Below are 56,133 nucleotides of genomic sequence, written 5' to 3' on the forward strand. Positions count from 1 at the left end.
GACGCGCGCGCACGCACGGCGCGCGGCGGGCGCACCCGTGCCGCCGCGGCGAGGCTGTCGGCCGACACGGTGGAGACCGTCGACGGGCTGCGCGAACTCCTCGCCTTCGGCGCCCTGCCGGAGCGTCGCCGCATGCTGCGGGAACGGGGACGGCAGGTGGGGGAGGCCCAGCGCGCCGAGGCGACCTGGGAGGCCGCCGCCGCGGCCGTGCGCGACCTCCTCATCGTGGGTGCGGTCCTCGGCGCGGTGGCCGCCGCCGCGCACGCCGTGACCGCCGGACGACTGCACGGGGCATGGGCGCCCGCGGCGATGACGCTGGCCCTGTCCGTGCTCGGCCCGGTCGCGGAGTCGGCCCGCGCCCTGAGCCAGGCCGTGGCCCTGCGCGCGGCCGCCTCCCGCGTCGGCGCGGCCGTCGAGGCCCCCGCGCTCGCACCCCCGCCCACCGCGCCCCGCCCGCTGCCACCCGGACCGCTGGGTGTCCGGCTGCACCGCGTGCGGTTCGACTACGGCGGCGCACCCGTACTGGACGGGGTGGAGCTGACCGCCTCCCCGGGACAGACCCTCGCCCTGGTCGGCGCCTCGGGCGCGGGCAAGTCGACGTGCGCGCACCTGCTGGCCCGCTTCTGGGACCCGGCCGCCGGGGAGGTCCAGTTGCTGCCGTCCGGAGGCGACCCGCTGGACGTACGGCAGGTGAGCGACGCGGAACTGCGGCGGGCGGTGATGCTGGTGGGGCAGGACACGCCCCTCTTCCACGGCACCCTGGCCGACAACCTGCGGCTCGCGGCACCCGAGGCGGACGACACGGCGGTGGCCGAGGCGGCACGTCGATGCGGCGTCGACCGGATCGGACCGCTGAGCACGCCGGTGGGCGAGCGCGGCGCCACCCTGTCCGGCGGTCAGCGGGCCCGCATCGCGCTCGCCCGCGCCCTGCTGGCCCGGCCGAAGATCCTCGTACTCGACGAGTCCACCGCTCATCTGGACAACACCGGCGACGCCCAGCTCGCCACCGCACTGGCCGAGGAGACCCGCACGACCGTCCTCATCGCGCACCGCCCGGCCACCATCCGCCGCGCCGACCGCATCGCCGTCCTCGAAGGAGGACGCATTGTGGAGGAGGGCACGTGGCAAGAACTCACGGACCGGCCGGACAGCGCGCTGAACCGCGTCCTGGCCGCTTCGGAGGGCGGTTGAGGCAGGGGGCGTCCGTCACGGACGGTGCCGTCGGAGGACGGGACCCGGTTCTTCGACCGCCACCTGACGCAGGACCTACGGCGGCCCGGTCCCTCGAGTCGAGGACGTGCGGCGGTCCGGCTCCCGCGCGCGTCCCACCCGCCTGCCCCGGGCAGGCGGGCGGGACACCGCCCCGGACGGCAGCGGCGCACCGGCCACCGCGTCGTTCACCGTCACACCCCGCGTAACCTCGTCCTGTGTCGTCCGCCTCCCGTCTGCATCGCGTCGCCGTTCTCGTGCTCGAAGGTGCGAAGCCGCTCGACGTCGGCATTCCCGCGCAGGTCTTCACGACCCGCGCGAGCATGCCGTACGAGGTGCGGGTGTGCGGGGCGACACCCGGGCTGGTGACCGGCGGCGACGGTCTCGCGTACCACGTCGCCCACGGCCTGGACGCGCTGGAGTGGGCCGACATCGTCTTCGTCCCCGGCTACCGGCACCCCGACCGCGAGGACCCGCCGCGGGCCGTCGTCGACGCGCTGGTCGCCGCCCATGCCCGGGGAGCGCGACTCGCGGCGATCTCCACCGGCGCCTTCGCCCTCGCCGCCACGGGACTGCTCGACGGCCGACGCGCCACGACACACTGGCACTACACCCGCGCCCTCGTGGCCAAGCATCCGGACGTCCGCGTGGACGAGAACGTGCTGTTCGTGGACGAGGGCAGCGTGCTCACCTCGGCCGGCGCCGCCTCGGGCATCGACCTCTGCCTGCACATCCTGCGCGGCGACCTCGGAGTCGCCGCCTCCAACCACGCCGCCCGGCGGCTGGTCGCCGCCCCCTACCGCAGTGGTGGCCAGGCCCAGTACGTGCCGCGCAGCGTGCCCGAACCGCTCGGCGAGCGGTTCGCCGACACCCGCGAGTGGGCGCTGCACCGGCTGGGCGAGCCCCTCACGCTCGACGTCCTGGCGCGCCAGGCGGGCGTGTCGGCGCGCACCTTCTCCCGGCGCTTCGTCGAGGAGACCGGCTACACGCCGATGCAGTGGGTGATGCGCGCCCGCATCGACCTGGCCCGCGAGCTGCTGGAGCGATCGGAGCGCAGCGTCGAGCAGATCGCCGCCGACATCGGCCTCGGCACCGGCGCGAACCTGCGCCTGCACTTCCAGCGCATCCTCGGCACCACACCGAGCGAGTACCGGCGCACCTTCACCCGCGGCGCGTAGCCCTGCCCGCACCCCGCCCGCAGCCCTGCCCACGGCGCGTGGCGAGATCCTTTTGAACCATGGCGATACCGCCACTGTCCGCGGCGCCGCCCGCGAGCGAGCCTGGGGGCGAAGGGAAGGGACACCACTCATGACTCGCATCGCCATCAACGGATTCGGCCGCATCGGACGCAACGTGCTGCGCGCCCTGCTGGAGCGCGACAGCGCCCTGGAGGTCGTCGCCGTCAACGACCTCACGGAGCCCGCCGCCCTCGCCCGGCTGCTCGCCTACGACAGCACGGCCGGCCGGCTCGGGCGGCCGGTGACCGCCGACGGGGACCACCTCGTCGTCGACGGGCGCCGGATCAAGGTGCTGGCCGAGCGTGAGCCGGCGCAGCTGCCGTGGGCCGAACTCGGCGTGGACATCGTCCTGGAGGCCACCGGACGCTTCACCGCGGCCAAGGCCGCCCGCGCCCACCTCGACGCGGGCGCGAAGAAGGTGCTGGTCAGCGCGCCCTCGGACGGCGCCGACGTCACCCTCGCCTTCGGGGTCAACTCCGACACCTACGACCCCGACCTGCACACCATCGTCTCGAACGCCTCCTGCACGACCAACGCGCTCGCGCCGCTGGCCAAGGTGCTCGACGAACTCGCCGGTATCGAGCACGGGTTCATGACGACGGTGCACGCCTACACGCAGGAGCAGAACCTGCAGGACGGCCCGCACCGCGACCCCCGCCGTGCCCGGGCCGCCGGCGTGAACATCGTGCCGACCACGACCGGCGCCGCCAAGGCGATCGGCCTGGTGCTGCCCGGCCTCGACGGCAAGCTGTCGGGCGACTCGATCCGCGTGCCGGTGCCGGTCGGCTCGATCGTCGAGCTCAACACCACCGTCGCCCGGGACGTGTCGCGCGAGGACGTGCTGGAGGCGTACCGCAGGGCGGCGCAGGGTCCGCTCGCCGGCGTCCTCGAGTACTCGGAGGACCCGCTCGTGTCGACCGACATCGTGGGCAACCCGGCCTCGTCGATCTTCGACTCGGCGCTCACGCGCGTCGACGGCCGCCACGTCAAGGTCGTCGCCTGGTACGACAACGAGTGGGGCTTCTCCAACCGCGTGATCGACACGCTGGAGCTGCTGGCCACCCGCTGAGCCGGGACCGGGACGGGACGCTCTCCCCGGCGACCGTCCCGGCCCGCACCTTTCCCGCAGCGCTCCGGTCGGCCGGTCGCGTCGGCCGGGGCGCCCACGCGTGTGCCCGCTAGGTGGGCTCGCCCTCGGCCGGAGCGGCGGCGACGGTGGCGGGCCGTCGTACGGTCAGCCGGCTCACCTCGTACGACATCTCGGTCGTCGTCGGCTCCGGGGGCGGGTGGTAACGCCCGGCGCAGACCGACAGGTTGACGATGAGATAGGCGTGCCAGCTCTGCCCCACCCCCCGCCCGTCCGCGAAGACCTGTCCGCCGTTGAGCCACCATCGCACCGAGCGGGCGCCGAACTCGGTGCGCAGGTCCACCCACGCGCCCGGACGGACCGCCTCGTCACGGTGGTAACGGTTCGTGCCGCGCACGTGGTTGGTGAACTCGAGCAGGTCCGGGTTGTCCGGGTGGTACTCGAAGACGTCGATCTCCTGGTCGCCGTCGCGCCAGGTCCAGATGGCCGGCCAGGCCCCGATCTCCTCGGGCAGCCTGACCCGGGCTTCGAGCACGTCCCCGGCGCGGACGGTGAACCCCTCCGGACTCCCCTCGGTGGTCAGCAGCCCGGCGTTCCACCGCCCGTCGCGCCGCCGCCCGGCCCGGAAGACCCCCGAGCGGCTGTACGCGGCATCGGACACCAGGTGGTCCAGCTTGTCGTCGCGCGGATTGATCGGGCCCCCGTCCGGGTACGCCCACGAACGCCCGGCGACCCATTGCGTGGTGGAAGCGAAGTCGGCCGTGAAGACGACCGGAGCGGCGGCCGGACGAGCCGGTAAGGGTTCGGTCATGCCGAATGTCTCACCTCGTCCATGAGGTGCCATGCGCCGAACCCGCACCCGGCGGCCCCTTTGACCCTTTCGAGTGAGCGGCCCCGCGGAGCGCCGTCTCTTCTCCTCGTCCACGTACCCGGACGCCTGTGTGAATGCCGCTCTTCGTGTGGACGGTGCCGACCCTCTTGATGCCGCCGGGCGCCTCTGCTTCCCTTCGGTTAGGAAAGTTTCCTACTAGTCATGCGCCTGAACGGAGTTCACATGAGGGCCCCACACCTGTCGCTCCGCCGCGGAGTGGCGGCCGCCGCGCTCAGCGGCGTCCTGCTGCTCCTGCTCGGTCTCGTACCGACCGGTTCCGCGCACGCGACCGCCACTCCCCGTGCCGCTGCCGCCACCCCGGTCTCCGCCAACGGCCAGCTCAAGGTCTGCGGCACCAAGCTGTGCAACAGCCGCGGCAACCCCGTCCAGTTGCGGGGCATGAGCACCCACGGCACCCAGTGGTACCCGCACTGCCTGACCGGCGGCTCGCTCGACGCCCTGGCCAACGACTGGAAGGCCGACGTCCTGCGTGTCTCGACCTACGTCCAGGAGGGCGGCTACGAGACCGACCCCCGGCACTTCACCGACCTCGCGAACTCGCTCATCCGGCAGGCGACCGACCGCGGCATGTACGTGATCGTCGACTGGCACATGCTCACCCCGGGCGACCCCCACGCCAACCTCAGCCGGGCCCGGCAGTTCTTCACGGACATCGCCGACCGCAACAAGGACAAGAACAACATCCTCTACGAGATCGCCAACGAGCCCAGTGGGGTGAGCTGGTCGCGGATCAAGAGCTACGCGGAACAGATCATCCCGACGATCCGCGCCATCGACTCCGACGCGCCCGTCCTGGTCGGAACCCGCGCCTGGTCGTCGTTCGGCGTCTCCGAGTCGGGCAACGAGTCGGAGGTCGTGAACAACCCCGTCAAGGCCACCAACATCATGTACACGTTCCACTTCTACGCCTACTCGCACCGCGACGAGTACCTGGCGACCCTCTCCCGGGCCGCCGACAGACTGCCCGTGTTCGTCACCGAGTTCGGCACCCAGAACTACGCGGGCGAAGGCGCCGACGACTTCGCCATGTCCCAGCGCTACCTCGACCTCATGGCCACCAAGAAGATCAGCTGGGTCAACTGGAACTTCTCCGACGACCACCGCTCGGGAGCCGTCTTCAAGACCGGCACCTGCGACAGGTCCGGGCCGTGGACGGGTACCGCGTCGCTGAAGCCGGCCGGGGTCTGGATCCGTGAACGCCTCAGGACGCCGGACGACTTCCCCGTCGCGTGACGGCGCTCCGCGCCGACGGCCGGACCGAACCCGTGGAGGGGAGCGGCGCTTCCCGGGCCCCGGCGGGCTTCGTGCAACGGCCGAGCAACAACCCCCGGTCGCCGCGCTCCCCGTTCACACGCCCGGCGACCGGGCCGCGCCTGTCCCTCACGGCGCCCCCGGCGGTGTAGGGGCACGCCCGGGAACCGGTGCGGTCGGTGGGCCGGAAGGCGCAGCCGCGCCGTGCACCGGACGGCGTCAGCGCCCGACGCGTGCGCGGGTCACGACACGCACGGCCGCCCCTGCTTCCGGCTCGACTCGCCCATGTCGAACGCACCGCACACCAGCACCGCCTGCGGCCGCGTGCCCAGTTGACGCAGGATGACCAGCGTCTTGTCCACCGGGGGCGCGTTGACGTCCGGCGCGTAGGCGATGTAGCCGGTGGCCCCGTTGAACGGGGCCACGCCGCCCGCGAGGGTGATCAGCACCGAGCGGCGCTCGATCCGCTCGTCGCGCGACCGGGCCTGGTTCACCGCCTCCGACAGCACGTGGAAGGCGTCGTACGAGACCGCGGAGTGGCCGTCCTGCCGCCAGGGGTCGGCACCGGCCCCGTAGGTCCGCACGAAGGCGTCGTACCGCGACAGGAACTGCCGGGTCTCGGCGCTCAGGGAGGGGTGTCCGTCGGGCAGCCGGTGCGCCGAGTAGTACAGCCGCAGCCAGTCCTGCGTGGAGTAGGCGCCGGTCTGGGCCACGTTCGTCAGTTCGTTGCCGCCGAGGACCGTGACGGGCTGGTCCACGCAGGTGCCGCGCTTGTCCACCGCTCTGATGAAGGCCGTGAAGTCCTTGGCCCGGGCCGACCAGTACACGACGGACCGCGGCTCCTCGGCGAGGGCCTTGCACAACTGCTCGGCGAGCACGCTCGCACTGGTCAGAGTGGGGGCGCCGTCCGGTGGCTGCGGACCGAAGTCGCCCTCCTGGTTGAAGTCGAAGACGCGCGTGCTGCCGGGGAACGCCGACACGAAGCGGCCGGCGAGGCTGCGGCTGTAGAGGTCGGCCGAGTTCCTGATGACGACGGCGCGCCGGGCGGGGGAGCAGCTGTCGGGGTCGTCGCGCCGGGCCACGATGTCGGCGCCACCGGCGAAGTTCGCCGCGATGCGTGCCTCGCGCTCGTTGTCCGGGGTGAAGGGCCAGTAGCTCCTGGTCGCGTTCCCGTGCAGCATCTCGTTGGCGGTGGCCGTCGTGCCGACGGTCGGGATGCCCTCCCGGTCGAGTACCCGGAGGGCGGCGCGTGTCTCGTCCCGGCTCTGCGCGTACGCCAGGACGCCGACGATCTTCTCGTGGTCCTCGGTGTCCTTCTCCTCACGCACCTCCGCGACCAGCTTCCGGGCCTCCGTCACGGCGCCGCGGTACGCCTCACCGGTACTGCGCACCTCCACCCGCAACGGCACGGCGTGCTCGTCCGAGCCCGCGTCCTGGTTGAGCTGCTGCTGCCACATGGCGATGCCCCGCAGTTCCGGGATCGTCCCGTCGAAGCGCATGTCGTCCTCGGTGCGCGGCGGGCTGGAGACGAAGGCGACGACGGTGCGCACGTCCCGTCCCTTCGCGGCATAGGCCTCCGCGCGCCGGTTCTGGTCGGCGATGGCCCTGAGCGCACCGGCGTACCAGCCCCTCGCGTTCAGCGGAACGGGGCGCGAGCGCGCCCGGTCGGCGACGGAGGCCGTGCCGCCGACGCAGCTGCGGTCGCCGTCGTCCCGGACCCGGTCGACGGCGACACCCCCCGCCGTCAGGGCGAGGACGGCCGTGCCGGCCAGGAGCGCGGTGGTGGTGCGCCAGCTGGTGCGGAAGCGACGGTGCGGTTCGACCCGGGCGATGGGCAGCCCCGGACTGGTGAGGGACGCCTCGTCGAAGGTGAAGGCGACGGGGGCGCCGTCCTGCGAGCTCAGTGCGGTGGCGGCGTGGGAGAGGGTGGACTCGCGGGCACCGAGCTCGGCCATGAACGCCTCGTCCGGTCTGCCGACGGCGATGACGAGGGGCCCCGGCCGCGGGGCGGTGTCGCGCAGCTCGTGCAGGACGCGCAGGAAGCGCTCGGCGCGGCGGGCGCCGTCGGCGCCGGGCGGCGGGACCTCGATCAGGAGCACCGGTCGCGCCGTACGCCGTCGCCGTTTGGGCAGGTACCGGCCGGTCCTCGGTGTGGCCAGGTCCTCCAGCAGAGCCCTGAGCAGGAGCTTCTCCAACGTCTGCAGGGCCTGCTCCCGGCGCCGCTCGTCCGAGGCCATGCGCAGCCGCGGCGCCTGGGTGGCGGCGACGTGGGCCATCACCTGGTACAGGTCGCGGCGCCCGCCCGCCTCCCGCATTCCCCCGAGCCAGCGCCGCGTGACCTTCCGGGAGATCAGACGGGACCAGACCCAGCGGGGCAGATGGCAGGTGAACGACAGCCAGAAAACCCTCAGCAGCCAGCCCTTCACGTCCGCGCCGTCCGGCGCCACGTCGGTCGAGGCCGCCCTCGGCAAGCGCCCGAGCAGGCCTCTCCGCTCCGCCTGCTGCCGGTCGCAGGCGTGCCTGCGCAGCTCCTCGGCGTAGCCGCCGGCCGTCTGCTGGGGATGGTCACGGACGTACGTGACGAGGGACCGGACGACGGCGAAGTGCGGATACCTGTCCGGCGTCATGCGCCGCGGTGTGCCGTTCTCCAGCAAGTGCCCCGCCTGCTCGGTGAGCAGCACCGGCTCCTCCGCGGCCGGCACGAGTGCGTAGGGGACGAGCGGACCACGGTCGTCCAGGGGCCTGCGCAGCGCCCCCAGCACCCGCCTCACGCCCTCCTCGCCGGCGGGGCCGTCCGTGGCGACGCGGAAGACGAACAGCGGTGGCCGGGTGTCCAGGCGGGCCGGGTCGGCCGGTGTGATGGCGGTCGGATAGTCACTGACGAAGATCTCGGCCCGGCCGTTCACCGGGTCCGGGAAGAGCTCGTCGGATTCACCGCGAAACGACGTCATGCGGAAGGCCCCCGTTGCCAACGCTGCCTGCACTCTGCGGAGTGCAGAGGGTACGCCTCGAACACGCGCCGTCACAACGGGTGTTGACGCGCCATCAGGCACCGTCACGGGTGACGGGCGGTGCACCGGGACGGGCTCGACGAAGGCGCTGGGCGTGATCGTGACAGACGGTCCCGGTCCGGACGGAAAACCACGGCACACGCCTGCCGCGGTGGGCGGGCGCCGCGCGCGGCCGCCCATCGCACGAGCGTCGCACGCGTGTTTGACGCGGCGAATAGGGGTCATCCGCATGCCATGCCCGCCTCCCGGCGGGAGCAGCCCGCACAGGGCCACGCGCAGAGACGACGCGGACGACGAGGGGTGAGACGCGATGACCGTCGCGACACAGCAGGGTGGCGGGGGCGGTTCCAGCGGCCTCTACGACGTTCTGGAGCTCATTCTCGACCGTGGCCTGGTGATCGACGCGTTCGTGCGCGTCTCACTCGTGGGCATCGAGATTCTCAAGATCGACATACGCATCGTGGTGGCCAGCGTGGACACCTACCTCCGCTTCGCCGAGGCGTGCAACCGCCTCGACCTGGAAGCGGGGCCGCGCAAGCCGGCCGGGCTCAGTGAGCTGGCGGGCAAGGTCACCGAATCCGGTGCCCGCGGCAAGACCAAGGGCGCTCTGTCCGGCGCCGCGGAGACCATCGCCGACGCCTTCCAGCAGGCCCGGGACGAGGGCCGGGAACGTCAGGCGGGACGCGGTCGCTCGTAGAAGACGCGTTTCGCACCGCTGCCGGCAGGGAACCCGGGGCGTCCTGCGACTGGCCGAGGGCCCGGAAGCCTCGGATCCGGGACCCGCTCCCGCCGACCCTCAGGCTGGTTCGCGGGCGAGAGGGCCGCACTGCTCCCGCGACCGTGCAGGAGTGAGGTGCGGGCCGCCCTGAGGTGTTCCTTCGGACTGTGGAGTCCGTAGCCCCGGTGGCACGACAGGAAGCCGGCCGAGAAGGCCAGTGAAGGAACCGCTCATGAGCGCCGGTGACGCCTACGACGGCAACCGCATCCCCCAGCTGCTGCTGGAGGCCGACTCGCTGGAGGCCTTCCTCCAGGCACTGGCCGACACGGCCCTGAGACTGGCCCGCTGCGAGGGCACCGGCATCACCCTCGAACGTGGCGGGCGGCCCGTCACCGTGGTGAGCGCGGGGCCACCGGCGCCGAAACTGGACGAGAAGCAGTACGGCCAGGACGACGGCCCCTGCCTGCAGTCGCTGCGCAGGGGCGAGGAGATCCCCGTCCGCGACATGCGGGACGAGAGCCGCTGGGGCGACTATCCCGCGTACGCCGCCTCGCACGGCATCCTCTCGTCCCTGTCGCTGCCGATCGCGCCGCACACCCATACGGCCGGCGCCCTCAATCTCTATGCCGGGTCCCCGGCCGCCTTCGAGGGGACCGACCTCTCCGCGCTGCGCGACCTGGCGTCCCAGGCCACCGGTGGCATCGCCCTGGCCCAGCGCATCGCCGACGCGGAGGAGTTCGCCGAGCAGGCGCAGACCGCCATGCGATCCCGCGGGGTCATCGACCAGGCCATCGGTGTGGTCATCGGCCAGAACCGGTGCACCGCCGAGGAGGCGTTCACGATCCTGCGCTCGGCGTCGCAGCACCGCAACATCAAGATGCGCGACCTCTGCACCGAACTCATCACCAGCCTCGGCGGCCGGCCTCCCACGACGCCCGAACTGCGTCACCGCCCCTGACGCCACCTGACGGGCGAGCCGGCTGCTGGGAACCAGCCCCCTGCTGGGCACACCCGGCAGCGGGCACCCGATGGGGACGACGGCGACGGACGGGCGGCGCGCGAGCACGGTCCTTCCCTCACCCGCTCCCTCGACGGGGAGCTGTCCCGGCTGCGCAACGCCTCGCCGTCACCGCCCTGGGCGGCCACCTGCCTCCCGGCTACGGCGGGAACCCCCTGAGGACACCCGGCACACCGCGACCGCCTACCTCTGCCGGGTGCTGACCAGCGGTCCACGAAGGGGAACCCGGCGGCGCGGGGACGTACGGTCGACCGGCGCACGGGTGCCCGCCCGGCCACCCGCACGGCTCACGGTGCGCGGAACTGCTCCAGCAGCGCCACGTACCCACCGGAGCCGTGACCGGCGGCCACGGCTCGTTCGGCCAGCGCCCGCATCAACCGCGGCAGCTCCGCGTTGACCCCGGCCGACTCGCTCTCCTCGATCACGTGACCCATGGCCACCAGGTGGGTGCCGACCGTACCGTCGTCGGACGGGTACGCGCCCTCGTCGGCCTGGCGGGCGTAATCCGGCAGCCGGCCCGCCATCGTCCCGATCGCCGTGCGGGCGACGGGGAGGTAGGCCCCAGCGGACACACCGGCCTTCTCGAGGATGGCGACGCCGTTGAGGAAGCCGTCGAGCGTGCCCCACATGAGGAGGAGCGTGGCCATCTCGTAGGTGGCCGACAGGCCCGGGTCGTCGCCGAGGTGGAGGCCCGTGCCGAGACTGCTCAGGGCGGCCTCGTACTGGTCGTACAGCGGCCGCGGCCCGCTGTACGCGAGCACGGCCTCGGGTGTGCCGACGGCTTCGGGCACGGCCTGACCCCTCCGTCGAGGTAGCCGCCACCGCGGCGCCGCACCTCCTCGGCGAGTGCCCGGGCACGCGACGGCGTGCCCGTGGTCAGGTTCACCACGACCCGGCCGCGCAGCGGCCCGTCGAGGATCCCGGCGACGGCGTCGTAGTCCGACACGCAGACCACGACCAGCGGGGCTGCCGCGACGGCGGCGGCAGAGGACCCGGCGAGCGTCGCGCCCCGGGCCACGAGGGCGTCGGCCTTGACGGCCGTGCGGTTCCACACGGTCACCGGATGCCCGGCGCGCAGGAACGCCCCGGCGAGAGCGCCCCCCATCAGTCCGAGACCCAGGACGGCGACGGGTGTACTGGTCCGCATTCGAAGCTCCTTTGCCGGTCGGTGGCACAATCGTGAAGGCTCACACCGGTATGAAGGTCAAGGGGGGACTGCGCGTGCGCATAGGGGAGTTGAGCCGCAGGACGGGGGTGAACCCGCACCAGCTGCGGTACTACGAGGTCCAGGGTCTGCTGGTGCCGGACCGCGGCGGCAACGGCTATCGCGACTACGGCGAGGAAGCCGTGGTGACCGTCGCCCAGATCAGGAAGCTCCTCGACGCGGGGCTGTCGACCCGGGAGATCGGATACCTCCGGCCGTGCGTGTCCGGTGCGGCCCCCGACCTCACGCCCTGCCCGGAAACCCTGGATCTGCTGCAGGCGCGCATCACCGCCCTGGACGAGAAGATCGACACGCTGGCCCGGTCCCGGCAGACGCTGCGCGAGTACCTGACGGCCACGCGGGAGCGGCTGGCGCCCACGGTTCCCGCGCCACCGGCAGCCCTGACGGAGAACCGGAAGACACCGGGAGCATGAAAGTGCCCGACTCCTGTGTCGATGATCGAATAGTCGAGCCGACTTCGGGGTAGAACGGTCCACGGGTCTCTTCCCCCAGCGGAAGGACCCGTCACTCACCCGGCCGGTACTCCCGGCGAGATCGAAGGATTCTGTATGGCCAGCGGCACCGTGAAGTGGTTCAACTCCGAAAAGGGCTTCGGGTTCATCGCCCAGGACGGCGGCGGACCGGACGTCTTCGCTCACTACTCGAACATCGCGGGCAACGGGTACCGCGAGCTGGTCGAGGGCGAGCAGGTCACGTTCGACGTCACCCAGGGCCAGAAGGGCCCGCAGGCCGAGAACATCGTCCGCGGCTGACGTTCCGCCGGCCCCTGGAGCCGGGTTGCGGGGCGACACCGCGGACGCGGTGACACACCCGGCAGCCCACCGGCTCACGACTCAGAGGCCGCAGGTCTGAATCCCGCTACGCGCGCCTCAGGGGCCCGGCACCGCCGGGCCCCTGAGGTGTTTCTCCGGCCGATCCGGCCTCCTCGTGACGGGGGAAGGCCCGACACGGCTCGGGCGGCGCCCGCGCGGTGAGCGCGGACGCCGCCCGGGGCGACAGCAAGGGCGAGGAAAGCGAAGGAACTTGTGTCGGAAAGGAGTGAGAAGGAAGCCCCTTCATGGCCTCGCCGAAGGCAACGCTAGCACTCAGTCGGGGATCAGGTCGCGCAGGTTTTCCAGGGTGACGACCCGGGAACCCGCGGGCAGTCCCTCGGGGCGTTCGAGACCGATGTACGTCACGGGCTCGTCCGGGGCCGCCCCGCCGTCCCACAGCTCGGCGGCAGTGGTGCCGTGGGCCAGCAGGCCGGCCAGGTAGCGCACCGTCAGGTACTCGCGCTCGGCCAGGGCCCGCACCACCTTGGACACCGACACCTGGTTCTCCTCGACCCGGTTGGCCGACGAGATGCCCTTCAGATACAGGTGCAGCCACTTCGCGGACCACCGGCCGTCGTCCTGCCGCCGGAACACCAGCGGCAGAGCGACCCGGCCCGTCCCGCGCAGCTCCGACTTCATGCGCACCGTACGCGGCTCGAACGGCCGGCCCTTCTGCTCGCCGTCGCGCACCATGAAGCCGAAGAACGACTCCTCGGTCTCCTCGAAACCCTCGCCCGCGTAGATGTTGACCTGCGGCACGATGAAGGTGCTGCGCACCCGGTCCAGGGACAGGTCGATGAACTCCGACGCCCCGTCGGGCGCCTCGGTCACATCGCCCGAGTGCCGCCCGCCGACGGCCCGCAGCGACGTGTACGACAGCCAGGAATCGGTGCCGTAGTCGCTGCGGAGCAGCAGGGCCGACAGGTCGTAGTCGGTGCGCCGCCGGTCCTGCTTCCAGTACACGAAGAAGCGCAGGCGTTCGCCGTCGACCGCCGAGAGCGAACCGCGCGGCAGCACCCCGAGCCCGGCCGCGGACGCCCTGCCGCTGAGCGGGAGCGCCACGTCCAGGACGCCCGGGTCGAGCAGCAGCCGGCCCGTCGCGGGCAGCCTGCGGCGCATCTCGGCGTCCAGGGCGTTGAGCAGGCGATCGCGGTCGGCGGCGGGCACCGGCGGCCGCGCGTCCGGGACGACCCAGCCGCGGCCCCGGCGGTTGACGAAGATCCGGTGCTGTCCGCTCTCCCGCTCCCGGTTCTGGAAGTGCTCGCGCACCGACAGCACGACCCGGCCGGACACCTCGGGAGCGACCTCCACCGCGGCCGCCACCACCGCGTCCCGCTCCTCCTGGCGGACTGCTGCACGCAGCAGCAGGTCCAGGGCGCGGAACAGCCTGCCGGGCGCGGACTTCAGCAGGCGCACGGCGCCGAGCACGTCGGACGCGTGGAGCAGCTGCTCGACGCGGCTGTCGAACGACGGCGCCTCCTTCTCGCCCCGGGCCACGGCGAACACATCGGCCGCGTACGGCCACTGCGGGTACTCGTGCGGGTGCAGACGCTCCCCGAGCCGCTTGAACGGCTCACGGTGGGCGTGCACGTCGGCCAGCTTGGCGGGGTTCGCCTCGACCACGGCGTCCAGGCCCGCGAGCAGCTTCCGGCGCACCGGCCGTGGGAAGCCCTTGAAGCGGGTCGGCTCCTGCAGCGTGACGTCACCGCCGGAGAGGGCACACGCCAGCCGCAGCACATCGACGACCGTGTCGACCAGCGGGTCCGCACCCACGGCGAGACGGGCCGCGTTGACGACGGCGCGGCTCTCCCTGACCGGGATCGCCTCCGGCTGCGGTCCGAGCGCGCACGCCCCGGCGAGGACCCGGAGGTCGCCCAGGTGCTCCTCGCCCAGGGGTGTCGTACTGCCCGCCAGGGCCAGGTACAGCTCGGTGACTTCGTCGTCCAGGTCCCGTCCGAGGTGCAGGACGGTCACGCGGTCGCCCGCCGAGGCGATCAGCTCGTCCTGCGCCGCGAGCATCTCCTCGTAGGTGTGCCGGTAGCGGCCGTACGCGGGCAGGCTGAGCAGGTCCAGCACGCCCTGTGCCAGTTGCGTCAGGACGTTCTGGCGCGATGTGCCGTCGCCGAGCGCCTGGCCCACGCACCGCATCCAGAACTCCTCGGTGTCCGGCACGTTGGCCGGGAAGTCGATGAAGTACGAGTTGTGCCGGACGTGGTCGCCCACCATCTCCCGGACCGTGCGCAGTGTCCGCTTCGCGGTGTGCACGACCGCGGCCTCGGACAGCCCGGAGAGCCGTTCCAGCAGCTCCGCCGAGAGTTTGAAGCCGACGGACGCCAGCGTCGCGTCGAACTGCCGCGCAGCGGTGGTGCCTTGCCCGGCGGAGCCCTTGGGGGAGGGGATGCGGTGGGTGTGTCGGAGGACGAGTGATTCCAGACCGTGCGCCATCCGGGGATGATCGCAGATGTGTGCGAACGGGTGCACGGTGATTTCCCGCTGCCCGGAGCGTCCTGTGGGCCGTTCGCGCGCCGGCCGGTGTCAGGTGAGGGGCTCGTAACAGTCGTAGTTGCGCTGAGCGACGATCCTGCCGTCCCGGAACTCGAGGAAGGCCGCGATGTGCGCGCGCATGACATGGCCTGCGGGCAGATCACCGAAGCCGACGGCAAGTGTGCCGGACCACTTGATCTCCAGGGCGACCCGGTCCCCGGAGGCCACCGCGTTGATCACTTCGTAGCTCTGATCGCTGAGCAACGTGCGAGCCCGGGCGGACGCGGCGAGTGTCTCCGTGAGATCGCGTTCGGTGCCGGTGGGGAACAGGGCGTTGGGCAACTGGGAGTGGGTCATGTCCGGGTGCAGGAACTCGGCGAGTTGCTCCGGTGCGGCCAGCCGGGCCACCGCCTCGTGATAGCGGAGAGCGGTACGGACGTGGGGGTGCTGATCGGTCCGATCGGTCTGCGTCATATGCACAACCATAGTTGCACAACCAGGGTTGTCAAAGGGATGCTGGCTCCATGCGCGAACCGGTCGAACCCTCCAGCCTCGACCTCGGCAGCCTCGCCCTGTTCGTCGGCCTCGCGGCTGGCGGCGCGGTCCGGGCCGACCTGGCGTCCCGGGGATTCGGCGACCTGCGGATGTCGCACGGATACGTCTTCCAGCACCTCGTCGACGGGCGACCGACGGTGAGCGACCTGGCGGCGAAGCTCGACATGACGCAGCAGGGGGCCTCCAAGGTCGTCGCGGAACTCGAGCGCCTCGGCTACGTCGAGCGCCTGCCGAGCCCTCGCGACGCCCGGGTCCGCCATGTCGCGCTGACCGGCAGGGGCAGGGAAGCCGTCACCGCCGCACGGCACGCACGCGAGCGACTCGAGGCGCGTCTGCGGGAGCGGTCCGACGGGGCGGCCGCCGGCGGGTCGCGCGGCACGCCCTTCGACGTGACGCGGGCGGTGCTCGTCGATCTCCTCGACGAACTGGGTGGTACGGCGGCGGTCCATCACCGCGATGTCAGGCCGCCGCGCTGAGGCAGGGGCGTCCACGGCGGCCCGTTCGTCCGCGGGCGAGGCCGGCGCCCGGTTCTGCTTCCGTGTGGGGGCGCTCAGACGATCATGACCGTGATGCCGCTGTTCTCCAGTGCCGTGGTCTCGTCCGAGGGCGCACCGGCGTCCGTGACGAGGACGTGCACCGACGTCGAGGGGCCGACGTAGGCCTGAGCGGTGCGGCCCAGTTTGCTGCCGTCGGCGGCGGCGACGACGCGGCGGGCCGAGGCGATCGCGGCCTTCTTCACCACCGCCTCGTCGAGGTCGTAGGCCGTCATGCCATCCCCCGCGGTCAGGCCGCAGCACCCCAGGACGGCGGTGTCGAAGCGCAGCGCCGCCAGGGAGGCCAGGGTCAGCGGCCCGATGAGGGCCCCCTCGGCAGCGCGCGGCCGGCCGCCCGGGACGAGCAGCGAGGTCGGTTCGGGCGCGTCGCCGAGCACGTGGATCGCCTGCAGCGACAGGGGCATCACCGTGACCTGCCGGCCCCGCAGCAGCCGCGCGACCTCCAGGCAAGTCGTACCGCTGTCGAGCAGCACCGTCTCCCCGTCGGAGATGAGCGATGCCACCTCCGCCGCGATCCGGCGCTTGGCCTCGACGGCTTCGTGGGCGCGCAGCGAGAAGGGCGGTTCCTCTCCCCGCAGCAGCAGAGTGCGCGCGCCACCGCGGAACCGTTCGAGGACCCCCTGCGCCGCCAGGTGGTCCAGGTCCCGGCGAATGGTCATCTCCGAGGCGGCCGTCAGCTCGGCGAGTTCGGTGACGGTCGCCCGGCCGGCCTCCCGGACGGCCTGGGTGATCTGTCGATGACGCTCCACGGTGTTCATGAGGTGATTCAACACCACCTTCATCGAACGTGGAAAGTGTTCGATAGGCACTGTTTCGCACAAGCCTTGTGTTCGTTAGGGTGGGTGCATGGAAAGAGCGCTGCGCGTCGCCCGCGCTGTGACGGTCGTCTATTTCGTTCTCAACGGCACCTTGCTCGGTATGTGGGTGGTGCAGATCCCGGCGGTGGAGGAGCGCGTCGGCATCTCCCACGCGGCCCTGGGCGGGTTCCTCGTACTGCTCGGCGCCGGGGCCTTCGTCGGCATGCAGGTCGGAGGACGCCTGTCGGACCGGCTCGGCACCCGTGCCGTCGTCCCCGTGGCGGGAGTGCTGTGCAGCGCGACCCTCGTACTGCCCGGCCTCGCGCGGGAGCCATGGGCCCTCGGCGCGGCCCTCCTGCTCTTCGGGTTCGGCAACGGCACCCTCGACGTCAGCATGAACGCGCACGCCGTGCAGGTCGAGAAGGCCTACGGCCGGCCTGTCATGTCGGGCTTCCACGCCACGTTCTCGGTCGGCGGCGTCCTCGCCGCGCTCGCCGGTGCCGCGGCCATCGACATCGGCTGGTCACCGGCCACCATCCTGGGCGTCGCCGCGACCGCAGGTGTCGTCATCGCCCTGGTCTCGGCACGCGGCCTCCTGCCCGCCGTGCGGACCACCCCCGTGCCCGACGCCGAGGACCGGCCCGAGCAGCCCGAGCGACCCGTCCCCGGTCGTATCCGGCTCCTGGCCGTCCTGGCCCTGCTGATCATGCTGTGCGAGGGCGCCGCCAACGACTGGAGCGTCCTCCATCTCAAGACCGTGCTGGACGCGCCCGAGAGCACCGCCGCATTCGCCTACGGCACGTACGCGACGACCATGACCGTCGGCAGACTGCTGGCAGACCGGATATCCGGGCGGTTCGGTCCGGTCGCGGTCCTCCGCCACGGTGCGGCTCTGGCCGCCGTCGGCATCACGGTCGCGGCCCTGTCCCCGTGGATCTGGGCGGCGCTGACCGGCTGGGCGTTGTTCGGCCTGGGTCTGTCGGGCTGTGTCCCGCAGTTGTTCAGTGCCGCGGGGCACGCAGACCCCGCAGCCGCGGGCGCGAACGTCTCGCGGGTCGCCGGGCTCGGGTACATCGGCATGCTGGCGGGCCCCGCCGTCATCGGCTGGATGACCCACCTCATGGCGCTCAACCACACCTTCCTGCTGCTCTCCCTCTTCTGTGCGACCGCCGTCCTCGCGGCCGGCGTCCTGCGCCCCGTCCCGGACCGGGCGCGGACCGCCGAACCTGCCTCCTGACCGCCTGCGCGGCGCGGCCTGACCACGCGCCGCGCAGGCCCGCCACACTGCGAGTTCGGTGCCGGGCACGGCCCGTCCAGCGCGGACAACCGCTGGTTGGAGTGCCCACCCCGTTCGTTGTTTGCTTCCCGTGCGCCCCGCTCGCTTCGATGCCTTCCGGCGGCGGCGAGTCGATCAGCATGTCGCAGACCGCCGCACTCCGCCGGCGCGCCCGGACGGCCGATCGCAAGGAGCCCGCATGCCCGACCACGACCGTCTCCACCTCCGCACGGAAGAGTTCGCGCGGGTGGCCGAGCGGATCGAGTACGTCACCACGCTCACGTCACGACTCAACGTCCTGCCGTTCGACGACAAGACCGCCCGCGCGGCCCTGCTGGCCGAGATCGTCGGCAAGCCCGTCCACGAATCCGTCACTGTCCACCCGCCCTTCTACACCGACCACGGCCTCGGTATCGAGTTCGGCGAGCACGTCTTCGTCAACCAGGGGTGCACCTTCCTGGACCAGGGCGGCATCCGCCTGGGCGACGGAGTACTGATCGGCCCGAAGACCAACCTCATCTCCTCCGACCACCCGCTGCCGGCCGCCGAGCGGAGCAGATACATCACCCGGGCGGCCGTCACCATCGAAGCCGGTGCATGGCTCGGCGCCGCGGTGACGGTACTCCCCGGTGTGACGATCGGCCGCGGGGCGGTGGTGGGCGCGGGAGCCGTCGTCACGAAGGACGTCCCCGCCGACACGTTGGTGACCGGACCGGCGGCGGTGGCGCGCAAGCGCTGGGCGCAGTGAGCGCTGACCATGTCGCCGGCCCGAGCCGACACGGTCGATCAGCCGGAGGCCGTGATCCCCACCGTTCGGAAGGCCTTCTCCAGCTCCCGCTTCACTGTATAGCGCAGGGGGGATCTTGCCGCAAGGCCCCCATATCGGGCGAAGATGACCCCTCGCGTCACGAGGCGCGGAGGAATCCGGGAGTGCGTATGCGGGTGTTGTTGTCCACGGTCGGGTCGCGGGGAGAAGTGCAGCCGGTGGTCGCTCTGGCCGTCGAGCTGATGGGTTCGGGGCACGAGGCCGTCGTGTGCGCGCCGCCCGATTTCCGGGAGTGGGCCCGGTCGCTGGGGGTCGCCTACGTCCCGGTCGGACCGGAGTTGCGTGCGACAGCGAAGCGGCCCAGGGATCTCGTGCCCACGCCGGAGCAGCGGCGAAGGATGATCGAGGGCACGGTCGCCGGTCAGTTCCGAGCGGTGCGCGCGGCTGCCGAGGGGTGTGACGTGATCGTCGGAGGCGGTGCCCTGGCCATCGCTGCCCGCTCGGTCGCCGAGGAACGGCGCATCGGGTACGTGTACGCCGCGTTCGCGCCCGTCACCCTGCCCTCACCGCACCACGCGCCGCCCGTGTTCGGGCTGTTGGGAGAGCAGCCGTCGGACGGCCCGCCGGACAACCGGACCCTGTGGGCTCAGGACGCACAGCGCTGGAACACCCTGTGGGGTGCAGCCCTCGACGCGCAGCGCGGAGCCGCCGGTCTCGCGCCGGTCGGTGACGTGAGCCGTCACCTTTTCACCGGCACCCCGTGGCTGGCCGCCGACCCCACCCTCGCCCCGTGGCCCGAACCGTCGGAGCTGGACGTGTTCCAGACCGGGGCGTGGATGATGGCGGATCACCGGCCGCTCGGGGCAGAGGTGCAGGAGTTCCTCGACGCCGGTGAGCCACCCGTCTACTTCGGCTTCGGCAGCATGCACGCCCCTGCCGACACCGCCCGGACGGCGGTCGCCGCCGCCCGGGCACTCGGCCGCCGCGCGATCATCGCCAGCGGCTGGGCCGAGTTGTCGCTCGACGAAGCCGCGCCCGACTGCCTGCTGATCGGTGAGGTGAACCAGCAGGCGCTGTTCCGCCGGGTCGCCGCGGTGGTGCATCACGGCGGGGCGGGCACCACCACGACAGCGGCCGCGGCCGGGGTGCCCCAACTGATCGTCCCGCGCGTGTTCGACCAGTTCTCCTTCGCCCGCCGCGTCGGCGAACTCGGGATCGGCCTCGCCCACGCGCCCGGTGACCCCACGGTCGGCTCCCTGACCGCGGCGCTGGGCAGCGCCCTTGCACCCGAGGTGACCGAGACCGCCCACGCCGTCGCGGGACGGGTCCGCACCGACGGTGCGTCGATCGCCGCCCGCCGACTGACCGAGGTGTAGCGGTCACGCTCACGTCCGCCCGGCCGCGTGGGCGGCGCGCTGGGCCTGGTGGAGGTTGGCCGGGCGGACCACGTCGGTGGTGCCGTACAGCTCCAGACGGCTGTGCAGGTCACCTTCGAAGTCCGGTACGTCGATCTGGTCGAACTCCCGGACCTGGTTGATGCCGACGGTCGCGGAGTACGGCGCCAAGCCGTCGATCTTCATGAGGCCCGCCCGCCCGTTGACGACGCGGATGTTCCAGTGGGCGAAGCGCGCCCCGAAGAGGGGGCCGGCGCCGGCGTCGCCGCCGTGGCGGCCGTTGTTGTTCACGGTGATGTCGGTGCGGACGTTGGCGAACGGCATGCCGCGGTGGCTGTCGAAGGTGCCCATCCTCATGTCTCCGCGCGACCAGACGTTGTGGGAGGACAGGCCCTCGACGTTGATGCCGTGCAACTGGGTGCCGGCGGGGACCGGCGTGGTGCGCTCCTCGATGGTGAAGTCCTCGATCAGGTTGTCGTGCGAGCCCTCGCGGCAGAAGTAGGGGTGGTGACTGCCTCGTCCCGTGACACGTGTGCGGCGCAGGGTGCAGGCGGAGGCGGCGACCAGGCCGAAACCGTTGTCGGTGTGCCGGACCGTCACGTCGTCCACCCAGCAGTCGTACGCGCACTGCAGTACGACGCCGTTGTACCCCAGGTCGAGGAGGTGGGGCCGCTGCGGGGTCTCCACCGCCTCCAGGGTCAGGCCCTCGACGCCCGATCCGGTCAACTCCGCTGTGTGGGTGGTGAACCGGGGCTCCCACTCGGGACGCAGATCCAGTGGGAGAGGGCGTTCGAGCGTCACCCTGTGTCCGCGGACGCGGGTGATGCGGACGGGCCACTCGTAGGGAACGTAGGAGAGCAGTTTGCTCTTGTCGCTCCAGGTGTAGGACTCGGGGCCGGGGCCGTCGCCCGCCATGTGTTCCAGCAGGGTGTGCCCGGCGTCGTCGGCGAGGCGGAGCAGGACCAGGGCGCCGGGGCGCAGTCCGGCCGGGTCGGTGACGGTCACGGTCCAGTCGCCTCTGCGTGCCGCCGCGATGGGGGTGAGGGTGCGCCACTCCTCGCGCCGGTTGCCGGTCCAGCCCTCGAACGGCCAGGCGCGTGCTCTGATCGCGTCGGTGAGGGAGTTCCAACGCGCCTCGGGCGCCAGCCAGATGAGTCCGCCCGCCCACGACCAGGACGACTTGTCGCCACCGTACCGGGAGCCGTAGGGGCCGATGAGCTCGGTGAGATTCCTCGTGGCGTGGAGCGTCGTCCGGGCGCTGCCGGCGCCGCGCAGGACGACGTGGGAGTGCCCGAGGCGGATCAGGCCCTCGATGCGCAGGACGCCGGGCGGGATGCGGACCGTGCCACCGCCGGCCGCACCGGCTGCGGCGATGGCGCGGTTGATGGCCGGGGCGCAGTCGGTTCGGCCGTCCGCCACGGCGCCGAAGTCGCGTACGTCGGCGACCACGGGGCGCCGGGGCAGTCGGGTGGCCCCGCCCCGGAAGCCCGCCCGTCCGACGAAGGGGATCTGGGGATGCCGGTACGGCTCACGCGCGTACTCGTGCCACAGATCCGGCACGGTCCGGACGCCGGGTCCCGGTGCCGCGTACGCGGTGCCGGCCCCCGTGATCACACCGGTGGCCACGGCCGCGGCGCTGCCGAGCAGCGCACGCCTGCTGACACCGGAGGCGGTGCCGGACTGGTTTCCGTCCATGCGTGCAACTCCTGTCCTTCCGGGACCTGGCCACCCGAGAGTGGCACGCGGAAGCCAGTCCGTACACCCATGCGCACGATGTTCATCTATATGAACACGCGCGAGGTGCTTCCGGCCGACCGCCCCGAGTCCCCGGGGCGACGTGCGTCCTGCGCCCCGGGGACTCGAGCCGTCCGTCGGGTCAGGGGAACTGGACCACCTTGGAGGGGACGGTGTCCGTCCCTGACGTCGGGGCTCCGGTGTCGTTGATGACGTGGCGGTACTGCCCCTTCCCGCCGAGGGAGATCACCATCAGGTGCCGCATCCTGATGCCGGGTTTGACCGGCACCTGGAAGCCGTGGTGCTGCACGATGGTGTCGTCGGAGGTGTAGTTGCAGTAACTGCCGAGTGCCCACGCCTCGTGCTCGTTCACCGTGTCGGCGACCTTGTAGGCCGCGTATCCGACGATGCCGTCATGGGTGATGGCGGCCTCGTCGGGAGCGTCGTACGCCTTCTCGTTCTGGAAGAAGATCGTGCGGCCGCGCTCGCCGTTCCAGACCACGTCGTACTTGTTGAAGTGCTCCACGAACAGACCGGTGGTCAGGACGTCGTCGCCGTTGACGCGGAGACCGTAGTCGGCGCGGTTGGTCTCCCAGCCGACACCCTCGCCGTGGTCGGCACGCCAGATCCAGGTGTGGTCGATGAGGACGTCGTCGCTGTTGACGACCACCGAGTCGGTGGCGAGACCGGGGCCCGCACCGCCGATGCGCACGAACACGTCCTGCAGGGTGGTGGGGTTGGCCGCGTGGTCGGCCGACGCGCCGGGCTCGCCGATGCGCAGCAGCGTGTCCGACCTGGTCGCACCGGCGTCGATCAGGAATCCCGCCAGGCGGACGCCGTCCACGTCGGCGACGTGCATGGCGTCGATGCCGCCGTCGGGGATGATCGTGGCCAGTCCGAGGCCGAGGACGACGGTGTTGGCGCGGTCCACCTCGATGGTCCGGTCCAGGTGGTACACACCCGGCGTGAACAGCAGGTGGAGACCCTGGTCGAGGGCCGCGTTGATGGTGGCGGCCGTCGCGCCGGGCTTGACCACGTAGAACTGGTCCAGCGGCAGGGAGGTTCCGCCGGTGTTCGCCGGCCAGGAGACACCGCGCGCGTTGGTGCGCTTGGCGGGCACGAACACCTTGTAGGTGTCGCCGTCCAGGTAGAGGAACGGCTTCTCCCGGGAGAGGGGAGTGGTGTCGAACGTGGTGTAGGGCCCGGTGGCGAAGTTGGTGGCGGGCGCGCCCTGGACGCCTGTGAAGGTCATGTTCCACACGCCGTTGGTCCAGCCGCCGACGCTGCTGTCGCGGGTGTACCACTGCTGCTGCGAGTAGGGGCCGACCGTGCCGTCGATCTTCGAGTCGGCGATGTAGCCGCCGGAGGCCCAGCCGTAGCCGTTGGGGGCCAGGTTGAGGCCGCCCTTGACGTGGATCCGGCGGAACGGCGCGGCCTGGGCGACCGCCCACCGGTTGGTGCCGTTGGCCGGGGTGAGGGCCAGGTTCTCGGCCGACCGCCAGAAGTTCTGGGTGGCGTTGCCGTCGAACCAGCCCGCGTCCACGGTGATGTCACCGTTGATCTGGACGTCGTCGGGGTTGAGGCCGAGCCCGGAGATCGAGGTGTAGAAACCCAGTTGGGCGTTGATGTTGTTGTAGGTGCCGGGCTTGAGCAGGAACTGGTAGCGGCCGCTGCCGAACTGGCTCTCCTCCTGCTGGGCGAAGACCTGGTCGAACTTCTGCTGCAGGTTCGGCGTCGACGGGTCCACGACGATGACGTTCGGGCCCAGGTCGCCGCCGCCCTGGATCGGGCCGGTGGTGCCGCCGGATTCGGTGTGCACCGCCATCTCCCACAGGGAGTAGCCGTACGGGGTGGCGCGGGCCGTGCCGAGGACACGGACGTAGCGGCCGGCCCCGTCGACCTCGTAGGAGGCACGTCCGCCGGTGGCGCCGGTGACCTCCTTCAGCACGGTCCAGTCCCGGCCGTTGCCGGACGCCTGGAGCTGGAAGTCCTTGGCGTAGGCGGCCTCCCAGTGCAGGTCGATCCTGCACAGTTCCTTGTCCGACCCCAGGTCGACCTGGAGCCACTGGGGGTCGGAGGGCCGGCTCGACCAGCGGGTGCCGGCGTCACCGTCGAACGCCGCGGAGGCCGGGGTGCCCGTGTTCTCCACGGAGGAGGCCGAGGAGGGCTTGCCGCGGGCGGCGTCGGCGGTGTCGCACGCCCCGGAGGGCGCGTCGCCCCTGGTGCCGAAGACCTGGAACTCGAACAGGGAGTAGCCCCAGGACGTGGCACGCTCGAGACCCTGCATGCGTACGTAACGGGCCTGGCCCGAGACGTCCACGGTGTCGATCCCGCCGTCGCCTCCCGTGACGGTCTCGGCGTCGCTCCACCCGGCGCCGTCCCGGGACAGCTGGATCTTGTACTCCTTGCCGTAGGCGGCCTCCCAGTCCAGGACGACCCGGGTGACGGACGCCGTGGCGCCCAGGTCCACCTGCAGCCACTGGTCGTCGCCCGCGGCCGACGACCACCGGGTGCCCCGGTCGCCGTCCACGGCGTTGGCTGCGGGCGTCCCGGCGTTCTCGGTCGAGGACGACGTGACGGGCCTGCCCTGGGACAGCGGCACCTCCGCCGCCGCCGCGGGCAGTTGGGCGGGGAGAGTGACGAGTGCCGCGGTGGAGATCAGTGCGACACCCAGTGCTCGGCGTCTGAGGCGTCGCACGCCGGTGATGTGTCTCATGCGTCAACTTTCTGCGGGGCCGGTGCGGGGCTCACACGAGGGCGTGCCGCTCGGCGCACAGGCGTGCCGATGGGGAGTACGGCGGTGGGGCCGCTTAGTTCACGATTTGATTTAAGGGGTGACCCATCGGCGGGGCAAGCCCTCGGACACGGATTGCCGTCCGGGGAGCGGGAATTGGCGACGCGGGCGGGCGGCCAAGCGTGCAGTCGTGCGGGCCCGGAGGGTCAATCGGTGGTCGTCGACCGGCGGACCACCACGGAGGTCGGCAGGACGACCTGCTGTCCGGGGTACGTCTCGCCCGACAGGTGGCCGAGGAGCATCCGGGCCGCGGTCTCTCCCATCCGGCGCATCGGTTGCCGGACCGTCGTCAGGGCGGGCTGGGTCAGCCGTGCCATCGGGATGTCGTCGAAGCCGATCACGGCGACGTCCTCGGGCACCCGCAGTCCCGCCGCGCGCAGGGCGGACATGGCGCCCATGGCGGCGAGGTCGTTGTGCGCGAAGACGGCGTCGAAGTCCCGCCCCTCGCGCAGCACTCGGCGGACCGACTCCTCACCGCCGGCCTCGGTGAAGTCGCTCTCGACGAAGAGGGCGGGATCCCTCGCACGGCCGCTCCCGGCGTACACCGCGTCGAAGCCTTCGCGGCGGTCGCGCACGCAGCCGAAGCGCAACGGCCCGGCGAGGACCAGCGGCCGGAACCGTCCCTCGTCCAGCAGGTGCCGCGCGGCCGCCGCTGCCCCTTCACGGTTGGCGGCCGACACGTACGGGAACTCGGGGTGCCGGCCGCGGTCGTCGATCAGCACGACCGGGAGTCCCTTGCGGTGCAGTGCGGTCAGCATCGCCAAGGTGTCCTCCGGTTCCACCGCGATCAGCCCGTCGAAGGCGCCGGCCGAGACCTGGCTGGTGAACCACTCGACCGAGTCGGTGCCCCGGTTGCAGGTGAACAGCAGCAGTCCGAACTCGGCCGCCTCCACCGTGTCGACGACCCCTTGGAGGACCTCACCCATCCACGGCCAGGTCAAGGACGGCACGAGCATGCCGACCGTGCGGCTCCTGCCGCGGGCCAGGCCCACCGCGCCGGAGCTGGGCACGTACCCCAGCCGGTCGATGACCTCCCGGACGCGGGCGGCCGTTGAACTGTCCACCTCGGCGCGGGTGTTCAGTACCCGGGAGACGGTCGTCTTGCTCACGCCGGCCATCCGGGCCACGTCCGCGATGGTGACACGCACCGCATCCCTCTTCCTGCACACGATCACTCGGCCATCGGACGGGGCGCCCCGCCCGGGTCCGGCTCCGCTTCCGGGCGCGACGCCCGAGTCAAACAGCGGCTTCCCACCTGCGTCAACACCGCGGACGGGCACCGGGGCCGTGCCGCCGCAGCGCACTGGGCGAGAGCGCCGCACCCACCTGTCGCAGCGTCAAGTCCCGAAACGGGAAGGGAGTCGGGGCGTACCAATCTCCACGAGAGGTATTGACGACGGCGTGGCATGTCCCTTTCATTCACGCACAAGGCCGGAACCGGTTCCGGAACCGCTTCCGGTGGCAGCCCCCACCACTTCCCCCCAGGAGGAGTGCTGTGCTGAGAACCTCCCCCCGCCCGTTCACCGGCAGCCGGTCCGGGCGCCGCGCGTGGACGACCGCCCTGGCCTGTCTCGGCCTCCTGCTCGCCACCCTCTACACCGGAGCGGCCGTGCCCCGCAGCGGCCCGGACAGCACCGACCTGAACGCCGCCCCCCAGGGCGCCCAGGTGATCCGGGTCGCGGAGTTCCTCGCCGAATGCCCCTACAGCCATCGGCTCCCGGACGACCCGATCGTCTTCCCCGGCCTGCCGGGCGCCTCCCACATGCACAGCTTCTTCGGCAGCAGGGTGACCAACGCGCACACCGACGTCACCGACCTGCTCGGCTCGGCCACGACCTGCGCCCCCGCCGTGGACACCTCGTCGTACTGGGTGCCCACGCTCTACCGCAACGACCAGCCGGTGGAGCCGACCGGCACCACCTTCTACTACCTCGGCGAAGGGGTCCGCGACGACGTCATCCAGCGCATCCGCCCGTTCCCGCAGGGGCTGCGGATCGTGGCCGGCAACGCCAGGGCGACCGGCGTCGGCGACCCGACGTCGGTGGCCCGCTGGTCCTGCCTCCACCACGGCGAGGTCAACCCCTCGAAGGACTTCGTCACCTGCCCCGCCGGTTCGATGCTGGAGTCCTACCTGGACTTCCCGCAGTGCTGGAACGGGAAGGACCTGGACTCCGCAGACCACAAGAGCCACATGTCCTATCCGGTGAACGGCGCGTGCCCGGCCACTCACCCGGTGCCCGTACCCAAGCTCCGGCAGGTCCTGCGCTATCCGGTGTCGGGGAGCACCCAGGGTCTGCGCCTGGCCTCCGGGCCCGGCTACACCATGCACGGTGACTTCTTCAACGCCTGGCCCGAGAACGAACTCGCCCGCAGGGTCACGAACTGCATCAACGCCATCGTGAAGTGCGGAGCGGACGGCAACCCCTCCTGATCGCCCGGTGCACGGCACGTCCTCCACCTCGGCACGGCAACCATGCCCAAGGAGCAGCGATGGCGCACCCGACCCCTCGCCTCTTCGGCAAGGCCCTCGTCGCCACACTGCTGTGCGCCGTGGCCGTGTCGGGCTGCGACGGCTCACCGCGGGAGCAGCGGCCGGGACCCGGTGCGGCTGCCCCCGAGGGACCGCACGCGACCGGGGACGTGAACGAACGTGCCCGGGTCCCCTCCGGGGGCCCGGGCACGCGGCCGGACGCCACCGAGGTGGGGTGGATCCAGCTGGCGATCGCGATGGACCGGCAAGCCCGGCACATCCTGCTGCTGGCACGGGAGCGCGGGGGTGACAGGGACCTCGCGGTCTGGGCGTCCGAGGTCGCCGCGAGCCGCGGAACGGAACTCACCCGGCTCCGCGCCCTCCTGGCGCAGCGAGGAGTGCCCGACGACAACCCCCACGAAGGCCACGACATGCCGGGCATGGTCGACGGGCAGGAACTGCGGGCTCTGGAGAGTGCCCGCGGCCGGCCCTTCGACCGGCTCCTGCGCTCGGCGATCCGTGACCACCTGGAGCAGGCGCAGACGTTGTCCGCCACCCTGCGGAAGGCGCGCGTCGGCCCGGACGTGCGGAAGACGGCACTCGGCGTGGGCGCGACGGCGACCGACGCCTTGCGCCGCATGCCGCCGCCTTGAGACTTGCGAAGGCCGTGCGGTCGCACCCGCACGGTTCGGTCGCGGCCGGGCTGTGCCCTCCGGTCGGTTCGGCGACGGTTTCCCGGAGCGTCGGACGACCGACTCGGGGGCCGCGGCGCCGTACGGTGCCGCGCCCCCCTGACCGCGTGGTCGTCGGCGCGCATCCGTCCGGGTGGCGCCGGGCTCGTCGGTGGTGATCAGAGAAGACCGAGAAGATCGAGCAGGAACTGGATGAGGCCGTATCCACCTTCCATCGAGGTCACCCCCTCTCTGTCCATGCACTGGGTGTGGATCATGCATACCGGGGGCGGCGGCCCTTGATGTTCGGCCGGATGAGGTATTTGTGCGCGGAGACGGCGGCGATCGCGCCGGCGCCGTCGGTGTCGGGTACGCCGTCGTGGCCGTGGAAGGTGCGCCGCCAGTCGTCGAGACGGGCGTCCTGGGTGAAGGCGGTGGCGAACACCTCGCTGTCGCCGCGGTTGGTGGCCTCGGTGACGGTACGGATGGCGGCCGGGACGTCGACTGCGCTCATGACGTGCTCCCTCATGTGCCGGTCGTGGGAGGGCCGGGCGAAGACGACGACGACCCTGCGCCGCGAGCGGTCCCGGGGGCCATGGCGTCCAGGGCTGCGGGGGCTTCGTCCACGAGCGGCGGATTATAAGGGCCGTCAACGTGTCCCTCACGACGGGACGTCGAGCGCAGTGGGGTGCTGTCTACTCCACGTGTGCCGGTCGAACGAGCCGAGCATGGCCTCTGCGCCACTCGGCGCGTACCTCTGTGCCAGACACGTGGAGAACTGGATGAGAACTCGGGTTACGGCGACCCTCGCCATCACGGCCGCGCTCCTCACGACCGGAACGGCGGGCGCCGGTCATGCCTCCGCCGCGGGCGGACCGAGCCACCAGGCGGTGTCGACCGCCATCCGGCACGCGATCGCGGGCGAGGCCACCCAGGCGGACCTGCAGATCATCAAGAACGACCCGCAGTTGGCCCGGACGGTCCCGGTGTCCCTGCGGGCGGGCAAGCCCGTCATCACCGAGGCCGCGCCGCCCGCGCGCAAGGAAGCCACGGCCTCCCGGACGGCAGCCGCCGCCACAGCCGACTACCAGACGAAGTGCCTGACCGTCGACTTCCCGCTGACCAACACCAGCTACCTGGGCGAAGTCATCTACACCTGGCACCACAAGTTCTCCTGGTGCACCGCCAACACGGTCTCGGGAGCCGAGTGGTCGCGCGTCATCACGGCCGGCCCGTACAACCGGTACGACTACTTCACCGACAAGTCCAGCGTGGTCTACCCCCAGGGACTGACCACCGACGTGTCCTTCGCCCCGGTCGGAGCCCCGATGGGCACCGTCAACCCGAGTGGAGCGGGGTCGCCCTACCACTCCTACCTCGCGAGGTCGGTGAACCTCTGCATCGCCCAGTACGCCTGCTACGCCAGCAACCTGCCGCAGAGCGACCTCACCATCGGTCGGGACAACGCCTATCCCGCGACCGCGAAGGCGCTCTGACCGACTCGCCCTGAACCGACGCTCGCCCCACCGCTCCGTCAGGCGGTGGGGCGACGCCCCGGCCGACCGTGCCGTGCCTGAGTCACCTGTGAGGGGCCGTGTCACCGACATCCCGTAGGCTCCCGGCCATGAACGAGGGGGAATCCGGCAGACGGGTCATCGACGGGCGGTTCGAACTGCAGGCGCGGCTCGGTGGTGGCGGCATGGGCCTGGTGTGGCGGGCCCGCGACCTCATCCTCGACCGGGCGGTCGCGCTCAAGGAGGTACGGCCGTCCGATCCGGGTCTCGCCGAATACGATCCGGCTGCAGCGGCGATGCTGCGGGCCCGGGTGCTGCGCGAGGCACGGGCACTGGCCCGTGTCGACCACCCGAACGTCGTGACCATCCACCACGTCGTGGACGGTGCGGAGCACACCTACCCGTGGCTCGTCATGGAGCTGGTGACCGGAGGGTCACTCCAGGACCGGCTGGACAAGGGCCCGCTGGCGCCCGTCGAGGCCGCCCGGATCGGCCGCGAGGTGCTGGCCGCACTGCGTGCCGCGCACGACGCCGGCATCCAGCACCGGGACGTGAAACCCGCCAACGTCCTCATGCGGCCCGACGGTCGCCCCGTGCTCACCGACTTCGGCATCGCGGCCATCAGGGAGTCGACCGCCCTGACCGCGACCGGTTCCCTCATCGGCACGCCCGACTACATGGCTCCCGAGCGCATCTCCGGCGGCGAGGGCGGCCCGGGCTCCGACCTGTGGTCGCTGGCGATGATGCTGTACGTCGCCGTCGAAGGGCATCACCCGCTGCGCCGGGGGACGACCCTCGCGACGCTCGCGGCCCTCCTCAGCGAGGAACTCCCGCCCCCTCGCCGGGCCGGAGTGCTGACCGGCTTCCTGAACGCCGTGCTCGTCAAGGACCCGGCCGTCCGGGCCGGTGCGGAGACGGCGGACCGGATGCTCGCGGAGGCGGCCGGAGGCTCCGGTTCGGCTCCCGGTGTCCCCGGCGCAGGGAGCCACGCCACCTCCTTCCGTCTCGCGCCGCCTGCGGACCCGGCACCCACGCCCGCCGGCTTCGGGCCTCCGACGGGTTTCGGGCTTCCGGCCGGCTTCCGGCCGACGGGCCGCCACGACGCCGTGCCCGGGCCCGTCGCCCCGCCGGCGCCCTACCCGGCGGTTCCCACCCGCCGGGCGGCGGCACCCGGGCCGGGCAGCCGGGCCAGGAGCCGCATCGCCGTCGCCTCGGCCGTCGTCGGCACCGTACTGGCGGGAGTCCTGGTGTGGCAGGTGCTGCCGGAGGGAGGCGGCAACGGCGAGAAGAAGGCGGCCGATCGGCCCGGCTCCTCCTCGACCAGGACGGACGACCCCACCGGCCGCGCCCCCGAAGCGCCGGGACCGTCGCGGTCGGCGCCGGCCGCACAGGCCGACGCCAGGACCGATCTGCTCACCCCGGACGGCATCCGGACGGCGGTGAAGGAGCTCAAGACCGCGACCGGCACGGACCACGCGTGCGACTTCGCCGTCTACCCGGGGCACGTGTCGGCGAAGATCATGGTGAGGGGAAGCGACACCAAGTACGACACGTACACCTACCGGCCGGCTGAGGGCGTCAAGAAGGGCATCATCAGCGGCGCGACCATCGGGGGCGACCAGCCCTTCGACCTGGACGACTTCGACTGGGGCGTCCTTCCCCCTTTGCTGAAGCGGGCGGAGAAGGACCTCAACGTGGATCGGCCGACGCTGCGCTACCTGCTGGTCCGCCCCGCCGACGACACCTTCGACACGCCCCTCGGGCTGGCCGTGTACGTCGCCGACGAGCACGTCAGCGGTCATCTGGACGCCGATCTGAAGGGCACGGTGACGAAAGTCTTCCCGGCCCAGGACTGACCGGCCGGTGCGACCGGTCGCCGGGGCGTCGCCGGCGGGGCGCGGGCGCAGCCGCCCGCCGGCCGGCTACTCCTCCTGCTCTCCGCCGGACTCGCGCCCGGCCCCCTCCTCGGCCTCGACGCCCTCCAGGGGTTTGCCGGCCGTCGTGCCCTGCTCCGTCCGGTAACCCTCGCGGTTGCTCGCCGTGCCCGGTATCGAGCGCTCCTGCGCCTGGCTCTCCGCGCCGGAGTGCGAGCCGGGCTCCTCGGGATCCCGCGCGCGGTCGTAGCGGTTGTCGGACTGGTTCTCGTGGTCGGCCATGTCGGTGCCTTTCGCCGTCGGGTCGTCGCGGGTTCCCCGGGGTGCGGCGCCGGAAACGACAGCGTGTCCGTGACCGGCGCCCGGCACGGCCCCGCCCAGCGGGCAGGCGGACCGCCTAGGACTGTCGGCGTGTCCGGTCGGCGACGCTCCCGGCCGAGTCACGGGCCTGGTCGGCCACGGTCCCCGCCTGGTTGCGCGCCTCTTCCTGGGTGGCCTGGACGGCCTCTCCCGCGGTGCCCTTCACTTCCTCCGCCGCGCTCTGTGCTGCCTCGCGGGCGCCTTCCTTCAGGGTCTGCGCGGAGTCGAGTGCGGCCTGCTTCACCGGTTCGAGGGCTTCCTGGCCCTGTTCCATCAGGGTGGAAGCGGCCTGCTGCTCGGTCTGCGACGCCGGCAGGAAGGAGGAGGCCAGTACGCCGGCACCGAAGGCGATCAGCCCAGCGGTCAGTGGATGTCCTTCCGTCTGCCGCATGGCCTGCTCGGGTGCCTGCCGGACCGTTTCGCCGGCCTGCTGGACCGCGTTGCGGGCCGTGTCGGTGGCCTGGCCGGCGCCCTCCTGCAGGGAACCGGCCGCCGACCGGGCGCTGCCTGCGGCGCCGTGCGCGGTGTCGTAGGCGGAACCCATGACCCGTTCCCGCAGGCCGGTGACCCTGCCCCGCGCCCGGTCGGTGCGGCGTCGCACCATCTGGCGGGGGCTGACCCGGTCGGCGAGCCGGTTGACATCGGTGGACAGACGGTCGCGGGTGACGCCGATGTCCGCCCTCATCTGGTCGGGTGACGTGCCCATCGGGTGTTCTCCTTCATCGTTTCGATGGTGTGCTCGGGCTTGGGGGAGACGGTGCGCATTCCGGCGCGGCCCCGTGCGTACAGCACGGCTGCCACCACGGCCCACACGGCGGTGACGATCAGGGCGGCCCAGCCGGCGTCCATCACGTTCGCCAGGCCCAGAACGGCGGCCAGGGACGCGAACAGCACGACCATGTACCCGGCGAATCCGGCGCCGCCGTACATGCCGGCCGCCTTGCCCGCCTTGGCCGCTTCCTGCCGCACCTCGGTCTTGGCCAGCTCCACTTCCTGGTGGAAGAGGGTCTGGACGTCCGACGTCACCTGCGCGACCAGTTCCCCGACGGAAGTCTCGCCGTCGTGGGGACGCGTGTGGTGGTCCGGCTGGATCGAGGCCACTTCACACCCCCGGGTGCGGAGGCGCCGGCGTGCCACCCGGAGCCGGACTCACGGGCGGGACGGGCGGGGGTGCCGGTGACCCGGACGGGGGCGACACCGGCTGCGGAGGCGTCCACTCACCGCCACCCGGCTCGGGTGTCGGTATGTCGGGGTCGACCGGGTACTGCGGCTGCGCCCCCGGGGCGGACTGCTCCTGCCCGCCGTCGCCGGACTGGGCGGCCTTGCCCGCCGCCTTGCCCATGCGCCCCGCGGCCAGCCCGGCCAGCAACGCCCCGCCCAGGAACAGGCCGGGGCGGCGACGGGCGAAACTCTGCACGTCGGCGAGGATGCCTTCGACACCCTGCTTGTCCACGTAGTCGGCAGCCCGGTGCCCGCGGTCGGCCACCTGACCGGCGACGCTGCGGGCGGGCGAGTCGCCGGGGGCGTTCTCCGCGAGCCCCGCGACGTCCTGCGCCCACTGCCGCAGCACTTCCGCGGCGCGACGGGTCTGCCCTTCGGCTTCCTGCATGGCGCGGCTGCGCAGATCCTGGACGACGGAGCCGGCCTGGTGCCGTACTTCCCCGGCGACCTCCTTGGCCTGCTGCGCGGCCGTGGCCGCCACCTGCCCGGTGGCCTGTCTGGTCTGGTCGGCCGTGGCGAACGCCTCGCTCCTGGCTGCCTGTCCGGCCTGCTGCAGCTTTCCGCCGCCGTTGTGCATGGACTCACTCATCGGACACTCTCCTCGGCACGCCGACCCCACGAACTTCGTGGGAACCTGCTCTGCCCGAGTGACTGTCCTGAGGCGATTCACACACCTTTGGGGCGATTAAGTGGTTTTTTGCGATGCGGCGTTCTGGATCGTGAAGTGTTCGAGTGTTCCGGTGACTTCCAGCAGACGGGCGACCGAGGCGTTGAGCGGGCCGAGCAGGACGAATGTGCGGTCCGTGGCGGCATGACGACGCTGTGCGTCCAGGAGGGCGTTCAGCAGCATGCTGTCGGCGAATTCCACCCGGGAGAGATCCACGGCGGTGGTGGGCGCCCCGGCACGGTCGGCCGCCGCCCAAGCGGCCTCGACGTCCTCCGCGTCCTCGAAGTCCAGCTCACCGCGCAGAGCGACGCACACCACCTGATCAAGGCGGGTGACGTGTACTTTCGTCGACTCGAAGGGCGCAGACATTGGCTCATCCTCACACCGGACCGAAACGAAGATCCAGTGACCTCCGGTGTGACGGCCACGACACCGGCGCGCGCGGCGGGTGTGCCGGACCCGATGCCGGGAGCCCTCACCGATGCCCCGTGGGGCGGACCGGAAGGTCACCGGCATGTTCTACTGTCTGACCATGGCTGCACGGCATTCGGCCCACGGACGGCACTCGGCCGGCTACCCGGCTTCGTACGATCTCCCGGCCCTCGATCTCGCTGACATGGCCGCGTGCGGTGCGCGTCTACGGGAGGCCGTCCGTGCGGCGCCGACGCTCGACGCTGCGGCACAGTCACTGGCCGACTTCCTCCACAGCCGGTTCAGCACGGGCCGGGGCACGGGGCGTCCGGGCGTCAGCGTGTGTCTGGCTCCTCGCGGGATCCTCGGCCCGGTGCGGGAGTTCCGTCCGCAGGCCGCCCCTTCGCCGGCCGTGGACCGTGCGGACCGTGCGGCCGTCCTCCCGCCGTCGCCGGACGCCGCCGGTGGCCCCTCCTTGGCGCACCGGTTGCTCGAGCGGGCCGGTGCCCGCGCGGACGCCGCGGACGACCCGCCCCTGCTCGACTCGGGCGTCGCCGTCCTGCGGCTGAGCCGCGCGGACGACGGCCCGCTGGACGGAACCCCCCACCACGGTCACTCCTCGGGCCTTTTCTTCGGCGGTCCCCTGACGGCGGGGGAGTGGTTCGTGGTGACGCTGACCTGTCCGGCCGAGCTGGCCGACGAGACCGTGGAACTGTTCCGCCCCCTGGCCTGCAGCGCGCGCCTCGCCCTGCTGTCCGCCGGTGGTGCTCCGCCCGCGCTCCGGGCGGAGGCGGCGAACGCACTGGCGGACAGCCTGGACGGCACAGTGGCCGAGCGGGCCGCCCACCTGCAGACCGCCGTGGCCGAACTGCGCACCACCGAGGCCCGGTTGCGCCGCTCCCAGCAAGAGCTTCAGCAGCGCGAGAGTCAACTGCGCGAGGAAGCGGCCATCGTGGAACTCCTGCAGGAGATCGGCAGCACGCTCGCCGCGGAGCTGGACCTCGACGCACTGGTCCAGCGGGCGGTCGACACCGCGACCCGCCTGGCCGGGGCGGAGTTCGGCGCCTTCTTCTACAACGTCCTCGGTGAGACCGGCGAGTCGTACCTGCTCTACGTCATCTCCGGAGTGGACCGGTCGGAGTTCGACAAGTTCCCCATGCCGCGCAACACCCAGGTGTTCGAGCAGACGTTCCGCGGCCTCGGGATCGTGCGGTCGGACGACATCACCGCGGACCCCCGATACGGGCACAACGCGCCGCACCACGGCATGCCGGAAGGGCATCTGCCGGTCCGCAGTTACCTCGCCGTGCCCGTGGTCTCCCGTGGCACCGTGCTCGGCGGCTTCTTCTTCGGGCACGCCGAGCCCGGAAGGTTCACCAGGCGCCACGAGCGCCTGGTCACGGGCGTCGCCGCGCAGACCGCGGTGGCCCTGCAGAACGCGCAGAGCTACCGCCAGGAGCGGGAGGCGGCGATGGAACTGCAGCAACACCTGCTGCCGCGCCTGCCCCAGGTGGACGGCATCGCCATCACGTCGCGTTACCTCCCGGCGGCCCGCAGCCGCGGCGCGGGCGGCGACTGGGTGGACCTCATACCGCTGCGCGACGGCGAAGTCGCCCTGGTGGTCGGCGACGTCATGGGCAAGGGGGTGAAAGCGGCCGCCGTGATGGGACAGATCCGCACGGCCTGCCGCGCCTACGCCCACCTCGCCCTCACCCCCAGCGAGGTCCTGGAGCACCTGAGCGTCCTGGTCGACGACATCGCGCCCGGCTCCATCGTCACCTGCGCCTACGCCCTGCTGGACCGTGACCGCACCCACCTGCGTGCGGCCGTGGCCGGTCATCTGCCGCCCGCTCTGCGCGATCCGCGCGGCGGCGTACGGTTCCTCGACGAGCAGGTGGGGCCGCCCCTGGGCGTGGGACGACGGCAGTACGCCCAGACGGAAGCCCGCCTGGAATCCGGCGCCCGGCTGCTGCTCTACACCGACGGCCTGGTCGAGCGCCGAGGACGGTCCATCGACGAGGGACTGCGGCAGCTCGGTGAACTCCTGGCCGGCCCGGTGGGTGAGATCGAGGCGGACTGCGACTCCTGGCTGGAAGCGCTGGCCGACGGGCAGCACGACGACGACATCGCCATGCTGTACCTCTACCGGCCGGAGGACCCCGCCCACCGGGTGGTGTCGGTCGTACGTGACTACCCGCCGGTCTCCGGCGCGGTTCCCGAGGCCCGGGACCTCGCGGCGCAGACCATGCGCGCCTGGGGGCTGCCCCACCTCGCCAACGACCTCATGCTCATCGCGGACGAACTGGTGGCCAACGCCGTACGCCACGCCAGGACCGCCATGCGCGTCGAACTGCGGCGCAGCGGCGACCGCGTCGTCCTCGAGGTGACGGACAGCAGTGCCGAGGAACCGCGTCTGATCGTCTCCAGTCCGGGGGAGTTCGGGCACCGTGGCATATTCCTGGTGGACGCCTTGGCGACTCGCTGGGGCACCCGCCCGATCGACGGCGGCAAAGTCGTCTGGGTGGAGGTCGCCACCGCATGACGACCGCCCCGGCCCGGTTCACCGGCCGCAGCACGAACGACCGACCGCCCTGCCCGCCCACTCCACCGGAAAGCCGCCCCCGATGACCCCGTCCCAGGAACCCCCGGCGCCCGAGCCCGGCAGCCCGTCACCGGCCGACTCAGGCGGTCTGCTCCCGACCGGGCCCTCCCTGACCCTCGTCTCCCATCGTGGCCCGCGGCACGCGGTCGTCGCCGTCACCGGCCCCATCGACTACCACACCACCCCCCAACTGCTCGGGCATCTGGGCACCAAGGAGATGCAGGAGGCCCCCCTGCTCGTCCTCGACCTCAGCCAGGTCGACTTCTGCGACTCCAGCGCCCTCGGTGCGTTCGTCGCCCTGCACCGCAGCCGCACCGACGCGGGTCGTCGCTTCGGGCTGACCGGGCTGCAGCCCGAGGTCCTGCGCATCCTCGAACTCACCCGCCTGACGACCGTGCTGCCGCTGTACGGCACCGTCGACGACGCCCTGCCGGCCTGAACCGCCCCGCCGGCCCGCCGTACCGGGCAGCCCCGCGGGGTGTCGTGTGCAAGCGGGCACCGGCGGGGTACCCGCGTTCGGTGATCCGTCGGTGACGGGTGGGCGAGCGGTGCGCGCGGGCGCGGTGGGGAGATCGAGGTGGGGTTGCGCGAGGTACGGGGCGCACGGGTGTTGCGGGGATGCGCCCGGATTCTGGCGGGCCGCTACCGTCTGGACGCGCTGATCGGTTCGGGCGGCGCGGCGGACGTCCACCGCGGGTTCGACCTGCGGCTGCGCAGGCCGGTCGCCGTGAAGGTCTTCCGCGCCGGAACCGGCTTCGACACCGAGGAGGCCCTCCGCAGCGAGGCCGTCATCCTGGCCCGGTTGCAGCATCCGGGGCTGGTGACCGCCTTCGACGCCGGACGCCACGACGGCGAGGCCTTCCTCGTCATGCAGCTGATCGACGGGCCCACCCTGAAGTCGCGCATCGCCGAGGGGCCGTTGACCTGCCAGGCCGTGGCCGGACTCGGTGCGGCACTGGCCGACGCCCTGGCCCATGCCCACCAGGCGGGCATCGTCCACCGGGACGTCAAGCCGTCCAACATCCTCCTGGACCCCGCGGGACGGCCGCACCTGACGGACTTCGGCATCTCCCGGCTGTTGGACGCGACCACCCGCACCGCCACCGGCACCCTGACCGGAACAGCGGCCTATCTCTCGCCCGAACAGGTACTGGGCCGACCCGTCGGACAGCCCGCCGACATCTACGCCCTCGGCCTGGTCCTCCTGGAATGCCTCACCGGCCGACTCGAGTACGACGGCGGCCCCCTGGAAGCCGCCATAGCGCGCCTGCACCGCCCACCCGCGATCCCGGACTTCCTGCCCGGTGCCTTCGCGAGCCTCCTCGGGCGCATGACGAGCCTGGAGGAGCACGACCGGCCCACCGCGGACGAGAGTTCCCAGGCGCTGGCCCGTCTCGCCGGAGCGGACGCGGCACGCCCGGTCGCGTCCGCTCCGCGGCGCGCGCTGAGTGTCGTGCCTCCCACGGTCGCGGATCAGGCGGACGGCACCCACCGGAACCTGTCGCCGGCGGTGCAGGCACACTTGGCCCCGATCGCCTCACCCGACGCTGCCGACGCGCAGTCCCGGTCCGCTTCCAGGCGCGGCCGTCTGCGAACCGGTGGTGTGGCGGCCGCACTTGCCGCCGTGGTCGCGGCCGGAGTGGTGATGGCCGACGGCTTCTCGCACCACGACGCCGCCGGGGAGGCGGCTCCGTCGGCCCCCGGCCGGGACGGCTCGTCACGGCCTCGGGACTCCGCCGTGCGCCACGAGGACACGTCCTCCGCGTCGGCGACGCCGCCTTCGGCCAGTCCTTCCGTTTCCGCCCGTCCGGCGCGCGACCCCGCCCCCACGCGTGCCGCTGACGCACCCTCCTCCGGCTCGGAGCAGGCCGACCGGCTCTCCCCGGCGTCCGGTACGCCCGAGCGGCCCCGGGGCGAGAAGGCCGCGACGGGAAAGACCAAGGGCCAGGGCCGGCCGCCGGCGCACGCGCGATCGAAGCAGCACGGCAAGAAGCCGGCACACGCCAGGTGACGAGCCGGGGCGCAGGCAGCCGCGGTGATCTCCCGCGCGGACGTCGGGCCCACCCGGCCCTCCGGCCCGCTCGGCCGCCCGGGTCCGCTTGCCCACCGGCCCCGCTCCGCCCCGCCGCGGTGGGCGCGCCCGCCGGGAGGGTCCCGCCGGGCGGCGCCGCGGACGAGAGGTCAGCCGGTGCCGACGGAGAGCACCAACTTGCCCCGGGTGCGCCCTTCCCTGCTGAGCCGCCAGGCCTCGGCGGCGTCCGCCAGCGGGAGGACCCTGGCGACCGGGACGGTCAGGCGCCCCTCACCGGCCAACCGGCCCAGCTCGCTCAGCTGCGCGGAATCGGGCCGCACCCACACGTAGTGGCCTCCGTGGGCGGCGACGGCCGGGTCGACGATCGAGGCCAGTCGGCGCGGATCGTCGAGCAGGCCCAAAGACACCTCCACGGCCTCCCCGCCCACGAAGTCGAGGGCGGCGTCGATGCCCTCGGGAGCCAGCGCGGCCACGCGCTCCGCCAGGCCCTCCCCGTACGTCACCGGCTCGATGCCCAGACCGCGCAGGAACTCGTGGTTGTGTTCGCCGGCCGTTCCGATGACCCGGGCCCCGCGGGCCACGGCCAGTTGGGCGCCGAGCACCCCCACCCCACCGGCCGCGGCGTGCACGAGGACGGTCCAGCCGTCGCGCACTCCGACACGGTCCAGGCACTGCAGGGCCGTCAGCCCCGCGAGCGGCATGCCGGCCGCCTCCTCCCAGGACAGCGAGGCCGGCTTGGGCGCCAGCATGCGGACATGGGCCGACACCTCCTCCGCGTAGGCGCCGAGCTGTGCGGTGTCCTTGCGGATGTAGCCGAAGACCTCGTCCCCCTCGGTGAACTCGCTCACGTCGAAGCCGACTTGCTCCACGACACCGGCGACGTCCCAGCCGGGGATCAGGGGGAAGCGGGTCTCCATCAGGGAGTCCAGGGCGCCCCCGGCGAGCTTCCAGTCCACCGGGTTCACACCGGCGGCCTTCACCCGGATGAGAACCTCACCGGGTGCGACCTTGGGCCGTGGCTGCTCGGTCAGTTCGAGATCGTCGCCGGTTCCGTACTGCGTGAGTGTGATGGCCTTCATGAGAGTCGAGCATACATGCGGACGCGGTTAACGGGTGGTGGCAAATTATGCGCACGCATATGTGTCGGTTGGGGACCGGCTGGCGCCTCGTGGCTCACGCGGTCCGGAGATGCGCCCGGTCCGGCCTGCCGCGATCGTGGAAGCGTCGGAGCACCGCCCTCATACCGCGACGGGAACGTGATCGTGGACAAGTCGCAGCTCAGCCAGATGACCGCTCGACGTGCCGCCGATGCCCCGGACGGCGGGCCGCTCGACACGGACGACATCGGCCGGATCCTGGATCTGCTCTTCGGCACGGTCGAGCAGGCGGGTGCCATCGCCGAGGCGCTCAAGGCGCAGGAGACCGTCACCCTGGGAAGCTTCGGCAGCTTCCGGGCGGACGACGGCACGGTCACGTTCCGGCCGGGCACGGCACTGACGGAGTACCTGCGCGATCAGACCCGGTGACCGGTCCACAGGACCGGCCGCGCGGCGGCCCCGCTGCACTGACTGGTCCGGCCCTGCCGCCCCTGCTCCGGCTCCCCGTCGGCTCGCAGCACGGCCGGAGGCGTCCTCAGTCCACCGCGTCCACGAGATGCGCTCCGTCGTTGCGGACGTTGTTGACCGCCGTGGAGACGGGGCGCGCCCGCAGGTTCCCGTCCGCGGGCCGGGTGAGCAGCTCGCGCAGGTCCTCGGTGTCCTGGTGGCCGGGGTCGAGCCAGGCCGCGTAGTGTTCCGGACGGAGGGCGAGGGGCATGCGCGGGTGCACCCGGCCGGCCGCGTCGGTGGCCTCGGTGGTGATGATCGTGCAGGTCATGAGCCAGGCGTCCGGATCGTCGTCGTTCCGGACATCGGGGTTGCGCCAGTACTCGTACAGGCCCGCCATGGCCATCACCTGCCCGTCGGCGGGGTGGATGAAGTACGGCTGCTTGCGGGTCCTGCCCGTCGCCTCGTCCTTCACCTGCTCCCATTCGTAGAAGCCGTCGGCGGGCAGCAGACAGCGCCGCTTGGCGAAGGCACGCCGGTAGGCGGGCTTCTCGTGCACGCTCTCGACCCGGGCGTTGATCATCCGGGCACCCGCCTTCGGGTCCTTCGCCCACGACGGCACCAGACCCCACCTGAGCGCCCGCAGCTCTCGCCGGACCTCGTGCTCCCCGTCCCGCGCGGCACGCTCGAGCACCGCGTAGACCTGGTCGGTCGGCGCGACGTTCCAGCTGGGAGCGAGCGTCTCCTCGGGGCGCCAGTCGGTGACGTCGAAGAGCTTGGTGAGGTCCTCGGGGGCACGGGTGGAGGTATAGCGGCCACACATACCGCCACTGTGCCACGCCGCCGCAGCCCCGGGTGCGGATACCGCCGCAGTGGCGTGTGCCCGAAACGGCCGGGCGGCGGCCGGCCGTCCGCGCGCCGAGGGGGCAGAATCGTCCGCGTGGAACCACAGCGGTCACCGGAGCGGACTCCGGACGGGCACTTCGTCGTCGTCGGGGGGAGGAGATGGCGGGCCACCGATCCGGCGATCCCCGAGGAGATCGCCGCGCGTCTTCGCCGTCACCTCATGTCGGCCCGTCGCGCGGTGCGCTCGGCCACGAGCGCCGCGGACGCGCACGCCGAGCGGACGGCGCGCGCACGCGTGAACCAGGCGAAGATCGCGCTGGGTGAACGGGGCGCCCCCTGGTGGGACCAGACCGCGGACGAGCGCCGACGACGCTGGGAGCAGGGTCTTGCCCGCCTCGAGGAGGAGGCGCAGGACTGAGCCGCGCCGGCGGTACGGCCGTGTGGGCTGCTCGTGCGCGCTCCGGCCGGGTGACCTGGAGGTTCCGGGACTCAAAGACCCATGGAGGCGATTTCGACGGGGGAGCGGTGGGAAGCGGCGGCGGTGACCCCACAGGCCCGGTACGTCCGGTTCGCGCGGCCCGCGCCGAAGTGGTCGCGCACCTGCTGCCAGCAGCCGACCCCCACCGCGTCCGGCCTGCTGTCGAGTGACCACTCGCGGCCGCGGGGGCGGTCCGAAGACCGCACGAGGGGTGCGGCGCGGTCAACGGAGACAACTCGCCGTCGACGTGGAGGAGGTGGAACAGGGGCGCGGACAGCCGGCTCGGCGGACCGCGGCCCCTGTCCCACGACCGCCGTGCGGTCGGCTTCCGGCCCTCAGCCCTTGAGGCCCGACCGGGAGACGCCCTCGATGACCCAGCGCTGGGCCACGACGTACAGCAGCAGGACGGGCACGCTGGCGATCACGGCCCCGGCCATCAGCAGGTCGTAGTGGATGCTGTTGGCGTTCTGGAAGTTGGCCAGGCCCGCGGGCAGGGTGAGCGACTCGGGGCTGAGCAGCACGTACAGCGGCCACAGGAAGTCGTTCCAGTTGGCGAGGAACGACAGCATGCCGAGCGTGGTCAACGCGGGTTTGGACAGGGGCAGGACCACCTTGACGAAGATCTGCCACCGGTTGCAGCCGTCGAGCTCCGCGGCCTCCTCCAGTTCGGCCGGCACGGTGAGGAAGAACTGGCGGAGGAAGAACACCCCGAACGCGCCGGCCGCACCCGGGACGATCACCGCGGGCAGACTGTCCACCCAGGCCAGCTCGTTGACGATCAGGAAGTTCGGGATGAGCAGGACCATGGGCGGCACGAACAGCGTCGCGACGATCGAGGTGAAGAACACCGTCCTGCCCCTGAACCGCATCCGCGCCAGGGCGTAGGCGGCCGGGGTCGCGGTGACCAGGACCAGGGCCGCGTGTGCGGCGGCGGCGAGGACGCTGTTGGCGAGCCACCGCAGGACCGGGCTGTCGGTGGCGGTGAGGATCTCCCGGTAGGCCTGCAGCGTGGCGGGGGAGGGGAACCACTGCGGATCCGTGGACCCGGCGGCCTCCCCGGTCTTGAAGGAGGTGACCACCATGTACGCGAGCGGGCTCAGGTAGAGCGCCGCCACGACGGCCAGGACCAGGTGGAGCAGGGAACGGCGCAGACGCCGCGTGGCCCCGGGGGGCGGCCCTCCCGCCCGGCTCCGCCCGTCGGAGACGGCGTGTCCGGTCGGCCGCCACTGCTTGGTCTGCGTGTGGGTCATCGTCCCTCCTGACGTTCGCGGAAGACACGGAAGACCACCGCGCTGGCCGCCATCAGGGCGAGCGCCAGGATGAAGCTCATGGCGGACGCCGACCCCATCTCGAAGCGCCGCAGACCCGTCTCCGCGATGAGGAAGATGGCGGTCTTGGTCTCGTCGGCGGGAGCCCCGCCGGTGATGATGTAGGACTGGCCGAACATGTTGGCCGAGGCCAGCAGTGTGGAGTTCACGACGAACAACGCGACCGGCCGCAGCCCGGGGAGTGTGACGTGCCGGAAGCGCTGCCAGGCGCCGGCCCCGTCGACCTTGGCGGACTCGTAGAGTTCGGCCGGGATGTCCTGCAGACCGGCCAGGTAGATCACGGAGTTGAAGCCGAGCGTCCACCACACGGTGACCAGGACCAGGGCCCACCAGGCGGCCGGGGTGTCGGTCGTCCACTGGATGTCGTCGGGCAGACCGAGCAGCCCCAGGTAATGGTTGACCAGGCCGATGTTGCCGTCGAGCAGGAACCGCCACAGGAGGCCGACGACGGCGACACCGAGGACGTACGGAGCGAAGTAGACGGCCCGGTAGAGGTTGCGGCCGCGGAACCTGCCGTTCATGAGCAGGGCGGTGAACAACGGCACGATCAGCAGCAGGGGCGTCGAGAGCAGGGTGAAGATGCCCGTGGCGCGCATGGCCTGCCAGAAGCGAGGCGCGTCCACACTGCCCGGGTCGAACAACTCCCGGTAGTTGTCGAGTCCCACGAAGGGCTTGGCGGGCAGGTTGATGTCCCATTGGTGCAGGCTGATCCACAGTCCGTAGCCGATGGGGATCACCACGAAGGTGAGGAAGAGCACCAGGTACGGTGCCATGAACACATAGGGTGTCCACCACTGGTAGGAGCGTGGGACGGCCCGGACCGCGGTGGGGTCCGCGTCCCGCGCTCGCGGGTCCTTCGTGGCGGACGGGGTGGTCAGCCGTCGCACCGGGATCGCCTCACTTCGCGTACTTCTGCTTGTTGTCGGCCAGGATCTTGTTGGCGGTCTTCACCCCGTCGGCCAGTGCGTCGCCCGGCGACTGCTGGCCCAGAACGGCCTTCTGGACGGCCAGTTCGAGTGCCTTGCTCTGCACGTCGCCCAGACCGGGGAGGGCCGGCAGGAAGCGGAAGACGTCGACGTCGCGGGCGAGCGGGGTCTGCGGCAGACGGGACACCTCGGGAGTGGCGCGGACGCTGTTGCGGGCCGGGATCATGCCGGCTCGAGCCCACTCCGTGGAGCGCTCACTCATGTAGTCGATGAAGAACTTCGCGGCCTGCACCTTGTTCTTGTCCCGCCCGGCCTGGGACGTCAGGACGAAGTTGTGGCTGGCCGTCCACACCGCGGGCGTGGATCCGATCGTGGGCAGGGACGACATGTTCCACTTGATCCTCCCTGCGGTCGACTTGAGGTCGTTGATCTGCCAGATGCCGTCCCAGGTGAAGCTGACCTTGTCGTTCTTGAAGGCGTTGTACTGGGAGTCCTGCGCGACCTGTGCGGGGCTGTAACCCTTGCGGATCTGCTCGGTCATCCAGGCCAGCGCCTCCTCGCCCGCGTCCGAACCCCACAGGGCCTCGGTGCCCTCCTCGTCGTACAACTCCCCGCCGAACTGCCACAGCAGGCTCATGAACATCAGGTGCGCCGGCCACTTGTTGGGCATCCAGAACGGCTGGGCGATGCCGGCGGACTTCAGTTCCTCGAGCGCCTCCTCGTAACCGGCGCGGTCGTCCGGGGCCTTGTCCAGCCCGGCCCGGGTCAGGTGCCGCGCATTCCAGTAGTCGGCCAGGCAGTGCACGTCGAGGGGGACGCTGTAGCGCTTGCCGTCGTAGATGCCGGCCTGCCACACCGCCGGGATGAAGTCGGACTCGCTCAGCTTCAGGGCGGAGACGACGTCGTCCAGCGGCATGAGCGTGCCGCGCACGGCGAACGTGGCGATCTGGTCGTTGTGGATCACGGCGATGTCCGGGCCCTTGCCCGCGCTGATGGCGGTGGGCATCGCCGGGTAGAGGTCCTCCCAGCGCCGGGTGGTGTTCTTGACGGTGATGCGGCCCTCGTACTTCTTGTTGAACGAGGCGAGCATGGCCTGCATGTGCGGGCCGTCGCCGCCGGTGAAGCCGTTCCAGTACTCCAGGGTGACCTCGGGGCCCTTGTACTCGTCGCCGCTGAAGGCGGGGGCGTCGTCGGTGCCGTTCTGCCCGGCACCCACCTTGGTGCCCCCGCCGCACGCCGTGAGGACACCGGCCGCCGTGACACCGGCGGCCGCGCCGAGGAACGTTCTGCGGTGGACGGGGGACGAGGGGGAAGCGGTGCTGTGCGTCATTTCCTGCTCCTGGGGTGGGAATGAGATGGCGTGGGAGCGGCGGTGCCCCGGAGGGCTCAGGCCGCGGAGAGGCGGATCATGCTCCAGCTCACCGGGGGGAGATCCGCGCTGAGGACGTGGTCGTCGATCTTGGTGCCGCTGACGTCCCGCGGCCGGACCCGGTCGGGGGCGGCCTCGGTGTTGGCCGCCGCTCGGTCCGCGTCGTGCAGGATGACGTGCTCGGCGACGCGGTGCCGGGGGAACGCGCGCAGATCGACGGAGAGGGCCAGTTCCTCCCGGGCACTGCGGTTGACCGCGAAGAGCACGACCTCACCGCTGTCCTCGTCGTGGGTGGCGGTCGCCCACAGGGCGGGAACGGGGCCGTACTTGGCCGTGTCGACGAGCGGGGAGTCCGGCTCCACGCGCAGCACGGTGCCGCGGGCGTGGCGGGCCGTGCGGGCGAAGGGGTGGAAGATGGTCTGGCGCCACGCGGGACCACCGGGCCGGGTCATGATCGGGGCGATGACGTTGGCGAGCTGCGCCTGGCAGGCGGCTCCCACGCGATCGGCGTGCCGGAGCAGGGTGATCAGCAGGCTGCCCACGACGACGGCGTCGGTCACGTCGTAGACGTCCTCGATCAGCTCGGGCGCTTCGCGCCAGGGCAGGGAGGACTCGCCGCCGAAGCGGTGCTGGTACCAGACGTTCCACTCGTCGAAGGACAGCTTGATCTTCTTGTCGCTGCGTACCCGTGCTCCCACGTGGTCCGCGGTCGCGGTGATCGCGGCGATCATGCGGTCCATCTCCTCGCCGCTGGCCAGGAACGAGTCGACGTCACCGTTCTCCGGCTGGTAGTAGGCGTGCAGCGAGATGTAGTCGACGAACTCGTAGGTGTGCTCCAGCACCGTCGCCTCCCACGCGGCGAAGGTGTCGATGTAGGCGTTGGAGCTGCCGCAGGCGACCAGTTGCAGATCCGGGTCGAAACGCTTCATGGCGCGGGCGGTCTCCGCCGCCAGGCGCCCGTACTCGTGCGCGGTCTTGTGGCCCATCTGCCAAGGGCCGTCGAGCTCGTTGCCCAGGCACCACATGCGCACGTCGTGCGGCCGGTCCACGCCGTGCGAGCGGCGCAGGTCGGACAGGGCGGTGCCCTGCGGGTAGTTGGTGTACTCCAGCAGGTCGAGCGCCTCGGCGACGCCGCGGGTGCCCAGGTTGAGGGCCATCATCGGCTCGACTCCGGCCTTGCCGGCCCACGCCATGAACTCGTTGAGCCCGAAGGCGTTGCTCTCCAGGCTCCGCCACGCGAGATCCAGCCGCCGGGGCCGCTCGGACACCGGTCCGACCCCGTCCTCCCAGCGGTAACGGGAGACGAAGTTGCCGCCCGGGTAGCGCACGGTGGTGACACCCAGTTCCCGCACGAGACCCAGGACGTCGGTGCGGAAGCCGTCCTCGTCGGCGGCCGGATGCCCCGGCTCGAAGACACCTGTGTAGACGCACCGGCCCATGTGCTCCACGAAGGAGCCGAACAGCCTGCGGTCGACGGTGCCGACCTCGAAGGCCGGGTCCAGAGTGAGTCGGGCTGTGACCATGCGGGGGAACTCCCGGGGGTGCGACGGAGGGGAAGCCGGCTGCGGCCGCCGCCCGTACCGCCGCCGCGGACAGGGGCGGAACGGAGCGACCACGGCACACGCACGCCATCGGTGCGTCGCTTGTGGGAGTACGATTACATCGTTGAAACAGCGTCGTAAAGTGGTCGGACGACAGTTGCTCGAATCGTGGCCGTGACTGCGGCGGGGCGAACGGTGACCGCAGCGATCAACCCCTGTGCCAGGGTGGTGCTCGCCGCGTGAGTGAAAGCGCCGGGAGGCGCAGTGGAGGTGATCTGGTGGCAGCCAGTCTCAAGGACGTCGCAGCCCTGGCCGGAGTCTCGGTGAAGACCGTGTCGAACGTGGTGAACGGCTACACCTACGTCGCCCCACCGACCCGGGAGAAGGTCGAACGCGCCCTGGCGGAACTGGACTACCGCCCCAACCTGTCCGCCCGCAACCTGCGCCAGGGACGCACGGGTGTGGTCGCCCTCGCCCTGCCCGAACTCGACGCACCGTACTTCGCGGAACTGACCCGTTTCGTCATCGACGCGGCGACCGAGCGGGGCTGGACCGTCGTCATCGAGCAGACGGACGGGCGGCCGGAACGCGAACGGCAGGTCCTCGAAGGGATCCGTGAGCAGCGCATCGACGGCCTGATCTTCAGCCCGATCACGGTCGGGCGCGACGAGCTGGCCGACCGCGACGACTCCACCGCGCTGGTCCTGCTCGGCGAGCGGATCTTCGAGGGCCCGACCCACCACGTCGCCATCGACAACATGCGCGCGGCGAGGGAGGTGACCGAGCACCTGCTGTCGCTCGGGCACACCCGCATCGCCGCGATCGGGCGTCAGACCAGCCCGAACGCCAACACGGCCCACCTGCGGCTGGCCGGTTACAAGGAGGCACTTGCCTCAGCCGGACTGCCCTACGACGAAGCGCTCGCACCGCCGACCGACTCCTACCACCGCAGGGACGGCGCGCAGGTCATGGCGCGGCTCCTGGCCCTGGACGAACCGCCGCAGGCGGTCTTCTGCTTCAACGACCTCCTGGCACTCGGCGCCCAGCGCACCGCACTCGCCCAGGGCCTGCGCATCCCCCAGGACGTGGCGCTCGCGGGCTTCGACGACATCGAGGACGGCCGCTACAGCACGCCGACGCTGACCACCGTCTCCCCGGACAAGGAACAACTCGCCCGCGTCGCCGTCGAGATGCTGGAGCAACAGATCTACGGTTCCCGGCACACGGGCAGCCGCCCGCTTCCGCGGGAAGTGACGGCGGCACACAGGTTGCTCGTGCGGGAGAGCACCAGCGGCCGGGGTTCGGGGTGTTAGCCCCCGGGCGGACGGGGCACTCATGATCGCGCCCGGGCTGCTTGCAGCCCTTCGTTCACCAGGACCGAGGAGAGTGCCTCATGACGACGGCCCGCGAGATCATGACCGAGAGTGCCGAGTGCGTCGGCGCCGAGGAGAGCGTGCTCGACGCCGCCAGGAAGATGACCGAGCTGGGCGTCGGAGCCCTGCCGATCTGCGGCACGGACGACAAGCTCAAGGGCATGCTGACCGACCGGGACGTCGTGGTGAAGGTGCTCGGCGTCGGCAAGGACCCTGCCCAGGTCAAGGCGGGGGACCTGGCTCAGGGCGAGGCGGTCACGATCGGTGCCGACGACGACGCCGCGGAGATCCTGCGCACCATGACCGAGCACAAGGTCCGCCGTCTGCCCGTCATCGACGGCCACCGCCTGGTCGGCGTGGTCGCCCAGGCGGACGTCGCCCGGGCACTGCCGGACCCGAAGGTCGGTGACCTGCTCCAGGCGCTCTCGACGGACTGACGCACCGTGCGCCGGCCCGCGGGCGGCTCGTCGTGCGCGAGGGCGACGACCCGCCCGTGAGCCCGGGCGCCGCCGAGCGCCGTGGAGAAATTCCGAGGCGCCGGCGTCGGTTCTCTGCGAGCATGCGTCGCCGTGGAGATCAACGACGTCGTCGTTCGCCGTGCGGCCGGCTCCGACGCAGCCGCGGTGGCGGACGTGTGGCTGCGTTCCTTCGCGGCGGCGCTTCCGGACGTGCGCCGGGCGCACACGGACGACCAGGTCCGGGCCTGGGTGCGGGACGTCCTGGTACCCGGCGAGGAGACCTGGGTGGCGACCGTCCGGGGTTCGGTGGTCGGGATGATGGTGCTGGGCGACGAGGACCTGGACCAGCTGTACCTCCATCCGGCCTGGCAGGGCCGGGGTATCGGAAGCCGCCTCGTGGACCTCGCCAAGCGGCTCCGCCCCACCGGCCTCCGGTTGTGGACGTTCCAGGTCAACGCGTCGGCACGCCGTTTCTACGAGCGGCACGGCTTCGTCGCCTGCGAGTGGACCGACGGCCGCGGCAACGAGGAGCGCGAGCCGGACGTCCGATACGTGTGGCGCCCTGACGCGTGAGGGCGTGAGGACCGGCCGACGTCCTTCTCCCTGCCTGCCCGGTGCGCGGGAAAAACGATGGGCTCGGGTCGCTGTCGCCTGTACTCTTCCGCGGTGGACATGACCGGACAGCCCCTCTTCTGTGACGTCGAACTGGCCGCGCGCATCGAGCGGGCCGAAGTGGAACTCATCACGAACGGAAGCGCGGCCGCACATCGCCGCAACGGAACGGGATCGGGCTTCCTCGAACCCGTCATGGGAGGAGTGGCGTCGTTCGCCGAGGACGACTCGCCCCTGAACAAGGTCGCCGGGCTCGGATTCGGCGGCGTACCGGACGACGGCCTGCTCGACGGGATCGAGAGGGCTTTCGCCCGTCGAGGGGCTCCCGTACAGGTGGAGCTGGCCCACCTCGCCGACCCGGAGATCGCTGTCAGGCTGACGGAACGTGGATATCGCCTCACGTCTTTCGAGAACGTCCTCGGGTTCCCTCTGTCCGGTGAACACCGGCGCCGGCAACCCGAGGGAATCGAGATCAGGACCAGCGGCGACGAGGAGTTCGAGGAGTGGCTCGAAGCCATCGCGAACGGGTTCGCGCACCCTGACACACAAGGGGTCGCTTCGCATGAGGAGTTCCCGCGCGAGGTGATCGCCGCAGCGATCCGTGATCTCGTGAGTGCCGCCGGCATGAGGCGGTACAGCGCGGTGCACGAGGGCGCGGTGGTGGGAGCCGCCAGCCTCCGTACGACCGACGGGATCGCTCAGCTGACGGGAGCCGCCACCGCACCGTCCCACAGGCGCCGGGGTGTGCAGAGCGCCCTGCTGGCGGCCCGGCTCGCGGACGCCGCCGCAGGGGGCTGCGACCTCGCTGTCGTCACGACCCAACCCGGCTCGAAATCCCAGCAGAACGTGCAACGCCAGGGGTTTCACCTGCTCTACACCCGCGCCGTGCTCGTGAAGCAGGCCGGCATGAGCCACAGCGCCTGAGCGGAGGCACGCCCGGCCCGCTCGTACGGACCACTGAGCCGCTCTGGGGAGCCGGGAGTTCAGCCGGCCGGGCACCGCGCCGCCCCCGCGCCACCGGGGTCGTCGATTCCCAGCGCCACCAACCGCAGGTCCGCTTCCGGCCCGGCCGCACGGAGACGGTGTCCGGGCACCCGCGCGATCCGCGCCGCCAACCCCTCCAGGTAGGCCCGCACCGTCACTCCCTCGGCCGCGGCCGCCGCGGCCAGGCGGTCGTACGCGGCGGACGAGATGCGAAGGTCCCGCTCAGGCACCGGTGGGCCGCCTCCCCTCCGCCAGCAGATCCAGCAGTTCCTCGGCCCACGACGGGTCGTAGCGGTCGAGGCGGGGCACACCCCCCTTGTCGGGGTCGCTCGTCCACCGGACGTGTGCGCCCGGGTTGTGGGCCGCGTACCCTCCGGGCGCGAACAGGTGCGGGCTGCCCTGGACGTCCGGGCCCTGGGCGACGCGGAACTGCTCGTAGACCTCCGCGCGGCCGGCACCCCGCTCGATCGCGCGGGCCAAGGCGCGTTCGTCGACGTGCTCACACCCTGCGGCGACGTCGAGGATCTCGGAGGGGATGCTGAGGCAGCGGCTCTCGACGTAGAACGCGTGACGCAGCGCGGCGTCCAGTTCGTCGCTGCCGCGCAGCCCACCGACGGAGGGGTCCTTCGCGGCCTGGACCGCTTCCATCGCGGGCAGCATCGTCGAAGGGTAGTCGTACTCCCGGCCGGCCCACAGGCGCCATCCCAGGTCGGGACGGTGTGCGGAGATCACCACGATCTCGGGCTCCACGATGAACTTGGGCGTGGGCTGGTGGTTGAACAACTCCAGCGGGAAGGCCCGGTGGTCGATCAGGAGGTCCTGCCCCCGGGCCCGGGCCGCGGTGCGCAACGTGTGCAGCGCGAGGGTGGCCCAGGGACACCCCAGGTCGGACCAGACGGTGACGGGGGGTGGTTCCGGGTGAGCGCTCATGGTGTCCTCCTCGGTAGCGGGACCACACCGGGGTTCCCGACGTGTGTGCCGCGTCGTGAAAACCCATGGTGGCGCGCGTGCGTTACCCGGCGCCCGATGCCGAAGCTACTTCGTCAAGTCACCCTGTTCCGGGTTCCCGTGTGTTGTCGCGGCGACCGGGGCGGTGGTCCGCACACCGTCCGAACCATGCCCTCCGGATGGGCCTGCCGGCGGAGAGGGCGCCCGATGGTGGCCCGGCCACCGCCGTCCGTCACAAGTCCTGTGCTCCGTGTACCTGGGAGGGGGAACCCACCTGCCGCACATTGGACGGGCAGCCCTTCGGATCGTCTTCGTCTACTCCCGATGGAGGGTCCGTCCATGAGTGTGGTCGCGCTGAGCCCTGACCAAGCGCAGAGTCCGACCATGCACGAGCCGTCGTACGCACCTCCGTGCAACGTGTCGCTGCCGGAGATGTGTTCACTGCTGTTCGCCTCCCTGCCCCGCAGCGACCAACGTCGCAAGGGCATGGAGTACATACGTGGTTTGCTGGAGGTGAGGGGACGCAAATCGATACGCAACATCGCCGCGCTCGCCGGGGGACAGGCCACGGAGCAGAGCCTGCACCACTTCATCAGCGACTCCAGCTGGGAATGGGGTCCGGTGCGCCGGGCACTGGCCCGGTACACGGCCAGTGTGGTCCCACCACAGGCATGGGTGGTGCGGCCCATGATCATCCCCAAGGCCGGACGGCACTCCGTCGGAGTGGAGCGGCGCTTCTTCCCCGAGCACGGGCAGATGCTCAACGCCCAGCAGGCCGTGGGCGTGTGGGCGGTCGGTGAGGAGGCGAGCGTGCCGGTCAACTGGCGCCTGCAGCTCTCCCCGGCCTGGTGCGCGGAGGACCGTCGGCGTCGCGCGTCCATCCCGGACGACGCCTCGGCGGAGACCCTCGGTGAATGCGCGCTCCGGGCCTACCTGGAGACGGTGGCATGGCGCCTGCCGTCCCGTCCCCTGGTGATGGACGCCCGTGGCGGTGACGTCGTCCCGACGGTGTCGCACCTCCTCGACCGGGGTCTGCCGATGATGCTCAGGGTGGACGACTCCCTGCGGATGTCGGTGACGGACCCCGCGCTGAAGGGGTTCGACACCACCCCCAGGCCGGTGCGCCAGATCATGGGCGCGACCCGGGGCCTGCAGCGGCCGGTGGTGTGGCCGGGTGACGGCGGCGGGACGGTCAGGTGCTCCGGGCTGGTCACAGCCGTACGGGTGGCGCTCCCCACCCCTTCGGGCCGGCGGACCCGGCGCGGGCACGGTGACCTGCTCCTGCTGGGGTTGGGGAACAACGACCGGCGCCGGCCGCGGGAGGTGTGGCTGACCGACCTGATGTCGGTTCCCACCGCGTCCCTGATGCGGCTGCGGGGGATGATCCAGCGGGTCGACCAGGATCTGGCCCGCGGTGCCGACCAGGTGGGGATCCGCGACTTCGCCGGACGCTCCTACCGCGGCTGGCACCGGCACGTCACCCTCGCGTCCGCCGCGCACGTCCTGGCGACCCTGGGCGACGCCGAGGACGCCGAACTCGGCTATGCGTCCTGATCCCCGGCCGACTCGTCGCGCTGCCGCAGCACACGCCGTATCCGGGACATCCGCAGCGCGAGCTGGATCTCCAGGGCGCGTTCGGGTCTCTGCCAGTCGGAGCCGATCAGCTCGCTGATGCGCTCCAGCCGGCGGGCCACGGTGTTGGGGTGCACATGCAGCTGCTCGGCCGCGTACGTGGGACTGCCACCGGTGTCGAAGTAGGCGTCCAGGGTGCGGACCAGTTCCGTCAACCGCTGCTCGTCGTAGTCGAGTACGGCTCCTATGGTGCTCTGGATGAAGCTGTCGGCGTCCACCTCGTCCGACAGCAGCAGCCCCAGGAACCCCAGCTCGTGCGTCGAGGCGGAGGTTCCCGTGGCGCCCAGGGCGGTCATCGCGTCGAGACAGCGTGCCGCCTCCCGGTACCCGTGGAGGACCGCACCGGGGTCCGACACGGGTCCGGCGCCGCTGACCGTGGGCGGGCGGCCGGGCGGGGACGACAACTCGTCGTGCACCGTCCGGGCGGCGGCGCCCGGGTCGGTGCCCGGCAGAAGCAGCACGATGTCGCCCTCGTGCGTCGTCTGGAGCCCGTTCAGGCGGCGTGCGCAGGCCGACGCCCGGGTCACCGCGTGTGCCTGCGCGCCCTCTTCGAGGCGGGCGAGCACGACGACATGCGGCTGATCGAGACCGATGCCCAGCCGGCGGGCGCGCCGCTCCAGCAGGTCCCGGGGGCGGGGCACACTGATCAGCAGGTCCTCGAGCAGTTCGTCCCGGAACTGCCCGTCCATCGCCGCGCCTTGGCCCTCCTGCAGGGACAGCAGCACCGCGACCAGACGCGCCGCGTACCGCAGCAGTTCCGCGGTGCCGCCGGTCAGGGCCGGACCGGCCTGGACGTACAAGGCGCCCAGGTGGTGACCGCCGGCGAGGACCGGCACGCACCAGATGCCGTCCTGCAGAGGGACGGGCGGGGGATCCGGCAGGACTCCGACGTCCTTCGTGGCACGGGCGAACTCCTCGCCCCGCTCGGGCAGGTCGCCGGCCGAGGCGATCGTCGTGCCGCGCGGGCCGCACAGCAGCACTGGAACACCCAGTCTGCGGTGGCACTCCTCCACCAGCAACTGCGGGTCGCAGCCGTCGAGCACCAGGTCCAGCAGCGTCCCCTGGGACTCGGTGAGTCCGCGTGTCTCGGCCAGCTCCGCCTCGGTGCGCGACAGCCGTTCCCGCAGGGCCGACAACTCCGCGAGTGTCTCGTCCAGGAAGACGGCCCGCGACAGCGCCACACCGCCTATCTCGGCGAGCATGTTCGCCAGTGCTATCTCGTCGGCGGAGAAGTGGCGCACGCTGCGGTCCGCCACGTGCAGCGATCCGGCGGAGGCGCTGCCCCGGCTCAACGGCACGGCGAGCACGGCGTGCAGTCCCTCGGCGCCGATCCACTGATCGAGCTCGGCGGCGTGCCGGAAACTGTCGTCCGCCAGGTAGTCGGAGGTCCACAGCGGCGCGCGGTGTGCCAGTACGGCGGCCGCCAGCCCGGCTCCCTCCGGTAATCGCAGCCGCGTGTTGAGCATCGTGACGTGACCGTCGAGCGAGTGCAGCCGGAGCGCCCCGGCGTCGTCGGTGGCGGGCAGGGCGACCCAGGAGACGTCGACGCCGAGCAGCAGCCGCGCCCGGCGGGTGATGATCTTGAGGGTGTCCTCGACCGTGTGCGGACTCGCCAGATCCGAGGCCGTGTCGACGAGCGTGGCCAGGGCGGCGCTCCACTGCTGACGACGCTCGAGCCGGGCCTGGATGCCGAGGGCCAGACGTTTGATCCGCTCCACCGTGCGCAGGTCGGCGCCGGTCACGCCCTGTCTTCGCGCCTCCTCGACCACGGCTTCGAAGCGGTTCGCCGACCCTTCACCGGCCAGCAGGTCCAGCAGGGCCAGCACAGCCGCCACCGCTTCGTCCTTCGTCCGCGACACGAGGCCCTCCGGTGTCTCGTTTCCCAACCGCCGGCAGTGACGGTGCACGACGGCCGAGTCGCACGGGCCACAGCCTCTCCGGTGCAACGGGAGGACACCCGCGCCCATTCCGCGAGCCGTGCCCGCGAACCGAGAGCCACAGCCTCTCCCCCCACACGGTCACCTGGTGGCCTGCGGACGCCCCGATGGCGGCCGACCAGGCTCACGGCTCGCTGTCCCCTCACGAACCCCCGTGGGGATTATGCCAGTTGACGCATGCAGAGAGGCTCTGGGAAACGGGGTGTGTGCCGTCACACCTGTGAGGTGTGACGGCACACCCGGTCCGGGGCCGCCGGCGGTCAGAGCGCCAGGAGCGCGACGATGGCGGGACCGAAGGCCGCACCGAGGAGATAGGCGAGGTTGAACAGGCCGATGGCCGGGGGGCGCTGGTCGTCGGGGACGGCCGAGGTGGCGTGCACCGCGAACGCGCCCTGGCCCGAGGCGGCCGCGATCGACGTCAGGGCCTGGGCGGCCAGCAGGACCGCGGCCGAGGTGCCGGCGAGCGCCAGCGCCACTCCCGCCAGGGCGAGACCGACCAGCGCGGTGATCACGACGGGGCGTCCCGTCCGCGCCGAGACCGCCACCACGAACCAGGACAGGGCACCGCCCAGCAGCAGCGGCCAGACCATGGCGACACCGATCTCACTGGTGGACCACGACGTGCGGTCCTCCAGCCGCTCCGGAATCGCGTACATCATGCCGAAGTTGACCACCGCCAGGCTCAGCGCGAGACCCGCCGAGACCAGGAAGCCCGGGTTGCGGACCAGGACGGCGGGGACGAACCCCCGAGGCCGTGCGCGCACGTGGGCCGCCAGCAGTCCGGCGGCGAGGACGGAGCACACCCCGGCCACCAGCGGCTCGTGCGGCACGAACACGAGCGCGGTGACCAGCGCGGTCAGCAGCACCGCGCCCAGGGGGTCGAAGGGTTCCCGCCCTGCGGGCGCCCCGTGCCCGCAGCGGGCCGCCGCGAAGGGCACGGCCACCGCACTCAGCACCGGCAGCGCCAGGGTGGCCTGCCAGGACAGCACGTCGTTGACGAGGGAACCGGCCAGTGGGGCCGTCGAACCGACCACGGCGAGCGAGGCGGTGACCAGTCCCATGGCGCGGGGCGAGCCGGCGAGGCTCATGGCCGCGGCCGTGAGGCCGGCCGTGCCGAGCCCCATCAGGGCGGTGCCCAGGACGAGGACCGGCAGGACGGGTATGCCGGCCACCAGGCCCGCTCCCAGCAGGACGAGCAGACCGCACACGGTGAGCGCGCTGCGCGCCCCGCGGCGGTCCAGCAGCCCGGCCAGCAGGGGCGTTCCGACCGCTATGCCCCAGCCGAACGCGGTCACCGTCCAGGTGGCGGACCCGGTCGAGACGCCGAGGTCCTTCGCGGCGTCGTCCAGGACCAGGGCCGGCCCCGCGATGCCGAAGGACAGCGGGCCGGCCATGAGGGCGAGCCAGAGGGCCGCGGCCCCGTGGAACGGGCCGCGGGCATCGGTTGTCCGAGGTTTCCTGCCCGGCGCGGCGGGACCCGGGGCGCCGGACTCGGCGAGTGAGTTGCTCATCTGTGCTCC

The 56,133-nt window shown here is 71.9% G+C and carries 52 protein-coding genes (1 of these 52 only partly in view); 26 read left to right on the plus strand and 26 right to left on the minus strand.

The window, feature by feature from the left end; genetic code table 11:
* From Q5694_RS03490 to gap, 3 genes are all read left to right on the plus strand, one after another.
* Positions 1-1,191, plus strand: the 3' portion of a protein-coding gene (locus Q5694_RS03490) for an ABC transporter ATP-binding protein (protein ID WP_333930462.1). It extends 570 nt beyond the left edge of the window; only the last 1,191 of its 1,761 coding nucleotides appear in the window; its start codon lies beyond the left edge, outside the window; its stop codon occupies positions 1,189-1,191.
* A 236-nt stretch (positions 1,192-1,427) separates the two neighbouring features.
* Positions 1,428-2,387 carry a GlxA family transcriptional regulator gene (locus tag Q5694_RS03495; protein ID WP_333930463.1) on the plus strand — a complete coding sequence of 320 codons (960 nt, stop codon included), beginning with the start codon at positions 1,428-1,430 and terminating at the stop codon, positions 2,385-2,387.
* 130 nt (positions 2,388-2,517) lie between these two features.
* Positions 2,518-3,516, plus strand: a complete 999-nt coding sequence (gene gap / locus Q5694_RS03500; protein WP_333930464.1) for a type I glyceraldehyde-3-phosphate dehydrogenase — start codon at positions 2,518-2,520, stop codon at positions 3,514-3,516.
* A 109-nt stretch (positions 3,517-3,625) separates the two neighbouring features.
* Here gap and Q5694_RS03505 read toward each other — a convergent pair whose 3' ends face one another.
* Positions 3,626-4,345 carry a beta-glucanase gene (locus Q5694_RS03505; RefSeq protein WP_333930465.1) on the minus strand — a complete coding sequence of 240 codons (720 nt, stop codon included), beginning with the start codon at positions 4,343-4,345 and terminating at the stop codon, positions 3,626-3,628.
* Positions 4,346-4,588: 243 nt separating this feature from the next.
* On the opposite strand from Q5694_RS03505, the gene Q5694_RS03510 reads away from it, so the two are divergent.
* The gene (locus tag Q5694_RS03510) at positions 4,589-5,659 is read left to right on the plus strand and encodes a glycoside hydrolase family 5 protein (protein ID WP_333930466.1); all 1,071 of its coding nucleotides are present in this window, start codon (positions 4,589-4,591) and stop codon (positions 5,657-5,659) included.
* Between the two features lie 260 nt (positions 5,660-5,919).
* Here Q5694_RS03510 and Q5694_RS03515 read toward each other — a convergent pair whose 3' ends face one another.
* Positions 5,920-8,628 (minus strand): ABC transporter substrate-binding protein, encoded by a 2,709-nt coding sequence (locus Q5694_RS03515; RefSeq protein WP_333930467.1) that lies wholly within the window; start codon positions 8,626-8,628, stop codon positions 5,920-5,922.
* A 370-nt stretch (positions 8,629-8,998) separates the two neighbouring features.
* On the opposite strand from Q5694_RS03515, the gene Q5694_RS03520 reads away from it, so the two are divergent.
* Entirely contained in the window at positions 8,999-9,385 is a 387-nt protein-coding gene (locus Q5694_RS03520; RefSeq protein ID WP_333930468.1) for a gas vesicle structural protein GvpA, read from the plus strand.
* A gap of 253 nt (positions 9,386-9,638) precedes the next feature.
* Complete coding sequence (locus Q5694_RS03525) at positions 9,639-10,364, plus strand: GAF and ANTAR domain-containing protein (RefSeq protein ID WP_333930469.1); 726 nt, start codon at positions 9,639-9,641, stop codon at positions 10,362-10,364.
* Positions 10,365-10,711: 347 nt separating this feature from the next.
* Here the strand turns inward: Q5694_RS03525 and Q5694_RS03530 are convergent, their stop codons facing one another.
* Entirely contained in the window at positions 10,712-11,215 is a 504-nt protein-coding gene (locus Q5694_RS03530; protein WP_333930470.1) for an imine reductase family protein, read from the minus strand.
* On the minus strand, positions 11,131-11,571 hold the full coding sequence (locus tag Q5694_RS03535; RefSeq protein WP_333930471.1) for an NAD(P)-binding domain-containing protein: 441 nt from the start codon (positions 11,569-11,571) through the stop codon (positions 11,131-11,133). Before Q5694_RS03535 ends, Q5694_RS03530 begins: the two co-directional genes overlap by 85 nt.
* A gap of 50 nt (positions 11,572-11,621) precedes the next feature.
* Here Q5694_RS03535 and Q5694_RS03540 point away from each other — a divergent pair, with 50 nt between their 5' ends.
* Entirely contained in the window at positions 11,622-12,062 is a 441-nt protein-coding gene (locus Q5694_RS03540) for a MerR family transcriptional regulator (protein WP_443040803.1), read from the plus strand.
* A gap of 135 nt (positions 12,063-12,197) precedes the next feature.
* The gene (locus Q5694_RS03545; protein ID WP_333930472.1) at positions 12,198-12,401 is read left to right on the plus strand and encodes a cold-shock protein; all 204 of its coding nucleotides are present in this window, start codon (positions 12,198-12,200) and stop codon (positions 12,399-12,401) included.
* Positions 12,402-12,734: 333 nt separating this feature from the next.
* Here Q5694_RS03545 and Q5694_RS03550 read toward each other — a convergent pair whose 3' ends face one another.
* Positions 12,735-14,906, minus strand: a complete 2,172-nt coding sequence (locus tag Q5694_RS03550; RefSeq protein WP_333930473.1) for a TerD family protein — start codon at positions 14,904-14,906, stop codon at positions 12,735-12,737.
* A 90-nt stretch (positions 14,907-14,996) separates the two neighbouring features.
* Positions 14,997-15,419 (minus strand): nuclear transport factor 2 family protein, encoded by a 423-nt coding sequence (locus Q5694_RS03555; protein ID WP_333930474.1) that lies wholly within the window; start codon positions 15,417-15,419, stop codon positions 14,997-14,999.
* Between the two features lie 50 nt (positions 15,420-15,469).
* Here Q5694_RS03555 and Q5694_RS03560 point away from each other — a divergent pair, with 50 nt between their 5' ends.
* The gene (locus Q5694_RS03560; RefSeq protein ID WP_333930475.1) at positions 15,470-15,976 is read left to right on the plus strand and encodes a MarR family winged helix-turn-helix transcriptional regulator; all 507 of its coding nucleotides are present in this window, start codon (positions 15,470-15,472) and stop codon (positions 15,974-15,976) included.
* A gap of 74 nt (positions 15,977-16,050) precedes the next feature.
* Here the strand turns inward: Q5694_RS03560 and Q5694_RS03565 are convergent, their stop codons facing one another.
* On the minus strand, positions 16,051-16,812 hold the full coding sequence (locus Q5694_RS03565; RefSeq protein ID WP_333930476.1) for a DeoR/GlpR family DNA-binding transcription regulator: 762 nt from the start codon (positions 16,810-16,812) through the stop codon (positions 16,051-16,053).
* A gap of 88 nt (positions 16,813-16,900) precedes the next feature.
* Here Q5694_RS03565 and Q5694_RS03570 point away from each other — a divergent pair, with 88 nt between their 5' ends.
* The 3 genes from Q5694_RS03570 (at position 16,901) to Q5694_RS03580 (ending at position 20,269) form a co-directional block, all read left to right on the plus strand.
* Complete coding sequence (locus Q5694_RS03570) at positions 16,901-18,088, plus strand: MFS transporter (RefSeq protein ID WP_333930477.1); 1,188 nt, start codon at positions 16,901-16,903, stop codon at positions 18,086-18,088.
* Between the two features lie 238 nt (positions 18,089-18,326).
* Complete coding sequence (locus Q5694_RS03575) at positions 18,327-18,875, plus strand: DapH/DapD/GlmU-related protein (protein WP_333930478.1); 549 nt, start codon at positions 18,327-18,329, stop codon at positions 18,873-18,875.
* A gap of 188 nt (positions 18,876-19,063) precedes the next feature.
* The gene (locus Q5694_RS03580) at positions 19,064-20,269 is read left to right on the plus strand and encodes a glycosyltransferase (protein WP_333930479.1); all 1,206 of its coding nucleotides are present in this window, start codon (positions 19,064-19,066) and stop codon (positions 20,267-20,269) included.
* Between the two features lie 9 nt (positions 20,270-20,278).
* Here the strand turns inward: Q5694_RS03580 and Q5694_RS03585 are convergent, their stop codons facing one another.
* From Q5694_RS03585 to Q5694_RS03595, 3 genes are all read right to left on the minus strand, one after another.
* Positions 20,279-21,982, minus strand: coding sequence for a glycosyl hydrolase family 28-related protein (locus tag Q5694_RS03585; RefSeq protein ID WP_333930480.1), 1,704 nt, complete (start codon positions 21,980-21,982; stop codon positions 20,279-20,281).
* A 181-nt stretch (positions 21,983-22,163) separates the two neighbouring features.
* Positions 22,164-24,737 carry a discoidin domain-containing protein gene (locus tag Q5694_RS03590; protein ID WP_333930481.1) on the minus strand — a complete coding sequence of 858 codons (2,574 nt, stop codon included), beginning with the start codon at positions 24,735-24,737 and terminating at the stop codon, positions 22,164-22,166.
* 224 nt (positions 24,738-24,961) lie between these two features.
* The gene (locus tag Q5694_RS03595) at positions 24,962-25,963 is read right to left on the minus strand and encodes a LacI family DNA-binding transcriptional regulator (protein WP_333930482.1); all 1,002 of its coding nucleotides are present in this window, start codon (positions 25,961-25,963) and stop codon (positions 24,962-24,964) included.
* Between the two features lie 347 nt (positions 25,964-26,310).
* Here Q5694_RS03595 and Q5694_RS03600 point away from each other — a divergent pair, with 347 nt between their 5' ends.
* On the plus strand, positions 26,311-27,246 hold the full coding sequence (locus tag Q5694_RS03600; protein ID WP_443040804.1) for a DUF1996 domain-containing protein: 936 nt from the start codon (positions 26,311-26,313) through the stop codon (positions 27,244-27,246).
* A gap of 59 nt (positions 27,247-27,305) precedes the next feature.
* On the plus strand, positions 27,306-27,938 hold the full coding sequence (locus tag Q5694_RS03605) for a DUF305 domain-containing protein (RefSeq protein ID WP_333930483.1): 633 nt from the start codon (positions 27,306-27,308) through the stop codon (positions 27,936-27,938).
* Positions 27,939-28,230: 292 nt separating this feature from the next.
* On the opposite strand, the gene Q5694_RS03610 is transcribed toward Q5694_RS03605, so the two are convergent.
* The gene (locus Q5694_RS03610) at positions 28,231-28,470 is read right to left on the minus strand and encodes a hypothetical protein (RefSeq protein WP_333930484.1); all 240 of its coding nucleotides are present in this window, start codon (positions 28,468-28,470) and stop codon (positions 28,231-28,233) included.
* Positions 28,471-28,738: 268 nt separating this feature from the next.
* On the opposite strand from Q5694_RS03610, the gene Q5694_RS03615 reads away from it, so the two are divergent.
* Together Q5694_RS03615 and Q5694_RS03620 are read left to right on the plus strand one after the other, a co-directional pair.
* Positions 28,739-29,452 (plus strand): hypothetical protein, encoded by a 714-nt coding sequence (locus Q5694_RS03615; RefSeq protein ID WP_333930485.1) that lies wholly within the window; start codon positions 28,739-28,741, stop codon positions 29,450-29,452.
* A gap of 128 nt (positions 29,453-29,580) precedes the next feature.
* Positions 29,581-31,326 (plus strand): serine/threonine-protein kinase, encoded by a 1,746-nt coding sequence (locus tag Q5694_RS03620; protein WP_333930486.1) that lies wholly within the window; start codon positions 29,581-29,583, stop codon positions 31,324-31,326.
* Between the two features lie 66 nt (positions 31,327-31,392).
* Here the strand turns inward: Q5694_RS03620 and Q5694_RS03625 are convergent, their stop codons facing one another.
* The 5 genes from Q5694_RS03625 to Q5694_RS03645 all read right to left on the minus strand — a co-directional run bounded on the left by Q5694_RS03625 (position 31,393) and on the right by Q5694_RS03645 (position 33,961).
* Positions 31,393-31,626, minus strand: a complete 234-nt coding sequence (locus Q5694_RS03625) for a hypothetical protein (protein ID WP_333930487.1) — start codon at positions 31,624-31,626, stop codon at positions 31,393-31,395.
* Between the two features lie 115 nt (positions 31,627-31,741).
* Positions 31,742-32,410, minus strand: coding sequence for a DUF3618 domain-containing protein (locus tag Q5694_RS03630; RefSeq protein WP_333930488.1), 669 nt, complete (start codon positions 32,408-32,410; stop codon positions 31,742-31,744).
* The gene (locus Q5694_RS03635; RefSeq protein WP_333930489.1) at positions 32,386-32,805 is read right to left on the minus strand and encodes a phage holin family protein; all 420 of its coding nucleotides are present in this window, start codon (positions 32,803-32,805) and stop codon (positions 32,386-32,388) included. Before Q5694_RS03635 ends, Q5694_RS03630 begins: the two co-directional genes overlap by 25 nt.
* 1 nt (position 32,806) lies before the next feature.
* Positions 32,807-33,514 (minus strand): hypothetical protein, encoded by a 708-nt coding sequence (locus Q5694_RS03640; RefSeq protein WP_333930490.1) that lies wholly within the window; start codon positions 33,512-33,514, stop codon positions 32,807-32,809.
* Positions 33,515-33,610: 96 nt separating this feature from the next.
* Positions 33,611-33,961, minus strand: coding sequence for an STAS domain-containing protein (locus tag Q5694_RS03645; RefSeq protein ID WP_333930491.1), 351 nt, complete (start codon positions 33,959-33,961; stop codon positions 33,611-33,613).
* A 415-nt stretch (positions 33,962-34,376) separates the two neighbouring features.
* Between Q5694_RS03645 and Q5694_RS03650 the strand changes: the two genes are divergently transcribed.
* The 3 genes from Q5694_RS03650 (at position 34,377) to Q5694_RS03660 (ending at position 38,616) form a co-directional block, all read left to right on the plus strand.
* Positions 34,377-36,545 (plus strand): ATP-binding SpoIIE family protein phosphatase, encoded by a 2,169-nt coding sequence (locus Q5694_RS03650; RefSeq protein ID WP_333930492.1) that lies wholly within the window; start codon positions 34,377-34,379, stop codon positions 36,543-36,545.
* Between the two features lie 82 nt (positions 36,546-36,627).
* Positions 36,628-37,044, plus strand: coding sequence for an STAS domain-containing protein (locus tag Q5694_RS03655; protein ID WP_333930493.1), 417 nt, complete (start codon positions 36,628-36,630; stop codon positions 37,042-37,044).
* Positions 37,045-37,182: 138 nt separating this feature from the next.
* Entirely contained in the window at positions 37,183-38,616 is a 1,434-nt protein-coding gene (locus Q5694_RS03660) for a serine/threonine-protein kinase (protein WP_333930494.1), read from the plus strand.
* 170 nt (positions 38,617-38,786) lie between these two features.
* Here the strand turns inward: Q5694_RS03660 and Q5694_RS03665 are convergent, their stop codons facing one another.
* On the minus strand, positions 38,787-39,716 hold the full coding sequence (locus Q5694_RS03665) for an NADP-dependent oxidoreductase (RefSeq protein ID WP_333930495.1): 930 nt from the start codon (positions 39,714-39,716) through the stop codon (positions 38,787-38,789).
* A gap of 183 nt (positions 39,717-39,899) precedes the next feature.
* On the opposite strand from Q5694_RS03665, the gene Q5694_RS03670 reads away from it, so the two are divergent.
* Positions 39,900-40,163, plus strand: coding sequence for a hypothetical protein (locus Q5694_RS03670; RefSeq protein ID WP_333930496.1), 264 nt, complete (start codon positions 39,900-39,902; stop codon positions 40,161-40,163).
* Positions 40,164-40,269: 106 nt separating this feature from the next.
* Here the strand turns inward: Q5694_RS03670 and Q5694_RS03675 are convergent, their stop codons facing one another.
* Positions 40,270-41,004: an SOS response-associated peptidase gene (locus tag Q5694_RS03675; protein WP_333930497.1), complete on the minus strand. Its 735-nt coding sequence runs from the start codon at positions 41,002-41,004 to the stop codon at positions 40,270-40,272.
* 117 nt (positions 41,005-41,121) lie between these two features.
* Here Q5694_RS03675 and Q5694_RS03680 point away from each other — a divergent pair, with 117 nt between their 5' ends.
* The gene (locus Q5694_RS03680) at positions 41,122-41,445 is read left to right on the plus strand and encodes a hypothetical protein (protein ID WP_333930498.1); all 324 of its coding nucleotides are present in this window, start codon (positions 41,122-41,124) and stop codon (positions 41,443-41,445) included.
* Between the two features lie 395 nt (positions 41,446-41,840).
* Here Q5694_RS03680 and Q5694_RS03685 read toward each other — a convergent pair whose 3' ends face one another.
* The 4 genes from Q5694_RS03685 to arfA all read right to left on the minus strand — a co-directional run bounded on the left by Q5694_RS03685 (position 41,841) and on the right by arfA (position 46,651).
* A complete protein-coding gene (locus Q5694_RS03685; RefSeq protein WP_333930499.1) occupies positions 41,841-42,755 on the minus strand; it encodes a carbohydrate ABC transporter permease in 915 nt (304 codons plus the stop codon).
* Positions 42,752-43,606 carry a carbohydrate ABC transporter permease gene (locus tag Q5694_RS03690; protein ID WP_333930500.1) on the minus strand — a complete coding sequence of 285 codons (855 nt, stop codon included), beginning with the start codon at positions 43,604-43,606 and terminating at the stop codon, positions 42,752-42,754. Before Q5694_RS03690 ends, Q5694_RS03685 begins: the two co-directional genes overlap by 4 nt.
* A 124-nt stretch (positions 43,607-43,730) precedes the next feature.
* Positions 43,731-45,089 (minus strand): ABC transporter substrate-binding protein, encoded by a 1,359-nt coding sequence (locus Q5694_RS03695; RefSeq protein ID WP_333930501.1) that lies wholly within the window; start codon positions 45,087-45,089, stop codon positions 43,731-43,733.
* Between the two features lie 56 nt (positions 45,090-45,145).
* Complete coding sequence (gene arfA / locus Q5694_RS03700; RefSeq protein ID WP_333930502.1) at positions 45,146-46,651, minus strand: arabinosylfuranosidase ArfA; 1,506 nt, start codon at positions 46,649-46,651, stop codon at positions 45,146-45,148.
* Positions 46,652-46,947: 296 nt separating this feature from the next.
* Here arfA and Q5694_RS03705 point away from each other — a divergent pair, with 296 nt between their 5' ends.
* From Q5694_RS03705 to Q5694_RS03720, 4 genes are all read left to right on the plus strand, one after another.
* The gene (locus Q5694_RS03705; RefSeq protein WP_333930503.1) at positions 46,948-47,982 is read left to right on the plus strand and encodes a LacI family DNA-binding transcriptional regulator; all 1,035 of its coding nucleotides are present in this window, start codon (positions 46,948-46,950) and stop codon (positions 47,980-47,982) included.
* Between the two features lie 80 nt (positions 47,983-48,062).
* The gene (locus Q5694_RS03710) at positions 48,063-48,479 is read left to right on the plus strand and encodes a CBS domain-containing protein (RefSeq protein WP_333930504.1); all 417 of its coding nucleotides are present in this window, start codon (positions 48,063-48,065) and stop codon (positions 48,477-48,479) included.
* Between the two features lie 132 nt (positions 48,480-48,611).
* Positions 48,612-49,073, plus strand: coding sequence for a GNAT family N-acetyltransferase (locus Q5694_RS03715; protein WP_333930505.1), 462 nt, complete (start codon positions 48,612-48,614; stop codon positions 49,071-49,073).
* 99 nt (positions 49,074-49,172) lie between these two features.
* On the plus strand, positions 49,173-50,036 hold the full coding sequence (locus Q5694_RS03720) for a GNAT family N-acetyltransferase (protein ID WP_333930581.1): 864 nt from the start codon (positions 49,173-49,175) through the stop codon (positions 50,034-50,036).
* Positions 50,037-50,095: 59 nt separating this feature from the next.
* On the opposite strand, the gene Q5694_RS03725 is transcribed toward Q5694_RS03720, so the two are convergent.
* Together Q5694_RS03725 and Q5694_RS03730 are read right to left on the minus strand one after the other, a co-directional pair.
* Positions 50,096-50,326 carry a hypothetical protein gene (locus Q5694_RS03725; RefSeq protein ID WP_333930506.1) on the minus strand — a complete coding sequence of 77 codons (231 nt, stop codon included), beginning with the start codon at positions 50,324-50,326 and terminating at the stop codon, positions 50,096-50,098.
* Entirely contained in the window at positions 50,319-51,026 is a 708-nt protein-coding gene (locus Q5694_RS03730) for a DsbA family oxidoreductase (protein ID WP_333930507.1), read from the minus strand. The genes Q5694_RS03725 and Q5694_RS03730 overlap by 8 nt, the downstream gene beginning before the upstream one ends.
* A gap of 357 nt (positions 51,027-51,383) precedes the next feature.
* On the opposite strand from Q5694_RS03730, the gene Q5694_RS03735 reads away from it, so the two are divergent.
* On the plus strand, positions 51,384-52,598 hold the full coding sequence (locus tag Q5694_RS03735; protein WP_443040805.1) for an IS701 family transposase: 1,215 nt from the start codon (positions 51,384-51,386) through the stop codon (positions 52,596-52,598).
* Here Q5694_RS03735 and Q5694_RS03740 read toward each other — a convergent pair.
* On the minus strand, positions 52,586-54,511 hold the full coding sequence (locus Q5694_RS03740; RefSeq protein ID WP_333930509.1) for a helix-turn-helix domain-containing protein: 1,926 nt from the start codon (positions 54,509-54,511) through the stop codon (positions 52,586-52,588). The two genes, Q5694_RS03735 and Q5694_RS03740, sit on opposite strands and share 13 nt — an antisense overlap.
* 362 nt (positions 54,512-54,873) lie before the next feature.
* Positions 54,874-56,124 (minus strand): MFS transporter, encoded by a 1,251-nt coding sequence (locus Q5694_RS03745; RefSeq protein WP_333930510.1) that lies wholly within the window; start codon positions 56,122-56,124, stop codon positions 54,874-54,876.
* Between the last annotated feature and the right edge of the window lie 9 nt (positions 56,125-56,133).

Origin of the sequence: Streptomyces sp. AHA2, assembly GCF_036857595.1 — a bacterium.
Taxonomy (GTDB): domain Bacteria; phylum Actinomycetota; class Actinomycetes; order Streptomycetales; family Streptomycetaceae; genus Streptomyces.

Coding starts and splice junctions, on each gene's coding strand:
- Q5694_RS03545 (WP_333930472.1), top strand. CDS start 12,198: ATGGCCAGCGGCACCGTGAAGTGGTTCAACTCCGAAAAGGGCTTCGGG.
- Q5694_RS03620 (WP_333930486.1), top strand. CDS start 29,581: ATGAACGAGGGGGAATCCGGCAGACGGGTCATCGACGGGCGGTTCGAA.
- Q5694_RS03710 (WP_333930504.1), top strand. CDS start 48,063: ATGACGACGGCCCGCGAGATCATGACCGAGAGTGCCGAGTGCGTCGGC.
- Q5694_RS03695 (WP_333930501.1), bottom strand. CDS start 45,089: ATGACGCACAGCACCGCTTCCCCCTCGTCCCCCGTCCACCGCAGAACG.
- Q5694_RS03685 (WP_333930499.1), bottom strand. CDS start 42,755: ATGACCCACACGCAGACCAAGCAGTGGCGGCCGACCGGACACGCCGTC.
- Q5694_RS03690 (WP_333930500.1), bottom strand. CDS start 43,606: ATGGCACCGTACCTGGTGCTCTTCCTCACCTTCGTGGTGATCCCCATC.
- Q5694_RS03665 (WP_333930495.1), bottom strand. CDS start 39,716: ATGAAGGCCATCACACTCACGCAGTACGGAACCGGCGACGATCTCGAA.
- Q5694_RS03505 (WP_333930465.1), bottom strand. CDS start 4,345: ATGACCGAACCCTTACCGGCTCGTCCGGCCGCCGCTCCGGTCGTCTTC.
- Q5694_RS03515 (WP_333930467.1), bottom strand. CDS start 8,628: ATGACGTCGTTTCGCGGTGAATCCGACGAGCTCTTCCCGGACCCGGTG.
- Q5694_RS03615 (WP_333930485.1), top strand. CDS start 28,739: ATGAGAACTCGGGTTACGGCGACCCTCGCCATCACGGCCGCGCTCCTC.
- Q5694_RS03605 (WP_333930483.1), top strand. CDS start 27,306: ATGGCGCACCCGACCCCTCGCCTCTTCGGCAAGGCCCTCGTCGCCACA.
- Q5694_RS03540 (WP_443040803.1), top strand. CDS start 11,622: ATGAAGGTCAAGGGGGGACTGCGCGTGCGCATAGGGGAGTTGAGCCGC.
- Q5694_RS03730 (WP_333930507.1), bottom strand. CDS start 51,026: ATGAGCGCTCACCCGGAACCACCCCCCGTCACCGTCTGGTCCGACCTG.
- Q5694_RS03520 (WP_333930468.1), top strand. CDS start 8,999: ATGACCGTCGCGACACAGCAGGGTGGCGGGGGCGGTTCCAGCGGCCTC.
- Q5694_RS03555 (WP_333930474.1), bottom strand. CDS start 15,419: ATGACGCAGACCGATCGGACCGATCAGCACCCCCACGTCCGTACCGCT.
- arfA (WP_333930502.1), bottom strand. CDS start 46,651: ATGGTCACAGCCCGACTCACTCTGGACCCGGCCTTCGAGGTCGGCACC.
- Q5694_RS03560 (WP_333930475.1), top strand. CDS start 15,470: ATGCGCGAACCGGTCGAACCCTCCAGCCTCGACCTCGGCAGCCTCGCC.
- Q5694_RS03535 (WP_333930471.1), bottom strand. CDS start 11,571: ATGCGGACCAGTACACCCGTCGCCGTCCTGGGTCTCGGACTGATGGGG.
- Q5694_RS03720 (WP_333930581.1), top strand. CDS start 49,173: ATGACCGGACAGCCCCTCTTCTGTGACGTCGAACTGGCCGCGCGCATC.
- Q5694_RS03735 (WP_443040805.1), top strand. CDS start 51,384: ATGAGTGTGGTCGCGCTGAGCCCTGACCAAGCGCAGAGTCCGACCATG.
- Q5694_RS03565 (WP_333930476.1), bottom strand. CDS start 16,812: ATGAACACCGTGGAGCGTCATCGACAGATCACCCAGGCCGTCCGGGAG.
- Q5694_RS03510 (WP_333930466.1), top strand. CDS start 4,589: ATGAGGGCCCCACACCTGTCGCTCCGCCGCGGAGTGGCGGCCGCCGCG.
- Q5694_RS03645 (WP_333930491.1), bottom strand. CDS start 33,961: ATGTCTGCGCCCTTCGAGTCGACGAAAGTACACGTCACCCGCCTTGAT.
- Q5694_RS03745 (WP_333930510.1), bottom strand. CDS start 56,124: ATGAGCAACTCACTCGCCGAGTCCGGCGCCCCGGGTCCCGCCGCGCCG.
- Q5694_RS03580 (WP_333930479.1), top strand. CDS start 19,064: ATGCGGGTGTTGTTGTCCACGGTCGGGTCGCGGGGAGAAGTGCAGCCG.
- Q5694_RS03570 (WP_333930477.1), top strand. CDS start 16,901: ATGGAAAGAGCGCTGCGCGTCGCCCGCGCTGTGACGGTCGTCTATTTC.
- Q5694_RS03550 (WP_333930473.1), bottom strand. CDS start 14,906: ATGGCGCACGGTCTGGAATCACTCGTCCTCCGACACACCCACCGCATC.
- gap (WP_333930464.1), top strand. CDS start 2,518: ATGACTCGCATCGCCATCAACGGATTCGGCCGCATCGGACGCAACGTG.
- Q5694_RS03655 (WP_333930493.1), top strand. CDS start 36,628: ATGACCCCGTCCCAGGAACCCCCGGCGCCCGAGCCCGGCAGCCCGTCA.
- Q5694_RS03625 (WP_333930487.1), bottom strand. CDS start 31,626: ATGGCCGACCACGAGAACCAGTCCGACAACCGCTACGACCGCGCGCGG.
- Q5694_RS03630 (WP_333930488.1), bottom strand. CDS start 32,410: ATGGGCACGTCACCCGACCAGATGAGGGCGGACATCGGCGTCACCCGC.
- Q5694_RS03610 (WP_333930484.1), bottom strand. CDS start 28,470: ATGAGCGCAGTCGACGTCCCGGCCGCCATCCGTACCGTCACCGAGGCC.
- Q5694_RS03525 (WP_333930469.1), top strand. CDS start 9,639: ATGAGCGCCGGTGACGCCTACGACGGCAACCGCATCCCCCAGCTGCTG.
- Q5694_RS03585 (WP_333930480.1), bottom strand. CDS start 21,982: ATGGACGGAAACCAGTCCGGCACCGCCTCCGGTGTCAGCAGGCGTGCG.
- Q5694_RS03575 (WP_333930478.1), top strand. CDS start 18,327: ATGCCCGACCACGACCGTCTCCACCTCCGCACGGAAGAGTTCGCGCGG.
- Q5694_RS03590 (WP_333930481.1), bottom strand. CDS start 24,737: ATGAGACACATCACCGGCGTGCGACGCCTCAGACGCCGAGCACTGGGT.
- Q5694_RS03640 (WP_333930490.1), bottom strand. CDS start 33,514: ATGAGTGAGTCCATGCACAACGGCGGCGGAAAGCTGCAGCAGGCCGGA.
- Q5694_RS03675 (WP_333930497.1), bottom strand. CDS start 41,004: ATGTGTGGCCGCTATACCTCCACCCGTGCCCCCGAGGACCTCACCAAG.